Consider the following 57,671-nt stretch of genomic DNA (forward strand, 5'->3'; position numbering starts at 1 on the left):
GAGTCGTCAAGAAAAAATAGCCCAAACAACAGAATTAATGATCCAAAGATTTGCATATCAAAACTGCTTCAGTGCTTTGCTTACCGACTCCACTAACTCTGTAGCACCACTTCCATGCACAGGCAAAGACTCTTGGAATGTGGAGGGGTTACAGTATCCATTGAAAGAATCATCCACAAAGGCCACCACAGAGTCATAGCGCCGATCAAACACCAACACTGAGCAATCGGCTTCGTAGCCATCGTACGGATACTCTTGGCTGATTCCGAACACCACCCAGCGGCGATCTTTATGTAGGACGCTGTGCCCTGATAGTTTTGGTAGGCTCACTTTGACTTTCTCTTTGATGCAATGTACTCCTCGGCCTCAGGTGGCTCCATGTGTATGGTTTGGTATTCAAAAATACTGGTTTTCTTAACACCACTATCTGTGAAGTGAATCTTCAACGTGCCACTAGCAAAGTCAATATCAATCTGCTTGATCAACTGGCGTATCGTTGCATTCTTTAAGCCCCCACCCGCCTCCAGCTCTTCTTGAGCAGTCTCAAATACGCGGCGATTCAGTGGTGCCCTACTGGCTTTGAGCTCTTTTAACTTGGCCTTTACTTCATCCATCTCCTGCACGACTTTCTTATTCTGTAGTCGCGCAGCTACCGACTTCAGATCAACAGGAAAATCAAAAAACACTGACAACTCCCGCTCCCTGTTCTCTAGCGCCCTAATCTCTTTGAGTGTCTGGTCTTTTGCATCGGCGTATTTGTGCTCTTGTACCGCCTCCATCACAGTAGCTAAAACGTCTTCATAACGGCGTGTAAGGTAAGGGCAGTCGTAATTACTCACGAGGGAGTGCGCACACACCAATATCCGCGTCACTGGGCGCGTTCCATCTTTACGCTTGTGCCCATGTGATCTGACATGATGTGCAGCTCCCCCACACTTGGAGCACCTAACCAAGCCAGATAAAGGGTGGATGTTATTGCTTGACGCCCTAGCGGTCTTGCTAGATAGATTTAAGTTTGCTACTTTTTGGTAAACACTATCCGTTATTACCTTTGGAAAGTAACTCGGATGCTCAACCCCATCACCAGTAACCAGCGTGCCTATTACATTTGGACTCTTTAGCAGCTTCTTAATTGTCCCCGCGCTCCAATACTTAGCTCTGCCTGTTGCCGTTGGGATGTTGTCGGCGTTAAGTGTCTTAGCTATAACTGTGGAGCCATAACCCTCGGCAGCCATCTTGAAGATCTGCTTGATGACAGGCACCTTATCTTTAAGGGTCTTACTCTTGTCGCTAGGATCAATCCAGAACGGCACGCGCTTGGTGAGCATCACCCCCTTAGCTATCTGGTCGAACTTATTACTCCAAGCAGCTTTAACGCGCAGCCCTTTGGTCTTACTCTCTTCATTTGCTCTTGCCATCATCATCACGGACAGGATTAGACTTATCCCCCCATCGCTATTCATCTGATCCTTGTCGAATATCTTCCCGTCATGCAAGGTGACCACCACAATCTCTGCATCAATCAGATCCTGGAACTGGCGCAGTGCCTTGGTGGGTTCCTGACGGGACAACCTGTCGAAGTTCTCCACCAATAAGTAGCTGCCCTTCTCAATCAACCTATCCTCCACCATCCGCAAGAACACACCCAGCGCGCCCTTTGTGGCGTGTACGCCCTTGTAGGCTGAGCGCCCCTCATCACGCAGGTCTAGACTGGTATCGAGCACCAGACCCAAATGCTTATTGCGCTCAAGGAACTGGGTGGCTAGGTCCTGCTGCCTGCGTATAGAGTCGCCCTTAGCCTGTTGCTCAGAGGAGAAGCGGATGTATGAGTAAGCGGTTGTAGTCATGCGATTATTATACATGTTGTTTGTAATTAAACCAAATGCCCATATAGATCCCAACCGCAGTCACCTCAGCAATGCCGACAACAATCCAGTAGGTCCAATAACCCCAACCCACCATATAACCGGCAAGTGGCCCAACATAAGTATTTGCGTAAGCTGCGAACGAGCCAGCAACAGGCTCATGAACAGCCATTTCACCCAGCGCACGCAGCACGATAAAAGCAACGATGCCCGCCAGTAAATAGCCCAAGAGAATGGAGGGTCCCGCAATTTGAATTGCGCTTGCTGATCCGAGAAATAGTCCAACACCAATCGTTGACCCTAAAGCCATTAAACGAATGTGTCGTACCTTGAGGTGGCGTTTCAGGCCATGTTGTTCAGTCTGCAAAAGAGACCTCCTTTCGATTTAGCGTTGGCAATTTACCAACTAAGCGAAGTCTAGGGATCTGTTTGCAGAAGTACTAGGGGATCAAATTACCTAAAGTGATTAAAAGTTTAAAAACGAATGTAAAAGTTTTGCTTAACCGTCATTCAGAAGTACGAAAGCAGGAAAATAAAAAGGGGACGGCAAAAGAATCAGTAATTTCCTACAGGGAATCCCCTTAAAGATTTATATCAACTTCAGTCGGTTGCTGCAATCAGATTCAAAATCTCGGCAGCTGCAGCTAGCCCACAGGCAGCCGTCACCATCACAGTTGAGCCATAGCCAGAGCAAGCTAGTCCACCGCTAGATGCCCCCGCCCTAGGCTCATGCGAGTAGATAGCGCGAATCCCGATTTTTCTCTTGAGATTTCTTGAGAATCCATGGTCTTGTCTTAGTCCTTGGCGAACCTTTGCTAGCAAGGCATCTTGTTCCGTTTTAGAAAGATCATCGCAGCGCACAGCAGTGGGGTCCGACTTACCGCCAGCAGCACCGCACATCACCAGTGCACGATCATCCTTTCGCGCCCATACTGCCAAAGCGATTTTCGTTTGAACTGAATCGGTGGCGTCAAGCACAAAAGCATTAGCCGGAATGAATACATCTAAATTATCCGGCTCTAAAAATTCATCAATGGAAGTTAAAGTGATCTCAGGATTAATAAGACGAATACGCTCACCCATCGCTTGAACTTTGGCTTTGCCATACTCACCTTCTAATGCATGTAACTGTCGATTGGTATTGCTTTGAGCAATATGATCTAAATCAATTAGGACCAAATGACCAATACCGGTTCGAGCCAGCGCTTCAGCAGCCCAAGATCCAACACCACCTAGGCCAGCAACCACAACCGTTGCCTGGCGAAAGCGTTCGCGTAGGTCTGAGCCATAGAGCCGAGCCACACCTCCAAAACGACGATCTTCTAAGTTAACCTCAACCTTGTCTTCTGCCATAGCTTCTCTTTATACTGAATAAATGGACCCCATTGCTCAACTTCGTAAAAACTACACCCTTGGACAGCTCTCCGAAACAGATGTTCCAGCTGATCCAATGCCACTATTTCAACTATGGTTTGAGCAAGCTGTGAATGCTGCATGCCCAGAACCGAACTCAATGACTCTTGCTACCGCTGATAAAGCAGGAAATCCATCAGCTCGTATTGTCTTACTAAAAGGCGCAGATCAAAATGGTTTCACCTTTTTTACCAATTACAGCAGTCAAAAAGGCAGAGAGCTGGCTGACCGTCCTCAAGCAGCGCTACTCTTTCACTGGCATGAACTAGAACGTCAAGTGCGCATCAGCGGAACAGTCGAACGTGTTTCTCCAAGCGAAAGTGATGAATACTTTCATTCGCGTCCAGCAGCCTCCAGAATCGGCGCATGGGCTTCCCCACAAAGCTCCGCTATTCCAAGTCGTGAGTTTTTGGAGGAAGCTGAAAAACGCTTGAAGGCGGAATTTGGTGAAGCACCACCTCGCCCAGACCATTGGGGTGGATATCGTCTAAAGCCCACGGAAATAGAATTTTGGCAGGGTCGTCCTTCTCGTCTACATGATCGGATGCACTATCAAATGGATGGTGGCGCTTGGCGGATCACTCGCCTTGCCCCTTAAAGAGGATTTAGAGCTTCAGGAAAACTCGGACGAAATCAGCGTTTTGAATTTGGCTCTAAATTTTGCTAATTTTGGCGCAACAACTGCCATGCAATAACCCTGGCCTGGATGCTGGCGAAAGTAGTCTTGGTGATAGTCTTCTGCTGGATAAATAGTCGGTGCCACGTCAATCTGCGTCACCACTGGATTAGAGTAAATCTTAGACTGCTCTAATTCCTCCACCACTGCATGTGCCACTTGATTTTGAGCATCGCTATGCGTAAAGATCACCGATCGATATTGCGTGCCATGATCATTGCCCTGGTAGTTCAAGGTGGTGGGATCATGAATCACAAAAAAGACTTCCAATAAATCGTGAAAAGAAATAATTTGGGGATCAAAGTACACGTCCACAATCTCTGCATGTCCAGTGACCCCCGTGCAGACCGACTCATAACTAGGATTTGGTCTAGCGCCGCCCGCATAACCCGAAACAACGGAATGAACACCATGAATTTGTTGATAAACCGCCTCTAGACACCAGAAACACCCCCCGCCAAGGGTGGCACGCTCAAGATGTAGCAGGTTTTGTTTGTTAGTTTCACTCATGGCTTTATCCTAACGCTTTATTGAATTACCTGCTTACGCACTCAAACCCGAAAACACCATGAATCGCTTCACGCTTCAGTTAGATGAAATTAAGGCGGCTTACGCTGCTGAACCCAATCCCAGTCTTGAGGTGAGATTGGAGCGAATTGGCCGCATTGAAAAGATGATTGCCGCCAATGAAGAAAAAATCTGTAAGGCGCTAGTAGCAGACTTTGGTGTACGCCATTCAGTAGAAACTCGTTTGGCAGAATTTCAAATGGTGTATCAGGCCTGTGCATATACGCGTAAGCATTTAAAAGAATGGATGAAACCAACTCCCGTTGATACCCCCTTCTTTTTGGGTGGGTCCCAAGCCTGGATAGAGAATCAATCTATCGGCGTAGTTGGCATCATGAGTCCGTGGAATTACCCCATTCAATTAGCCCTGGTGCCAGCAATTGCTGCCCTTGCTGCTGGCAATCGGGTTTGGCTTAAGCCCTCTGAACGAAGCGTACGTACGTCGGGCTTCTTAGCTAGCCTGATTCAAGAGTATTTCCATTCCAGTGAATTTTGCGTGACTACTGGCGGTCCAGATGTTGCAGAAATTTTTTCAGGACTTTGTTTTGATCACCTATTCTTTACTGGCGCACAAGAAATTGGCAAAAAAGTGATGCGCTCTGCTGCGGATAACCTCACCCCAATTACCTTGGAGCTTGGCGGAAAATCCCCAGCCATTATTGACCCTTCGGCCAAACTAAAAGATGCCGCAGCCAGCATTGTGTACGGTAAGTTGCTAAATGGCGGTCAAACTTGCATTGCCCCAGATTATGTTTTGATCGCACCACAAGATCAAGATACCTTCATCACAGAGTTGCAAGCAGTAGCTCAAGCTCAATTTTCAAATCCAGAAGAATTGACTGGTCCGATTGACGATAGTCAACTGGCACACTGGCAGTATTTAGCCAATGATGCGATTCAAAGGGGTGCGCAAGCCATCCCGCTTCTAAGACCAGATACACAAAGCTCAAGAAGATTCGAGCCTATTGCACTAATAAATGTTTCCGTTGATGCACTTGTACTCCAAGAGGAAATTTTCGGACCTATTTTGCCGATCATGACTACGATTGACGTTACTACTGCTATTGCTTATGTCAACAGCAAACCAAGCCCACTCGCTCTCTATTGGTTTGGGAAAGATAAAGCCAATATGAATCGCATCCTCAATGAAACTCGTTCAGGAGGTGTGACTGTAAATGACACCCTATTGCACGCCACCATTGAAGGTCTGCCATTTGGCGGTATTGGCCCAAGCGGTATGGGCGCCTATCATGGCAAGAAGGGATTTGATACCTTTAGCCATCAAAAATCTGTTTTAGAAGTTCGTGGACTTTTTGGCCTTAATCTCTTGCATGGCACAAAATTAGTACAACCTCCCTATCGCAAAACAATCGAGCGTCTACTCAATTGGATGAACTAAGCAACAAAGAAGGTATTAAAAGCACTTTATGATCTCATCGTAATTAATTCGGGATAACCCTTGTAATTACGATCTCAAACTGACATAATAGGAGGCTTTTTAAAGCATTTTGATTCATCGCCCCCCAGCTATATTTCAGCGTACCGTTTAGAAGTTATAAACACCGAAGTTTACAAAACGCGCTGCCGCCTGTCTGATGGTCGATGCCTTTGACCATCACACCCTCTAAAACCATGGGTGTACACACGGAGACATCCCTTCAAGGGGATGTGTAATAGCATGACTTTTTCTAAAGAAACTAAACACGAGTCCGCGGACTTAAAACACACTGGAACTGAATTCCAGTCTTTTGCCTTAGCGGCACAACTTCTTCAAAACGTTGCTGAATTGGGTTATACCCAAGCCACCCCAGTTCAAGCTCAGGTTATTCCTGCTGCTCTCGCTGGTGGGGACTTATTGGTCAGCAGCCAAACTGGTAGCGGAAAAACTGCAGCCTTTTTATTGCCTTTGATTAATCAACTGATCGCAGCCAATCCGAATAACTCACCTGTACCAGGTCGCGCCCAGCCTAAAGTGTTGGTGCTCTGCCCTACGCGCGAGCTAGCTCAACAGGTTGCCGCTGATGCCGTGAACTTAGTGCGCGGCCTCAAAGGTATTCGTATTGCAACCGTAATGGGTGGCATGCCTTACGGCAAGCAAATCCAAGCCATCAAAGGTGCATTATTAGTGGTTGCAACACCAGGTCGATTGCTCGACTTATGCGATAGCAAAGCGATTCGCTTAGATGATGTCAAGCAACTCGTTATCGATGAGGCTGATCGCATGCTCGACATGGGATTTGCTGATGATCTCGAAGCTATTGATAAGCGTTGCGCTGGTCGTAGTCAAACCCTAATGTTCTCCGCTACTTTTGCGCCAAAAATTATGGCCTTAGCAAATGAATTAACTAGAGATGCGACACGCATTGAACTTGCTCACGCAGGTGAAAAACATGCCAATATCGAACAGAAGTTGCATTGGGCTGACAGCATGTCTCATAAACATAAGTTGCTTGAGCATATTTTGGCCGATGAAACATTAGACCAAGCGGTAGTGTTTGCAAGCACTCAAGTTGAAAGTGAAAAAATTGCTGATGCCTTACGTGCAAATGGCTATGAAGCTACCGCCCTACACGGCGCCATGCCACAAGCCGTTCGTATGCGTCGTCTTGAATCTCTGCGCAAAGGTCATACCAAGATTTTGGTTGCAACAGATGTGGCAGCTCGCGGTATCGATGTACCCCGTATTAGCCACGTAATTAATTTTGGTTTGCCAATGAAGCCAGAAGACTATACACACCGCATCGGCAGAACTGGACGCGCTGGTCGCAATGGCGTCGCCATCACCTTAGTAGAACATCGTGATCGCGCGAAGATTCGTAATATTGAGCGCTTCACACAACAAGATATCGTTGCTTCAGTAATTGCCGGACTCGAGCCACAAGCAAAGCCCAGCTTTGGTGGTGGCGGTGGCGGTCGTTCTGGTGGCGGTCGCTCTGGTGGTGGCTTTGGCGGTGGTGGTCGTTCTGGTGGTGGTCGCTCTGGTGGTGGCTTTGGCGGTGGTGGTCGTTCTGGTGGTGGTCGCTCTGGTGGCGGTGAAAACCGTTCTGGCAACCATTTCGAAGCACGTTCAACAGATTCACGCCCTGCGCGCTCTGCTGACTCACGTCCTTCAGGTGATTCACGTCCAGGCAACCGTTTTGGCGATTCACGCCCTGCGCGCTCTGCTGACTCACGTCCTTCAGGTGATTCACGTCCTGCGCGCTCTGCTGACTCACGTCCGGCTCGCTCTGGAGATTCCCGTCCATCCGCTGGCCCCCGTTTTGCCAAACCAAAATCTGGTGGTCAACGTAGAAACTTCAGCGGCAGCTAATCATGACTCGCCATCGTCGTCTCAGTTCTCTTTGGAATCGAGTCGATTCTGGTGAGATTCATCGGGCGCCACGCAAGTGGCAGACCTGGCTAAGCGACACAGGATCATTAACTCAAAAAATTGAGCAGGCAATTGGTCAAAAACTGGAAGTGCAGGTGCTGCGTGATTGCCGCCAAAACTTAAATAGCGACGAGAGTCGCTATTTTCATTTACAAACCAAGCGCTGCCGTATTCGCGAAGTATTGCTTTGCTCGAATGGCATCCCTTTAGTTATGGCTCGTAGCGTGATTCCAACCTTGAGTTCTAGCGGCAGCAATCAAGATATATTGCGCCTAGGAAGTAGACCTTTGGGAGCGGTATTATTTTCCAAAACCAGAAAACGTTCGAAGCAAAAAGCTTTAAGAAAAATTATCCGTATAAATAAACGAAACAATCTATGGCGGCAATGCCGTCAGAAGTACGAGCAATTACCTGCCCCCCTTTGGGCACGTCGCACACTGTACAAACTCAAAGGTCGGCCATTGCTAGTATGTGAAATATTTCTACCAGCATTGCTGCAATACGCAGCAAATCATTAATTCAAACTTAACCATACTTGGCTGGCTTTAATCAACGCTTGATCCCCAGGCTCGCAAATAAATACTTTTCCAAAGCCAATAGCTTTAGCGGTCTCACCAATCTTTTGATGCGGACAAATAGCACTGGCATAAAGCAGCGTCTGGCTAAATTGCCCCTGAATCACCTCACCTAGGTAACGCACCGCCTCTGATGATGTCAACAACCACAGAGATTGAGAAAAATCTATTTCAGCAATAGCACCCCAAGCAGGACTATTAATGCTCAAGGGCACTCTGGCATAAACCGAAATAGCTTCAACTCTTGCGCCTGCGGCCCTTAAGGTTTCAGCAAGCCAATCGCGCCCGCCCTCCCCCTTAAAAATCACTACCTTGCGTTCAGACCAATTCCAGTCGAGAGATTGCAATTCATTCCATAGACCTTCTGAATCCCAATGCGCATTATTTTCTGGGAGAAAAATGCGGGTCGGGTTTTCTTCTAATCCGATGCCATGATGTTGCAAAGCTAACTTACTACTACCGCCCATCACGCCCACTGGAATCATCGTATTGGAAAGTTCTTGCCATGATCTTTCCAATAAACGCATACTGCATTCAATCGCATTTGGACTCACAAAGATGGCTAGATCAGCATCCTTCAGACTTGCGGCAATGTGGTCTGCTAAAGACCCCTTCTGAGATCGACCTCGATCGCCCTCTTTAGGAACAATGGTGAGCAATGGCAGGGAAAGTATATTTGGTAAGTCTTGCTTACCCAATTTAAACTGCTCGTCATTTTTAAAACTAGTGGCAAGTAATTCAATCAGTTGACGCGCCTGCCCAGCAGGTCTTGTGACAATAATTGTCTGCGCACTCACTATGTCTTCCTAATGTTGGATTTACTTAGGCAAACCGTTTGGCAATAAAGCAACAGCGCCCTGTGCGATTAAATCCTGGGCAACTGCTAAACCAAGTGCTTCAGCCTCGGCCACATTTTTCACTAAACCACTGGCCTTAGCCAAGCAAATAGCTTTACCGTCGACACTCGCCACAAAAGAACGAATCTGCATCTGATTTTTATCCCAAACGGCGTGGGCTGCTAAAGGCACTTCACAAGAGCCTCCTAGTTGGCGGGACACCATCCGCTCTGCAGAGATTGCCAGCAAAGTTGGCAAGTCACTCAAAGGCGCTAGCCACTGCTTGATGTTTGGATGTTTACTTAGAGTCTCAATGCCGAGGGCACCTTGACCAGCTGCTGGGGTATATGGATCAAACGGCAGGAGTGCCTTGATACGACTTTCCAAACCCAAACGCTTGAGGCCTGCGGCGGCCAAAATAATGGCTTGATACTCGCCGCGATCCAATTTACCCATACGTGTATCTAAATTGCCCCGCAGAGGATGGACCTCCAAATGAGGGAAACGCGCACGCAAGACTGCTTCGCGGCGCAAACTCGAGGTGCCCACTACCGCACCATGCGGAAGATCTTCCAGACTCACATAATCATTAGAAACAAAGGCATCTCGAGCATCTTCACGAGCCATAACGCAGGTCAGATCAAAACCCTCAGGCATCACCATTGGGACATCTTTTAGTGAATGTACTGCCAAATCTGCGCGGCCATCCTCTAAGGCAGCCTCGAGCTCCTTGACGAATAAGCCCTTACCGCCGACCTTAGAAAGGGCTCTATCAAGAATCTGGTCACCCCGAGTAGTCATACCCAGAATCTGTACATCACAGGCTGGATACAGCCTTTTAAGGCAATCCCGGACGTGTTCAGCCTGCCACATGGCAAGCCGACTCTCACGAGAGGCAATCACTAGGCGTCTAGGAATAGCGGAATTTACTGCGGAATTGGGGATTTGGGACATAACATTTAAAATAATCAAGGACCTACACCAATATACTGCGTTTATGAGCACATCAAAAAATTCCTTAGCCAACAAAGCCCAAGCTTGGTCGGCCCGCTTCAATGAGCCTGTTGACGAACTGGTACAGCGTTATACCGCCTCCATTGGATTTGATCAACGTTTTGCCCTAGTCGATATTGCTGGATCTCTGGCTCACGCAGAGATGCTGGCCACCCAAAAGATTATCAGCGCCCAAGATTTGGCAGATATTCAAAAGGGGATGGCTCAGATCAAAAGCGAGATTGAGTCCGGGCAATTTGAATGGCAACTCGCCCTGGAGGATGTGCACCTCAATATTGAAGCACGTTTAACTGCTTTAGTGGGTGATGCTGGCAAACGTTTACATACTGGTCGTTCGCGCAATGACCAAGTAGCAACGGATTTACGTTTGTGGCTTCGCGACAGTGTTGATGAGATTGCCGCCACTCTCAAAACTTTACGCACCGCCCTACTAGATCTAGCTGAAAAACATGCTGCTACTATCATGCCGGGTCATACCCACCTGCAAGTAGCTCAGCCAATTACTTTTGGCCACCACTTGATGGCTTATTACGAAATGTTTAGTCGTGATGCCGGCCGCTTAATTGATCTACGTACTCGTTTTAATCGCCTACCTTTGGGTGCCGCCGCTTTAGCTGGCACAACCTATCCAATCGATCGCGAACAAGTAGCCAAGATTTTAGGATTTGATGGTATTTGCAACAACTCACTGGATGCCGTGTCTGATCGAGACTTTGCTATCGAGTTCTGCGCTTTTGCATCCATCTTAATGATGCATGTCTCACGCTTATCAGAAGAATTGGTGCTCTGGCTTAGCCCACGCTTTGGCTTCATTGATTTGCCGGATCGCTTCTGTACTGGCAGCTCAATCATGCCGCAGAAAAAGAACCCCGATGTTCCAGAGCTGGCACGTGGTAAGACTGGCCGCGTATATGGCGACCTTATCTCCTTGCTCACCCTCATGAAGAGTCAGCCCCTGGCATACAACAAAGATAATCAAGAAGATAAAGAGCCCTTGTTTGATGCAGTAGATACGGTTCAAGATACCTTACGTATTTTTGCTGACATGATTCCGCATATTGAAGTAAAGGCTGATGTCATGAAAGCTGCGGCTGAGCAAGGCTTCGCTACTGCCACTGACTTGGCCGACTATCTGGTCAAAAAAGGTTTAGCTTTCCGGGATGCTCATGAGGCCGTTGCCCATGCAGTTAAAGCCTGCGTTGGTAGAAATTGTATGTTGACCGATCTCAGTCTTTCTGAGTTGCGCTTTGCTTGTGGTTTAGATAATCGCCCTGAACTGATGGGTGATGATGTTTTTGCTTTGCTCACTGTTGATGGTTCGGTGCAATCTCGACAGCACGCAGGCGGTACCGCACCCTCTCAAGTACTTGCTGCAATTAAACGGGGTCGTGCAGACCTCTAAGTTTCATGGGCTTTTGGGCACAACTCTCCGAAGGGATTGATCGCATAAATCAACTGCTTGGCAAGTTCGCTAGCATTATGATTTTGTTATCTTGCGTAGTATCGGCAAGCAATGCCATTCTGAGATATGGCCTTGACATGAGTAACAACTGGCCGCTTGAGTTGCAATGGTATTTGTTTGCAGCCGCCGTGATGCTCGGCGCTTCCTACACCCTCAAGCGCAATGAACACGTTCGGGTTGATTTGATTTACTCCTACGCATCAGAGCGTACTCGTATTTGGATTGATTTATTTGGTCTCGCCTTGTTCTTGATGCCGGCTTGTCTTTTGTTTTCATGGCTCTCTTGGAGCACACTCTTTTATCCATCATGGTTAGTGATGGAGCACTCGCTCAACTCTGGTGGATTACCACGCTATCCAATCAAATTTATCGTACCGTTTGGTTTCTTCATGCTAAGTTTGCAAGGCCTATCGGAAATTATTAAACGTATCGGCATGCTTAAAGGCAAATACACCTTGCCTGCCAACGATCTGAATTACGAAAAACCATGGCAATGATTCCAGTCGAGTGGATGCCACCCCTGATGTTTGGCGGTCTAATTGCCTTCATGCTCATTGGGTTTCCAGTATCTTTTTCTTTGATGGCTGCGGGCTTATTTTTTGCTGCCATCGCCATCAGCCAGGACTTTTTTCAGGCGGTGTTTTTACAAGCAATTCCACAAAGAATCTTTGGGAGTGTGCTCGCAAACGACCTACTCTTAGCCATTCCCTTCTTTACCTTTATGGGCTCAATCTTGGAGCGCTGTGGTCTTGCAGAGGAGATGCTGGACTCCATGGGGCAGCTCTTTGGTCGTGTACGAGGTGGACTAGGCTACTCAGTCATTATTGTGGGGTTTGTTCTGGGCGCCATCACTGGCACTGTGGCTGCCCAAGTGATTGCTATGGCCATGATTTCGCTACCGGTGATGATGCGCTACGGCTATAACATGCGCTACGCTACAGGCGTTTTAGCAGCATCCGGAACCATTACGCAGCTCGTACCCCCCTCCCTAGTGCTGATTGTCTTGGCGGATCAACTCAAAACCCAAACTGGTAGCGCTGATGTCGGCAGCATGTATCTTGGCGCCTGGGGACCCTCTCTTCTGCAAATTGCCCTATTTGCGCTCTATACCTTCTTTTTATCGCGCATCCGCCCAGACTGGTTACCTGCTGTACCCAACAGCGAACTCAATCTCAAAGGCTGGGCGCTATGGAAAAAATGTCTTATGGGCATCGTTCCATCGGCAGTACTGATCTTTCTAGTGCTTGGTACCATCATGACTGGAATTGCCACACCAACAGAATCTGGTGCAATGGGTGCAATGGGCGCTTTACTTTTGGCATGGATACGTCGAGCAAATATTCCTAATCTCAAAGGATTAATTCAAGAGGCCTATCAAAACACGATGCGCATTACTGCGATGGTGGTCTTCATTTTAATTGGGTCCACTTGTTTCTCCGTTGTCTTCCAAGGAGTCGATGGTGGCCATTGGGTTGAGGATCTCTTTTCCAACCTGCCGGGCGGCTGGGTTGGGTTCCTGATTGTGGTCAATCTGTTTGTATTCTTTTTGGCCTTCTTCTTAGACTTCTTCGAGATCGCTTTTATTGTTGTACCGATGTTGGCGCCAGTCGCCGTCAAGCTACTCTCACCAGTTCTACTAGAGTCCATGAATGGCAATCCACAATCTGCTGCTAGCGCTGCCTTGGTATGGTTTGGTGTAATGCTCTGCGTTAACATGCAAACCTCCTTTATGCATCCACCCTTTGGCTTTGCGCTCTTTTATCTCAGAGGCGTCGCACCCAAAGAAGTCAAGAGCAGCGACATTTATTGGGGTGCACTACCCTGGGTTGGTTTGCAGTTGATTATGGTGGTTGCTGTTGCAGCCTTCCCAGTGCTCGTCACAACACTGCTAGATAAGCCAGCAGCAGTAGAGCAAAGCAAGGAATTTAATTTCACCAGCGGCGATGACAATAAGTCAGAAATGGCATCGGAAAAAGTAATACGCGCCAAAGATGAAGATGCGCCCGTGCTATTTCAATTAGACAAACCAGTGAAATAAGGACTTAACGGCTATCAGCCGCCGCAATAATCTGATCTAAAGTAACGTAACCTCTATTCTGCTTATCGATATAGCTAAAGTGTGCTGCTATCCTTGGCATACCAGCTTGCGCCTCTGCCAAGGTTAGCTTGCCATCATGATTAACATCGGCCGCCTTAAATTTCTCAGATAACTCTTGGTTCAACCTAGCATCATCGGCATGCGCTGAAAAACTGAAAGTGAAACAAGCACAACACAATATATTGCGTAGATAGATCATTTTTTTAGTCATGGAATGTGCCCCTCTTAGTCCTGTGCTGAAATTTTCATCGCTGCAGAAACAGCTTTCTTTGCCATCTCTACAAAAGATTCGACTGATCCCGAGCCCGTCCGGAAAGACTCCCCTTGAATGGTGATTAAGCCCTCACCTAATACTTGTTTACTTTGACTATCAGTAATTTTATTTTCAACAACCAAAGCTGGGGTCTTAGCATTAACACCACTAGCATAGGCAGCGGCATTTGCGGCCAAACCAATTGGCGTGAAATTCCAAGGCTGCAAACTATTGGCAGATGCTTCAGCTCCAGTAATGCCAACTGAAATGCGCGCAACACCAGGTCCCGGCTTGGTAACAATCTGAATATTACCTTTGCTCAAGACCGCCTGAACCATAGAGTCTTGCAAGGCAATCTTTGCCTGGATCAAACTTTCAGCAGTAATATTTTGAGTGGGGGCCTGATTCAGGTAGATGGGATCTAGAATCACAGCAGTGTAAACAGTGGGATTAACATTCGGATTGCGATAGCGCCACACGCGTGTTCCATCGGGAGTATCAGGAACCATTTGTAACAAAGCATAGTTAGGCAAGAAGCCAGACTGAGGCATTGGTTGAGTCATCATTTTTGGCGCATTACTGCAGGCAAATATGGTGAGGCCAATTGAGGATATAACTACCAACTGAGCAAGTCTGCTAAATGTCATAAAAGCCTTTTAAAAGTAAACACAAGATTGCGACGCAGGGACCCAATTGATACCCCACAAAAGCATTATGCTCGTCAAAGGTGAAGCAGAGCTGTGCACCAAAAGCGAGCAGTTTAAGGCAATTCATTTTTGAACAAAGTACCCTGCAGGGCATAGTCTTCCAAGAATTCCTATATATTTACCGAAAGGGCTCTGAAAAAACATGGGCATCATTTCTCAGTTTAAGTTGAACAAATTCATCCAATAGTAAAGCCGCTATGCCAAATTATTTAGTTCAAAGTCATCTCAGCATTATTAAATATGCACCAATGATTTTTTTGCTTTCGATCATCTTCTTTCTCCTTCTTGGATGGCTATATGGTAGATATCGCATCAGAACATCCAAAGATGTCATCGTACGAGACTCTCTGGCGACAGCAATTTTTGGGCTATCCGCTCTTGTGCTTGGATTTACCTTCTCCAGCGCAAATGATCACTTCAATCAGCGTATTAATACTGCCAGTCTAGAAGCAGCATCCATCGAGCGAGTCTACAAATCAACCAAATATCTTCGGCCCGCTGACCAAGCCTTGGTACAAAAATCGTTACGAGAGATACTCCACACCAGATTAACAACCTATGAGCACGTAGAAGTAATTGATGATTTAAATCGCAACCTAGATGTTTTAGCAACTCAGTTAGATAACGTGAATGAAGAAATTCTTTCAAGCATCCAAAAGGCACCATCTGCAAATAGGGATTTAGCAGAGAAAGTACTTGGAACTCAGCTTGAGGAATTGATAGGCTCCTTTCATGCGGGGCTTTTACACTCCAAGAGCCATCCGCCAGCAATCATCGATCAATTTTTATTGGTATTACTATGCGTCGGAGCTTTGCTGAGCGGTTATGCCATGGCAGTTCAAAAGGAAGAGGATTGGTTTTTAACCATCCTCTATGTAGGCTTAATGGGCTTTGCTTTGTTCGTAATCTTTTCGCTAGAGTTCCCCAACCAACTTAGCTCCTATGATGCCCTAAACTCCGAATTACTTAAAGTTCAAGAGCGAATCCGATTCATAAATTGAATATCTAGTCGCAAATCATCTCTGAATTAAATAGCTTCAATAGGCTAGTGATGGCGGATTTCTAACGCAATCAACATAGTACTCACTGCGACCATCTGCCTGCGCTTTCACAAGGCCGTGGATATCAGTCTCAAATCCTGGGAACTTCTCATTAAAGTCCCTAGCGAAATAGAGATAATCAATGATCCGTTTATTGAAGCGCTCGCCTGGAATTAAGAGTGGAATACCTGGAGGATACGGTGTTACTAACATTGCTGTGATGCGACCTTCTAGCTGATCTAAAGGCACCCGATCAACTTCCTTATGAGCCATCTTCGCCCAAGCTTCTGAAGGCATCATCGCTGGCACCATATCAGAGGTGTACATCTCAGTAGTCATACGAGCTACATCGCGACTCTTATAAAACTCATGAATCTGTTGGCAAATATCCTTGAGACCCACACGCTCATAGCGTGGATGCTTCGCTACAAACTCCGGTAAGACCTTCCACAAAGGGGCGTTCTTGTCAAAGTGATCCTTAAACTGCTGCAATTCAGTCACTAAGGTATTCCAGCGACCTTTGGTGATGCCAATGGTGAACATGATGAAGAAAGAATATAAACCGCACTTCTCTACGATCACACCATGCTCAGCTAGATACTTAGTCACAATGCTTGCCGGAATTCCCATGGAGCCAAAGTTACCCTCGATATCTAAACCTGGTGTAACAACCGTTGCTTTGATTGGATCGAGCATATTGAAGTCTTTAGCAAGATTGCCAAAGTCATGCCAACTAGCCTTAGGCTCCAAGACCCAATCAGAGCGCTCACCAATGCCTTCCTCGGCCAAGTGATCTGGACCCCAAACCTTAAACCACCAGTCAGCGCCAAATTTATCATCCACTTCACGCATCGCACGGCGGAAGTCCATTGCTTCGGCAATCGACTCCTCAACTAGAGTTGTGCCACCAGGCGACTCCATCATAGCTGCCGATACGTCACACGACGCAATAATGGCGTACTGCGGACTAGTAGAGGTGTGCATCAGATAGGCTTCGTTAAAACAGTCACGGTCTAGCTTGGTGTCTTCAGCATCCTGCACTAATACTTGTGACGCTTGCGAGAGACCCGCCAACAACTTATGGGTCGACTGAGTCGCAAACATCAAACTCTTTTTGGTACGCTTGCGATCAGACCCAATAGCATGCATATCCTTGTAAAAAGAATGGAAAGCAGCGTGCGGCAACCATGCTTCGTCAAAATGCAAAGAATCGACCTTACCATCGAGCATCTCTTTAATCATCTCAACGTTGTACACGATACCGTCATAGGTACTTTGAGTCAGCGTCATGACGCGTGGCACGACGTTCTTATCTTTAATAAAGGGGTTGGCATCAATTTTCTTTTTGATGTTTTTCCACTCAAACTCTTCCTTGGGGATCGGCCCAATAATGCCCAGATGATTGCGAGTTGGCATCAAGAAAATCGGAATCGCGCCCATCATAGTGATGGAATGAATAACAGATTTATGGCAGTTGCGGTCCACCACAACAACATCACCCGGCGCCACAGTGGAATGCCAAACAATCTTATTAGAGGTTGATGTGCCATTGGTTACAAAGAACAAATGATCTGCATTAAAAATTCGGGCGGCATTGCGCTCGCTTTGTAATACCGGACCGGTATGGTCCAGGAGTTGACCTAACTCCTCTACAGCATTACAGACATCTGCACGCAACATGTTTTCACCGAAAAACTGATGGAACATTCGACCGACAGGGCTCTTTAGAAAAGCTACGCCACCAGAATGCCCAGGGCAATGCCAAGAGTAGGATCCTTCAGAGGCGTAATTAGTCAAGGCACGAAAGAATGGTGGCGCTAACGAATCCAGATACACCTTGGCTTCACGAATAATATGACGTGCCACAAACTCTGGGGTGTCTTCATTCATGTGAATGAAGCCATGTAACTCACGCAAGATGTCATTAGGCATATGACGTGAAGTACGCGTCTCGCCATATAGGAAGATAGGAATATCTTCATTTCGCTTACGTACTTCAGTAATAAAAGCGCGTAAATTATTCAAAGCAGGCAAGTCATGATCTTCCGAATCGGAAACAAACTCTTCATCATCAATCGAAACGATAAATGAAGATGCACGTGAGGCTTGTTGCGCAAAAGAAGTTAGGTCGCCATAACTCGTCAAGCCAATAACTTCCATACCCTCGGTTTCAATAGCTTCCGCTAAGTCACGAATGCCCGATCCTGAAATATTCTCAGAACGAAAGTCCTCATCAATGATGATGATTGGGAAACGAAATTTCATGACTACCCTTTAGGTTTACGAACTAGAGTTTGTGTAAAGGAAACAATTAAGTTTTAGGCAGGGTTACGCCCCGCTGACCTTGATACTTGCCGCCGCGATCTTTATAGGATGTACCACAGACTTCATCGCTCTCAAAGAACAATACTTGAGCACAGCCTTCGCCCGCATAAATCTTCGCAGGCAATGGCGTTGTATTGGAAAACTCTAAAGTGACATAACCTTCCCACTCCGGCTCAAAAGGAGTCACATTCACAATAATGCCGCAACGTGCGTAAGTACTTTTACCGACGCAAACAGTCAGTACGCTACGTGGAATCTTGAAATACTCTACCGTTCTTGCCAAGGCGAAAGAATTTGGCGGAATAATACAAACGGGGCCCTTGAAATCCACAAAGGATTGTTCGTCAAAATTCTTAGGGTCAACAATGGTGCTGTTGATGTTGGTAAAGATCTTAAATTCATCTGCGCAACGAATGTCATAGCCATAGCTTGAAGTGCCGTAACTGACGATTTTGTTGCCGGCCGCATCAAGGCGAACTTGTCCAGGCTCAAATGGGCTGATCATGCCTTGCTCGCCCATGCGGCGGATCCAGTGGTCTGATTTAATAGTCATGCCGGAATTGTAAAACCTTAGCCTGCCAATGCCCACCAATTTGTCAGAATTAAGCTAGCTAGCCTTGCTAAAAATAACCCGTTCAGGGGCGTTATAGATCTCAAAGTGCTTACCAGAGCAACGAGATATCAGTGTCAGATTGGTTTGACGGGCTAACTCGAGCCCCATCAGCGTTACTCCGGACCGAGTAAGCAAGAACGGAATACCCATCTGAACACCCTTAATAACCATCTCTGAGGTCAGGCGCCCAGTGGTAAAGAAGATCAGATCCCGCCCTGGTTTATTGTCCAGCCACATCAAGCCAGAAATAGAGTCCACCGCATTATGACGGCCTACATCCTCAATGAAATGCAGAAGTCGTACCTGCTGATCCCCCAGGCGCTCAAAGACGGCACAGGCATGAACTGAGCCAGACTTCTTGTAAATAGTGTCGTGTATGCGGATGGTATCGACCAATGTGACGATTGCCTCCTGGGCTAGCTCAGGACCATCAGACAGACGAACCCGCGCCATCTCCTCGATTAAACCGCCAAACATGGTGCCCTGGCCGCAACCAGTCGTGACTACCCTTTTACTGGTGAGGGCATCAATATCAACCGTACTCCGCCGCGTTTTCACGGCGGCAGAGTCCGTCTCCCAGTCGACCTGAATACTTTCAATATCGTCAATCGACTCCACTAGGCGCTGATTACGCAAATACCCCAGCACCAAAGCCTCAGGAGCACTGCCCAGGGTCATTAGGGTCACTACCTCACGCTTATCCAAATAAATGGTTAGAGGCCGTTCCCCAGGGATATGGGTGGTCTTTAGGCGCCCCGCTTCATCCAATATCTCCACCTCGTGCACCAAAGGCACGGAGGCATTAGACATCTCGATTTTGTGGGGCCAGGCCATAAAACATCTCTTAAATTGAATGCAAATCGGTATTCACTTTAACCGCAGACTAAAATTGGTGCTCAAGTAAACCCTAAGCACCATAATCTAGTCTTCAGTTTATCGATTTCGTTCTTACCGCATTTATTTTTTAAGTTAGCTTTGCATGAGTAGCCCAAACCGCCGTCTTCTAGTTACATCCGCCTTGCCATATGCCAATGGTCAAATCCATATCGGGCATTTGGTGGAATATGTGCAAACTGACATTTGGGTTCGTTATCAAAGAATGCGTGGTCATGAGGTGCACTATGTTGGCGCTGATGACACCCATGGCACACCAATCATGCTGCGTGCCGAAAAAGAAGGCATTACTCCAAAAGAACTCATCACCAATGTTTGGAAAGAACATAAGCGCGACTTTGATGACTTTTTAATTTCATTTGATAACTACTACACTACTGATAGTCCAGAGAATGAGAAATTGGCGCAAAGTATTTATCTCAAACTGCGTGATGCAGGATTGATTGAGAAGCGCGCGATTGAACAAGCCTACGACCCCGTAAAAGAGATGTTCTTACCGGATCGCTTCATTAAAGGTGAGTGTCCGAAGTGCGGAGCCAAAGATCAATATGGTGACTCTTGCGAAAAGTGTGGCGCCACTTACTCCCCTACTGATCTGAAAAATCCGTTCTCAGTAGTGAGCGGTGCAACACCGATCAAAAAAGTGTCCGATCATTATTTCTTCAAATTATCTGACCCCCGTTGCGAGACTTTTTTACGTGACTGGACTCAAGTCAAAACACCTCTACAGCCCGAAGCCCGCAACAAGATGAAGGAGTGGGTTGGTCAACCAGGCGAAAGCAAACTCGGCGATTGGGATATTTCTCGCGACGCCCCTTACTTCGGCTTTGAAATCCCCGATGCGCCCGGTAAGTACTTCTATGTATGGCTTGACGCGCCAATTGGCTATTACGCCAGCTTCCTGAATTACTGTCAGGCTAAAGGCCTAGACTTTGAAGAATGGGTTAAGCCAGACACCACTACCGAGCAGTACCACTTCATCGGTAAAGATATTTTGTACTTTCACACCCTTTTCTGGCCAGCTACTTTGCACTTCGCTGGCTATCGCACCCCAACCAATGTGTTTGCTCACGGCTTCTTAACCGTTGATGGTGAAAAGATGAGTAAGTCACGTGGCACTCTCATCTCTGCGCATAGTGTGATTGAATGCGGTTTTAATCCTGAATGGTTCCGCTACTACTTCGCCACCAAACTGAATGACAGCCTAGAAGATCTAGATTTGAATCTTCAGGACTTTGTTGCTAGAGTCAATAGTGACTTGCTCGGCAAGTACATCAATATTGCAAGCCGCAGTGCTGGATTTTTAGTCAAACGTTTTAATGGAATCGTCTCTGATGAGGCGATGAATAATCCGTTACTTACCGAAATTAGGTCCGCAAGCGAAAAAATTGCGGCACTGTATGAGGGTCGTGAATACGCCAAGGCATTGCGCATGATCATGGAGCTCGCTGATAAGGTCAATGCTTTTGTCGATGACAATAAGCCTTGGGAGATCGCCAAAAATCTAGATCGAGAGGCAGATCTACAAAAAGTCTGTAGCGTTACCTTAGAGGCATTCCGGATGCTAAGTCTCTATCTCAAGCCAGTTTTGCCACAAGTAGTGGCTGGAGTTGAAGAGTTCTTGTCATTGCCATCAATGAACTGGAGCGCTGTGAATACCCCCCTTTCCAGTCAAAATCCCATCAACGCTTATAAACACCTGATGACCCGCGTAGAAGCCCCTCAAATTGAGGCTTTACTTGCTGCTAACCTCTAAAAAACACCAATTTGAGCTACCCAGAGAGAAAGTCGACTGAGTTGACTGAAAAATCGTTAATAATGATAGATCTAGACCCCTTGCAATCTTAGGGTGAATTTTATAAGTTGTTGAATTAATTAAGAATTTTAGGAAATATGATGGCACGTTATCAATCCGAATTCACTCAGTTCTTAAACGAACTCAAAACAGAGAAACCCCATCTCGAGGCTGACCAGCAAGCTGGTCGCGCGCTCCTGTGGGATAAAGAGCCTTTGAGTACTGAAGATTTACGTCGCGCAAAAGCAGCGAAATTGAAGCAACGCGCATACGTTTATTCGAATGACTGAACCAAGCGCTCAACCAATATCCGATTTACTCGATAGCACCCCTTCCGTAACGGATGGGATGTCGGCCGCCTTTGCCAAACTGTATGGCGAGCCTTTATTTAAACTCCCTACCGATCTCTACATTCCGCCGGATGCACTAGAAATCTTTTTGGAAGCGTTTGAAGGGCCGCTCGATCTCCTGCTGTATCTCATTCGCAAGCAAAACTTCAACGTACTTGATATTCCGATGGCGCAGGTTACTCAACAGTACCTCAGCTACATCGACCAAATCCGTCACAGCAATTTAGAGCTCGCTGCTGAGTACCTTTTGATGGCAGCCATGTTGATTGAAATTAAATCGCGCATGCTATTGCCGATGAAAAAAGCAGATAGCGACGAAGAGGTTGATGATCCGCGTGCAGAGTTAGTACGCCGCCTCTTGGAGTACGAGCGCATGAAGCTTGCTGCTCAAGAGTTAGATCAAATTCCACAGCATGGCCGCGACTTCCAAATTGCCCATGGCTACGTTGATACTTCTGTTGCCGTGACTTGGCCCGAAGTCAATGTTGACGATTTACAGATGGCATGGCGAGATGTACTGCACCGAGCCAAGCTCAATCAACATCACACTATTACTCGCGAAACTCTATCCGTCCGAGACTTCATGACACGCATTCTGCGGCACCTGCAAGGCACACGTTTTGTTGAGTTCGGCGAACTCTTCGAGGAGGCCATTAAGTCGGGTGGAGGAGTGGCAGTAGTCATTGTTAACTTCATTGCAATGCTCGAACTCTCACGTGAAGCCTTGGTAGAAATTACCCAGGCCGAACCGTATGCACCTATTTATGTACGCCTTGCTTACACACCTGTTGCATGAAAATCATCAGCGATATTCAGGAGTTACGTGATCACTTACGAGGTCAAAATCGCGCCTCATTTGTCCCCACCATGGGGAATCTTCACGAGGGTCACCTCTCCCTTATGCGCCTTGCCAGACAGCACGGCGATCCTGTAGTAGCCAGCATTTTTGTCAACCGCTTGCAGTTTGGGCCTAATGAAGATTTTGATAGCTACCCGCGCACTATGCAGGCTGATATCGATAAGCTGGAAAAGGAGGGGGTGTACATTCTGTTTGCCCCTACTGAGCGCGACCTGTATCCACAACCACAAGAGTATCGGGTAGATCCGCCACAACAACTTGGCGATATTCTTGAAGGTGAATTTCGCCCCGGCTTCTTTAAGGGCGTTTGCACTGTTGTACTTAAGCTCTTTTCTTGTGTTCAACCTAAAGTTGCAGTATTTGGAAAAAAAGATTACCAGCAGCTCATGATTATTCGCCAGATGGCAAAACAGTTTGCCCTCCCCGTTGATATCATTCCTGCTGAAACGATTCGCGCAGAAGATGGTCTAGCCCTATCCTCACGCAATGGCTATCTCTCTACCGCAGAACGTGCCGAGGCTCCAGCACTTCAACGATTACTCAATGAGGTACGCAGTCAAGTATTAAATTTAAATGAACGCAATGTTGAGGCACTCACCACCATCGAGAAGAATGCTGTTGCACAGTTGGCCAAACGAGGCTGGAGCCCAGATTACATTGCCATTCGTCAGCAAAGCGACTTGGCACCCACTAGCAATGAAAATCTTCAAGCGGGTGAGCCTTTAGTGATTCTGACTGCCGCCAAATTGGGCAAAACCCGCTTAATTGATAATCTAGAAATCTGAACTCTACCTAAAAAAACTGGCTCAGATTTAGTTCTTTGCCTTTCAATCAGAAGGTTTTATGCAGCCTCAACATTTACCTTCATTCGCCGCCCTCAGAATTCCAGCATACCGCTTTCTAATTGGCGCATTTCTGCTAACAATGATGGCTGATAACGTAGAGCACGTAATCAGCTATTGGATGATGTATCAGAAATTCCACTCGCCAGAGCTCGGTGGATTTGCAGTGATCTCACACTGGTTGCCATTTTTAGCTTTCTCAGTTCCCGCAGGGGCCCTGGCAGATCGCTTTGATCCGCGCAGGCTAATTCAGATTGGCATGGTGATGTTTATGACCTGCTCTCTTGCCTGGGCCTATTTCTTTTTTACCGACTCGCTCCAGCTTTGGCAAGCACTCTGCTTGCTAGTCTTGCATGGTTGCTCTGGAGTGTTATGGCAAACCTCTACGCAAATTATTCTCTACGATGTAGTTGGCAAAACCAACCTACCAAGCGGCATACGTCTCCTTGCTACTACTAGGTATCTTGGTTTGCTCGTTGGCCCTGCCATGGGGGCACTCATGATGCTAGTCTTTGGCGCAAAACTAGGGATTCTGATCAACGCTTGCTTCTTTCTACCTAATATCTTGTGGCTCATCAATGCACCTTGTGGGCCAAAATTTAGAACGGGTGCAATCGCCCCTGCACGCGCATTTAAAGGCTTTAAAGATATTCACTTAACAGCAAAAGAGATTATTCATGAGCATAAAATTACCTCGATGATTTTGTTAGCTGGTGCAGCATCCTTTTTCGTTGGCAATAGCTACCAAGCCCAAATGCCTGGCTTTGCCCAAGATTTAGGCCATGGGGATCCAGGCATTTTGTATAGCGCCCTATTGGCTGCGGACGCTGCTGGCGCCCTGTTGGCAGGGGTGCTTCTAGAAAGTCGTGGCGGCATTCTAAAAACCAGCCCAAGAATGGCTATTATTCTTGCAGCGCTGTGGTGTAGCGCCCTGCTCTGCTTTGCCTTATCTCAGCAGTACCTATTGGCGCTCATCTGTTTATTCATCGGCGGCTTCCTTGAACTCTCATTTAATTCAATGGCCCAGACAATTGTGCAAATCAATGCACCACAAGAAATTCGGGGGCGTGTCATTGGGTTATTCAATATGTCTGCACTGGGTCTGCGCGCAGGAGCAGGAATAACAGTTGGATTGCTCGGCGGAATGATTGGCATCCATTGGTCCTTAGCGCTTTCGGCAGGATGCCTGATCGGCGTTGCCAGCACTTTATATCTAAAGTTTCAACACAAACTCTAAATATGCCGGGTTTTACCCAAAGATCTGGCCCTGCTCTAGATTGAGCTCTTGCACCAACTCAGCTCCAGTCACTTTCCCCGCAGCCCCCTTAGCTTTAAGCACTTCAATTTGTCCGCCGTGGCAGCTGATAAAGAATGAATCTAAAGTAATGTGTGTGATTTCACCTGGTTTACCTTTTACAGCACCGAAGGTTTGGGCAATATGCTTGTGACAATCGTAAATTTGCACTTTGTGCTCACCAAACTTTGTCCAAGCACCTGGCGCTGGATTACACGCACGAATTAGGTTGTGGATTTGCGTAATATGCATACCCCAATGAATCTGCGCAGCGTTCGCGTCAAACCAGCCTTCATAGTTAGCTTGCGATTCATCTTGCACTGTTTCGGTATGTTTATCTGCCACCACAAGATCGGCAGCCTCTAGCAAAGCCTTAACACCCAAAGGAAAAAGGTGATTAAAGTAGATTTTTCCAAGAGTGTCGTCGGATCCAATAAGCACTTCTTTTTGCAAAATGACTGCGCCCTCATCCAAGCCATCGCTTGGGCGAAAGATCGTTAAACCCGTCTTTTTTTCGCCCAAGGCAATTGCCCAGTTAATGGCGCTGGGGCCACGATATTTTGGCAATAAAGAAGGATGGTACTGAATCGTTCCGTGACGGGGAATCTTCACCAACTCTTGAGGCACAAACTGCAGTACGTAAGCCATTACACAGATATCAGCCTTGCTATCAATCAAGGCTTGGGCTGCTTCAGGGCTTTTTAATGAAGCAAACTGCAATGGAATTAAACCCCTTGCAATCGTCGCCTCTTTTAATACTTCGAGCTTGCTTGATTTAGGATTATCGGGCGGGCAAAAAACGGCGACTACTTCGTCGCCACGATCCAAAAAAGCCTCTAAAGTAGCCTTCCCAAAATCAGCACTCCCAATCAAAGCAATCCGCATCTTAGATCACCTTATCGTGACGTAAAGAAATTAACTCATCAGTAGTAAAACCAAGCTCGCTGAGAATTTCGTCGGTGTGCTCACCAAGCAACGGTGAACGCGTCACGACGGTTTCACTATCGGACATCTTGATGGGATTACCGACAGTTAAATATTTACCACGAATCGGATGATCAACTTCAACCACAGTTCCGGTCTCGCGTAATGATGGTTCTTCGGCAATTTCTTTCATCGACAAAATTGGACCGCATGGAATATCGTATTTATTTAAGATATCCATGACTTCGAACTTACTCAAAGTCATTGTCCACTTTTCAATTTCACCAAAAATTTCCATTAAGTGAGGCAAGCGGGCCATGGGAGAAGCAAAACGGACATCAGCAATCCAATCCTCACGACCAATCACCTTGCACACCGCCTCCCAAACTGGCGCCTGCACAATGACATACATATAAGAATTTGGATCAGTTTCCCAACCCTTGCACTTGACGATCCAACCAGGTTGACCGCCTCCAGAAGCGTTACCAGCTCGGGGTACGGCATCTCCAAAGGTTCCGTTGGGATACTGCGGGTACTCTTGCATGGTGCCGTTGCGATCCAAGCGCTGCTGGTCACGCAACTTCACACGACACAGGTTTAAAACTGCATCCTGCATAGCAGCCAAGACTTTTTGACCGCGACCAGAATGAGTGCGCTGATAAAGCGCAGTGACAATCCCTAAAGCTAAATGCAAGCCAGTACCACTGTCACCAATTTGAGCACCAGTCACCATTGGCGGACCATCATCAAAGCCTGTCGTTGATGCGGAGCCGCCAGCACACTGCGCGACGTTTTCATAAACCTTACAATGCTCATAGGGGCCAGGGCCAAAACCTTTAACGGAAGCCAAGATCATCATGGGGTTGAGCTCTTGGATTCGCTCCCAACTAAAACCCATGCGATCTAATGCACCGGGCGCAAAGTTCTCAACCAGAACATCGCACTCCTTAATCAGGCGATCGAGAATTTCTTTCCCTTTTTGGGTTTTAGTATTAACAGTGATTGAACGCTTGTTATGGTTCAACATCGTAAAATACAAACTATCAGCATCAGGAATATCACGTAATTGACCGCGCGTAGCATCACCCTCACCTGATTTTTCGACTTTAATTACATCGGCACCAAACCAAGCAAGCAACTGGGTGCAAGTTGGTCCAGATTGAACATGCGTGAAGTCGAGGATTTTCACCCCCTCTAGTGCTTTTGCCATGGTTTAAGTCCTAATAAAGATTGAAATTTTGAATTAAGCCAATTTTACCAGCGGCTAAATGGCAGCAATTGAGATTGCCTAGTTTTTAAGCATCAACACACTCAAGGCCCTGTATTTAGAAGGTTATCTTCACCAGCTTAGATTACGCTTGTAGGTTTTCCAGCTCTGAGAGGCGCTTCTGCATCGCCCTTTCTTGGGCAAAGCGCTCAGTTTCGTCGCGGATCACTGCCGTCACCCCTGTTGCCCGGTGATTCTCATCAAAAAGCATGCCTACAGTAAATGCGATTGATAGTGTCCGACCGTCCTTATGCCTTGCGGGAACCTTTAAAAGGGAACTGCCATAGCGGGTTTTGCCAGTAGCCATTGACTTGCTGTAACCCTCACTATGTCGCTGATGCTGACGCTCAGGCACGATAAGGTCCAAAGTATTACCCAGCGCCTCCGCTTCGGAGTAGCCAAAAATACGCGTAGCAGCCGCATTCCACAACACAATTTTTTCATTGGCATCCGATACGATCACCGCATCACCAATGCAATCAAGTAGATTCTCGAGATTGACGTTTGTTTTCATGGCCTCAGTCTAAACAGTTTTATAAATCACGGGGAAATAAAAAAGGCGCTCACTAGGAGCGCCTTAAAGCCTGCACAGATTAATACCTTGAGTATTTAAACTGCCTTAGCTGTGTGCAACTTGGCGATGTCGTCAGCGCTATAGCCAAGATCTGCCAACACTTCATCAGTATGCTCACCCAAGACTGGTGATGGACCAACTTCAATCTCCAAATCGGAGAATTTGATTGGGCTACCGATTGTCAAGTATTTACCGCGTACTTTGTGGTCAACTTCCACGATGGAACCGCTCTTACGCAAATCTGGTGAGTTTGCCAATTCCTTCATTGACAACACCGGTGCGCAAGGAATATCAAATTTACGGAGGATGTCCACAGCTTCGTATTTAGTCTTGTCTTTGAGCCACTCTTCAATCGTTGCGAAGATGTCAAAAATCTTGTCTTGACGCGCTTCTGCAGTCATGTAAGCTGGATCAGTTGCCCACTCTGGTTTACCAATAGCCCTGGTAATTGGCTCCCATGCGTGACCTTGAATGGTGAAGTAGATATATGCATTTGGATCTGTTTCCCAGCCCTTACATTTCAAAACCCAACCTGGCTGACCGCCGCCACCAGCATTACCGCCACGCGGTACTACATCAGTGAATGAACCATGTGGGTACTGTGGATACTCTTCGAGGTAACCAATTTTGTCCAAACGCTGTTGATCGCGCAATTTCACACGACAAAGATTCAATACGGCATCTTGCATTGAGCAAGAAACTTTTTGACCTTTGCCAGTTTTTTGACGCTGCATCAATGCTGTCAAAATACCGATTGCCAAGTGCATACCAGTATTGCTATCGCCCAAAGCAGCAGCAGAAACAGTAGGAGGACCATCCCAAAAGCCTGTTGTTGAAGCAGCACCACCAGCACACTGCGCAACGTTTTCATACACTTTTAAGTCTTCGTATGAATGACCATCACTAAAACCTTTTACGGAAGCCATGATCATTTTTGGATTCAGCTCTTGAATGCGCGCCCAGCTAAAGCCCATACGATCTAAAGCGCCTGGGCCAAAGTTCTCAACCATCACATCGGAAGCTTTGATCATCTTTTCTAAAACTTCTTTACCTTCTTGAGTTTTAGTATCGAGTGTCAAAGAACGCTTATTACCGTTGAGCATTGTGAAATACAAAGCATCAGCGCCAGGGATATCGCGTAATTGGCTGCGGGTTACGTCGCCAGATCCTGGACGCTCCACTTTAATAACGTCAGCACCATACCAAGCTAACAACTGAGTACATGCAGGGCCGGCTTGCACGTGTGTGAAATCGATGATACGAATACCGTCTAATGGTTTAGTCATGTGTGTTTCTCCTTAAAGTATTACTAAATGTATTGCGTCAATATTACGTGTCTATTACTGCGTTTTTACTTAATTCATTAACAGCGATTACTTTTTGGTAGCGCCAGCAGATGGATTCAAGTTCGTCAAACGCCCACTCTCTGTTCCAGCGGTTTCATCAATCACAGCGTTAATCAGAGCTGGCTTACCAGCTGCAATTGCTTCTGTTAATGCTGCTTCTAATTCTGCTGGAGTTGTAACGTAGTAACCAATGCCACCAAACGCTTCAATCATCTTGTCGTAACGCGCATCCTTCACGAATACAGTTGGAGCAACATCAGCGCCACCTGTTGGATTCACATCGGTACCGCGATATACGCCATTGTTATTAAAGACAACAGTTGTGATCGGGAGTTTGTAGCGGCAAACTGTTTCGAGTTCCATGCCACTAAAGCCAAAGGCGCTGTCGCCCTCTACAGCAATCGTTGGCAAACCGCTGGTCACTGCTGCACCGATAGCGTAGCCCATACCAATACCCATAATGCCCCAGGTACCAGAGTCAAAACGCTTGCGCGGCTTGTACATATCAACAATTGCGCGGCAATAGTCAAGCGTATTGGCGCCTTCGTTTACCAAGTTCACATCTGGGTTCTTCTTAATCACATCGCGAATCACACGCAATGCACCATGGAAATTCATTGGCGTTGTTTCTTTGGCAAGTGTTTCTGCCATCTTTGCAGTGTTCTTATCTTTCTTCTCGGTAATCGCAGCAATCCATTCAGCGCTTGGCTTAGGAACAGCAGCAATACCCTTCAAGAGCTCACCAACACATGAACCAATATCGCCAATCAATGGCGCATCGATTTGAACGTTGCTGTCAACTTCGTTAGCCTGGATATCGATTTGGATAAATTTCTTAGGGTCTTTACCCCAAGTCTTGCCTTTACCATGCGCAAGCAACCAGTTCAAGCGAGCGCCAACTAACATCACTGCATCAGCCTCAGCCAATACAAATGAACGCGCTGCAGAAGCAGATTGCGGGTGATTGTCTGGCAACAAACCTTTAGCCATCGACATTGGCAAATAAGGAATACCTGATTTTTCAATCAATGCACGAATATCAGCATCTGCCTGAGCGTAGGCTGCGCCTTTGCCCAAGAGAATCAATGGACGCTTAGCACCCTTCAATACATTCAAGGCACGTTCAACCGCATCGGCTGCTGGGATTTGACGTGGTACCGGATCGATTACTTTAAAGATGGATTTCTTGGCCTCTTCAACAGGCATTGTTTGACTTAACAATTGCGCTGGCAAATCCAAATACACGCCGCCTGGACGACCAGAAACTGCCGCACGAATTGCGCGCGCAAAACCAATCCCAATATCTTCAATGTGATTGATGCGGTAAGCCGCTTTGCAATATGGCTTAGCAGCGTTAAGCTGATCCATCTCTTCGTAATCGCCTTGTTGCAAGTCAACGATTTCGCGCTCGCTTGAGCCACTAATCAAGATCATTGGGAAACAGTTCACCGTTGCGTTAGCAAGGGCTGTTAAACCGTTCAAGAAACCAGGTGCAGAAACCGTCATGCAAATGCCAGGCTTTTGTGTCATGTAGCCAGCAATCGCAGCCGCATTACCTGCATGCTGCTCATGACGGAAGCCGATAAAGCGCATTCCCTCTGCTTGAGCCAAACGACATAAGTCAGTAATCGGAATACCAACGAGACCAAAAATCGTATTGAGATCATTCGCCTTGAGGGCCTCAATGACGAGGTGGAAGCCGTCAGTTAATTGGGTATTTTGGTTGTCTGTTGTCATATAAGGTTGTTGTTTTAAGTTATGAATGCATCACAAGGCCACAAGCGCTCCGCTTAGGCAGAAGTGAATCTTAGGCTTGGGGGTGGGGTTCATCATTGACTTCGGTCAATTTCCCTTCAAATCCCCTAAATACGAGGGTTTAGCTTAGATAAAAAGCTCTTTATGCTTGGTTTTGAGGCGGCTCAAAGTTTCAGGGGAGAGATTTAAATAGGCCGCCAACTCTTTTTTAGGAAGAAGCTCAAATAAGTCTTCGTACTTGCGCAAAAAACGCTCAACTCGACCTGGGGCATCGAGCATATGCAAAGTGATGGTGTGAGCCATGATTTCACTCATCAGGCGCATCACCTCGAATTCAAAGCTCTCCTTCAGGGAGATATGCTGATCCAGAAACTCGGCCCATTTTTTGAGAGGCATGCGCGCCACGCGCGCCTTGGTAACTGACGCAATGCTATATGGGGCAGCGGTTTTCAAACGCCAGGCTGCGTAGCTAGTCTCAATGTCCCCTTCAATCGCAAAGCGCAAAATCATCTCTTTGGCGTCTGCGCTAGACACGATTCTTTTGAGGATCCCATCCAAAACAAAGTACTGCTCCATTTGGTGGTCACCCTGATGCAGCAGAATGTCACCTTTTTTGAGGTCCGAGATCTCTAGATGACGCTCTAATTCGGCCATACTTTCCTGATCTAAGCTTTTTAAGACTGAGTTTTGACCCAGCTGCAAGCGAATCAGGTTTTTTTCGAGGTGCTTATCTAATGCCGTCATAAATCCTTAATCCTAGACCCTATATTGTAGGCTTTTTATGATCTAAATCAGGTTTTAACCATAGCCATAGACTAGAATGAAAAGGTCGTGGTGCTTTATTGCAATGCAACAAAGTTAAACGGGAAACACTAAACGTGTGCTGCCCCCGCAACGGTAGGTAAATATGCCCCAAATTTAAAAAAGGGCGTTAGGAATCTGAAAAAGCCACTGTGCATGTCAATTGCATGGGAAGGTCAGGTTCTGAGATTTACTAGCCCGGATACCGGCCAAGACAGGTGGAATTTTGCGGACGGGGATCTTCGCGCGCCGATGAAGCATCCTGCGCCTCAAGCCGAGATGTCCAATTGACGCCTGAACTCCTGCACGAGAAATTCTGTTCGACCCAGCTTACGGGGAAGTTAGCTAGGTGATTCGAAGGCAGAAGGTTCATCATGAAACAGCAGTTAAGCAATCCAGTGGTCAGCACTATGATTTTTAGTGCATCAATCATTACTAGCACAGCGCTATTTGCACAAAGCCATACCAATGTTTCGGTCATGAATTCACCGAACCCAATCAACCCCATCATTGTCACGGCGACCAGAACGCCATTACCAAGTAACGATGTGTTGGCAGACTTCACCTACATTAGCCAAGAAGAAATTGCTCAAGCTGCACAAACCAGCTTACCCGATCTCCTGCAACAGCAGCGTGGCATTCAAATCTCGAATACTGGTGGTAGCGGTAATGTGTCTAGCGTCTATATCCGCGGCACAAACAATGGTCAGAGTTTGGTGTTAATTGATGGCGTGAAAATGGATTCCTCTGGAGGTGGCGCACTATGGAACTCTATCCCGCTGTCCCTCATTGATCATATTGAAATCATTTACGGGCCACAAAGTACCTTTTATGGATCGGATGCGATGGGCGGCGTCATTCAAATCTTTACCAAGAAAGGACAGGGGGCCCCACAATTGAATGCCTCTTCAGGATATGGAAGCTATAACACCAGCATGAATAATGCGAGCATTTCTGGCTCCTTACAGGACACTAACAACACATCCTACTCACTAGGCATTAGCCAAGAAAACTCTGCGGGATTCAATACCGTAGCCAATAACAACACTGGCAATGCCAGCGGTTCAAACTACCGCGGCTTTGGTGCTCTTCCTGTTGCAGCAACCGCATACACTCGGGTTGGGGCCAATGGTCAGCTTTCACAAGTATGGGCCAAGGGTCAAGAATTTGGCCTCACCATGTTTGCCAGTAAGAATAATTGGCAATATCCAAACTCAGATTATCTAGATCCAAATTATTCCAGTAGCGGAGACTACACAGCTAGGCCCATGGTAGATAGCCAAGTCAACACACTTTTTGTCGCATCTGCTTACTCTAAGAACCAAATTACCGAACAATGGCAAAGCCTTGTGCAGGTTTCAAGCACAACCAACAACGCACAAAACTTCACACTGAATAGTAATGACAAGTTAACTACGCCTGGATATGATTTTTTATGGCAAAACAATCTCGCTATCGGGCAAGATATCTTGCAAATCCTAGGAGAGAGTCGTCAGCAATATGCCTACCAAAGTAATTCGCCATATCAGACAGCTGGCTGTAGCAATGATTGCATCGTCAGCCAAAAGAGAACCACCGATTCGGTTGCCAGCTCTTATCAATTGCGTCGCGGGGACAATCTAGCAACCTTAGCCATCCGCAATGACAACATTACCAACTATGGATCAAAGACAACTTGGAGCGCGGCTTATGGATATTTCTTCACCAAAGAATGGCGCGCAAATGTGAACTATGGAACGGGATTTAGAGCGCCCTCTTTTAATGACCTCTATTACCCAGGCTACGGCAATCAAAATCTTAAGCCCGAAACCAATCGCAATATTGAAGTTGGCATCCATTACGAAAAGAAAATTTTCAACATTCATTTGGTTGCCTACCAAAATAGAATTGAAAACTTCATTGTCCCCATTAATTGTGATGCCACTTGTCCACCCGCAAACTATAGTTGGTCTTATCCAGCCAATTTCAGTCTAGTGCAAATAAAAGGCGCCTCACTGGGGGCGGATGCTCGAATGGATAATCTCACTATCAAAGGCTCGGCCGATGCCATGAGTACGGTTGATCAAACAACCGGCTTAGATGTCCCCAACAGGGCAAACTGGGTTGGGAATCTCTCGGCAGAATACCAAATCAAGAAGATCAATTTAGGCGCCAACGCCACCCTTTCTGGGCAGAGATGGGGGGGAGTAAACGCCACTGGAACGGCAAATATCCAACCGATGCCCAGCTACACCATTTTTAACCTGTATGCCAGTTATGAGTTTGATAAGAACTGGACCACCTTTGCCCGCTGGAATAATGTCTTTGATTCTCAATACCAAACTAGCTATGGCTACGCTAATGCAGGCTCCAACGTTTTTGCCGGGGTCCGCTACACCATGAAATAAAAGAAAGTGAAGGGTTTGCAGGGTTTTCAGTCAAGGCTACAATGACAATATGAACGAGCAAATTCCTCCTTCCTCTAGCGACTTGTCAACTGATGACTTATCTGCCTCGATTCGGCGCGTGGCTGATAAGTTCCATCTCATTTCCGAGGCAGTAAAAAGCCTTAATCTAAATCGCGCTCAATTGGAAGATAAGATTGAGGATGCTCAAAAACGCATTCAACATATTTTGAGTAGATTGCCAGAACAGAGTGATGGACGCCAAATGAATTTACTTGGTGAAGCAACTCCCCCAACAAACTCAGAGGACGATAATGAGCCAACGACGCATTGAGGTAACGCTTGCCGGTCAAAAAATCGCACTGGCGACTAGTGCCGAGCATGAACCCCTCCTTCGTGCCGCCTGCACCCTAGTAGACGAACAAATTCAGTTAGCAATTAATGGTGGTAACCGTAGCATTGAACGGGCAAGCATGATGGCAGCGCTCAAAATTGCAGGGGACCTGATTACCTTAAAAAATGTAGCACCCGACACTAATACAAAAAGTATTTCTTCTGATACGCACTTCGAAGAAATGACTCGCCTTCAAAGTGAAATTCGATCTCTAGAAGATCAAGTGGATGCTTTGATGCAAACCCTTTCCCTGCCTGGTTCGCCAAGGCCAATAGTTCCTTGAACCGATGCGCAAGCATCCGGAACGATCTTTACATTGTGGGCGTGAGCGTTTCGAAACTTCACAGTGGCAGCTTCGCGCTGTTCACTCCCTGAATTTCTTAATGCACCCAAAACAAAGTAGCCGTTCCACCTTGAACCTTAGGGTTCAGGATGACGGCCTAGCGGCTAAGGCGGGGAATTCATGTTACTAAGCGACATTGCCATGCTTCTGCTGTGCGGAAGCATCTCTGGCTTTCTAGCGGGGCTCCTAGGTATCGGTGGTGGCATGATTCTGGTGCCCTTCATGATTGTGGTTTTCAACCACCTGGGATTTAACCAGAGTGTCATTGTTCATATGGCTATTGCTACTGGAATGGCTACCATCCTCTTCACCACATCATCAGCCATCTGGGCACATCACAAACACAATTCCATCGACTGGAAATTGGTAGCGGCCTTAAGTCCTGGTCTGGTTTTTGGAGGACTGATTGGTGGTAGTGAACTTTTTGAGGCCCTCAAGACATCTTGGCTTTCTTTATTCTTTGCGATTTTCATTATTTACAGCTCTATTCAGATGCTGATTAATAAAAAACCTAAGCCTGGCAGGAATTTACCCGGATCGCTTGGGCTATTTTCATTTGGTGCGCTGGCGGGTGCGCTGGCTAGCTTAGTTGGCGCTGGAGGCGCCTTCATTACGATTCCCTTCATGCTTTGGTGCAATGTCAAGCCTCACGTTGCTATGGCAAGCTCTTCTGGATTGGGCTTTCCAATCGCAGCAGCAGCTACGATTGGCTATATGTACGGTAGCTGGGGAGATCCAAACTTACCCGCAGGTTCTTTGGGTTTTGTTTATTTACCCGCCGTAGCCTGCATTGTGGTGGTGAGCGTTTTTACGGCACCCTTTGGCGCCAAGTTAGCCAGAAAACTCAATGTCACTCAACTCAAAAGAGTCTTTGGTGTGATGTTATTTTTCCTTGCGGCCTTCATGCTGAATGAAAGCCGCAAGGCATTCGGTTTTTAAGCGGTGTATTGCTGACGCAACATATTCTTTTGCACCTTACCCATCGCATTGCGCGGTAAGTCAGATACGATCTCTAAACGCTTCGGTATTTTGAAATTGGCAATCTGCGTTTTCAAAGTAGCAATCATCGCTTGCGCATCCAGCTTAGCGCCAGCCTTAGGAACAACAACTGCCATTACTGCCTCACCAAAATCAGGATGTGGAATACCAATCACAGCACTCTCATCTACGCCATCCATGTCATCAATAAAACTCTCGATTTCTTTTGGATAAACGTTATACCCTCCAGAAATAATTAAGTCCTTACTGCGACCAACAATACATAAGTATTCTTTTGGAGCCTTGCCACCATTAGCATCACCACCCCAGCGACCGACGTCACCCGTTTTAAACCAACCATCTTTAGTGAATTCTTCAGCAGTCTTCTCAGGCATACGCCAGTAGCCGCTAAATACATTCGGACCTTTGACTTGGATATTGCCAATCTCATCTACACCGCAGGGCTTATTGTTATCGTCAACCACGCGTACTTTTACGCCAGGCAATGGGAGGCCAACTGATCCACCCACGCGACTGCCCTTATAGGGATTGGAGACCAACATGACAGTCTCACTCATACCGTAGCGCTCAAGAATAGGCTGGCCAATCACTTCCCTGAAGGTATTAAATGTTTCAGTCAACAAAGGTGCCGAACCGGAAACAAACAAGCGCATATTGCGTGTTACCGCTTTAGTAAATCCTTTATCAGCCAGTAGGCGTACATAGAAAGTAGGTACCCCCATCATCACAGTTGAACTCGGCATGTGGTGAATGAGTTGCGCAGTATCTAAGCGTGGCAACCAGATCATTTTGCTGCCATTAATCAATGCTCCGTGGGCAGCAACAAATAATCCATGCACATGAAAAATTGGTAATGCATGTAATAGAACGTCGCCTTTTTTCCAACCCCAAAACTTTTGCAATACTTGCGCATTGCTGCCCAAGTTTTTATGTGACAACATCGCACCCTTACTGCGACCAGTCGTGCCAGAGGTATACAGAATCGCAGCAAGGTCATCGTCCTTAGCGGGCACCGTCTTGAACTTGTCACTTTGAACGGCAGAACGCTCTAATAAACTACCAGTGCGGTTTTCATCTAAAGTCAGGACATGCTTGGTCCCCGCCTTAAATGCTACTTTTGAAATCCATGAAAAGTTCTTGCTACTGCAAACCACTAAAGCAGGTTCAGCATTCTCAATAAAGTATTGCATTTCTGCAGCCTGATAAGCTGTATTAAGAGGAAGATATACATACCCAGCACGAATAGTGGCTAGGTACAAAAACAAGGCCTCTGGCGACTTCTCTACCTGAACTGCAATACGCGCACCTTTTGGAAGATTTAGATTCTTTAACAAATTGGCCATCATGGCCGTGGCACGCTCCAAATCACTCCAGGAATAATACAAACCATCGTGCGTTTCAAGCGCACAAGCGTTTTTATCTTTTGGAAAACCTTGTTCCAGTAACGAGTACAAATTCATAAAACATTCCTATGGGGTCAATACTTTAGAAAAAATTAATGCACTTTTGGGGCGCCCATGACGAGATCTGATAGGCCTGTAGCAATTTCCGGAACAAAACAAAGCAATACTACAGAAAGAATCATGATCACTACAAACGGCAGAACACCGTAGATGATTTCGTTCAATGAAATATCAGGGGCAATATTCTTGATCACAAAAATATTAAGTCCTACAGGCGGATGAATTAATCCAGTCTCCATCACAATCGTCATCACCACACCAAACCAGACTAGATCAAATCCAGCCGCACGAAGTGGTGGCAAGAAAATTGGGGCAGTCATTAAAATAATCGAGACTGGTGGCAAGAAAAATCCTAGGATAATCACAAGAACCAAAATGGCGGCCAATAAGCCCCATCTGCCAAAGTCTAGATCGACTATTGCCTGGGCAGCTGATTGACTCAAGTGCAAGTGACTCATGACATTGGAAAATAATAAAGACATGCCGATGATGAACATCAACATGGTTGACTCTTTGATAGTTGCCTGCAACAAAGGTGAGATATCTTTAATACGCCACATCTTGTAAATTGCGGCAATCAAAGCAAAAGCCAAAATGGCACCAAGACCTGCCGTCTCAGACGGAGTGGCGTAACCGCCATACAGCGCAACCATCACACCAATCAGCAATACCAAAAATGGAATCACGCGTGGCAATGAGCTCATCTTCTGTTGCAACGTGTAGGTATGCCGCTCAAGAATCGGCTGACTAGGCGCGCCCTTTGCAACCGCTTGTAAAGCAATGTTGTATTCCTTGCGGAAACGGAAGACTGTGTAGATCGAGAAGAAGACCACCAACATCAGGCCAGGGCCAATTCCAGCCAAAAATAAACGGCCGAGTGACTGCTCAGCGGCTACCGAATACAAGATCATAGTGATCGATGGTGGCAACAAAATACCTAAGGTGCCGCCCGCAGCAATAATGCCAGCGGCCAGTCCTGGAGAGTACCCACGTTTACGCATTTCTGGAATGCCGGCACTACCAATTGCCGAACAAGTTGCAGGGCTTGAGCCCGCCATTGCAGCAAACAAGGCACAGGCTAAAACATTTGCCACACCCAAGCCGCCAGGAACCTTGCCTAACCAAACATGAAGCGCCTCGTAAAGGTCTTGTCCAGCACGCGAGCGACCAATCGCCGCCCCTTTCATAATGAATAGAGGAATAGATAGCAAAGTAATACTAGCCATTTCTTCGTAGACGTTCTGGGTCACCGTATCCAATGAGGATGAAGGCATAAAGAAAATCATAAAAATAACTGCTACTGACCCCAACGAGAATGCGATTGGCATTCCTGAAAACATGATCAATAAAGTCACAATTGCAAACAACATTCCAAGGGCCAAAATAGACATAATTAATTGCCCTTCGTTGGCTTAGAAAAATCACCAAATACTTGCAACAAGATCTGCAACGCTAGCAGCGACATACCAAACGCCATCATGAAATAAGGAATCCACAAAGGAGGCGCCCAAGATGATGAAGTTACCTGACCATCAACCCATGCCTCATGAAATAAAGTCCACGACTTCCAGGCAAAGAAGGCGCAAAACGCACAAGATGCCACATCAATCAAAATAATTCTTAAGTAATTGACAGCCTTAGGCAGCATCGTGGAGATTGCAGAGATCCCAACGTGTCCACGAATTTGCTGAACATAGGCGCCGCACAAGAATGTGGCGCCCACTAAGCAAAATACCGCTGCCTCATCCTGCCAGTCAGTGGTGGCGGCAAAAATAGCCCTTGATGCCACGCTGTAGCTCAAAATAACGGATGCGGCAATTAAGGCTAAGGATCCCAAAAACAACATTAATTTATTAATCCCAGACACTAAGCGGTCTGCAGCTTGTACGATTTGCGTCATAACTTAAGTTACCTTTTCTGCAGCCCTTAACAAGGCGGCACAACTCTCATTTTTCTCTGCATAATCTTTCCAAGCGCTAGCGCGGGCAATAACCCGCCATTGATCGACAATCGCGGCATCAATATCGGTAACCTTGCTGCCCGCCCTGGCATAAGCCAATGCTGCAGTTTTGTCATCATCCTTAGCAGCCTCTAAACCAAACTTCTCCATCTCGGCACCAGCAGCCATCAATGAATCGCGCTGATCTTTTGGTAGGGCATCAAAAATTTGTTTGGACATCAATAAGGGCTCAAGCATGAACCAGTAAGATTTATTGCGAGCGCTGGTAAAGGCTTTTGCCAACTCTTCCAACTTAAATGACATGAAGCTAGTGGAAGAGGTAAATGCCGCATCCATTGCACCAGTTTGCATAGCGGCATAGATTTCATTGGAAGGCAAAGAAATCACTGATGCGCCTGCAGCCTTGAGCATCAAATCAAACTCGCGACTACCGCCACGAATCTTTAGACCCTTAGCGTCTTCTGGAACCACCAAACCCTTAGAGCGGCTGGCTACACCGCCAGCCTGCCAAATCCAACTCAAAATCACAATACCCTTGTCTTCCAAAGATTTTGTTAAGAGGCGGCCAACTTCAGCAGTTTTCCACTTGGCAGCTTGCTCATAACTAGTTACTAACGCAGGCATCAAACCAATATTCACTTCAGGCACTTCACCACCAGCATATGGCAATGGGAATAATGAAAGATCTAAAGCTCCCTTACGTAGAGCACTAAATTGCGCATTAGTCTTCATCAAAGATGAGCCAGGGTACACCTGAAACTTCAAGGCACCCTTGGTGCGCTTTTCAACAGATTCTGCAAATTTTCGGCACAGACGATCACGGAAATCACCAGACTGAATAGTTCCACCAGGAAACTGATGCGAGATATTTAAAGTCTTACCTGCAACTTGTCCCCAAGAGCTCGATCCATAACCCACCATTGGCAGGGCTGCCGAGCTTGCCAAAATTTGGCGGCGTAATGCGTTTGGTTTGGATGAACCTGATCCAGAATTCAATTCATTACTCATGCTGATCTCCTTGTAATTTTTTTATACTTCTTCACTCAACTACTGGTTGATTTGTGCTGGTATTTATAGGTTGCCGTCTTATTTATGTCACATTCTAAAGCGAATACCGCTTCAACCGCACTTTAGGCGGCCTCCTCACCGAAATACGCAATTACGACTGCATTAGGCGCCCTACAGCTTTGGAATAAACAATTTCCCCCTTGGCAAAGCGCTCATGATTCTCTTCAACATTAGCCAAATCGTACAAATAATTAACCATCAAACCAGCTGATTGGCGTAAGCCTTTTCGAGAAAGGTCGCCCGCCCAATTGATTTGATGCAATTTTGCGCCATTGCCCAAATGAAACTTTGCAACCGGGTTGCCCGCGCGCGTCGCTGAGCCCAAACCTAAATAAATGCTCACTAAACACAGCAAAGCATTTTTTTCTTTCTCGGATGACTGGTCTGGATGCCAGCCAGCACTTAAGCGCTCGCTCCATGATTTAGCTTCCAAATCTAAAATTGCTAGCGCCTGATCACGCGCTAATTTAATAGCAGGCTTGAAGCTATCAGTCGATACAGCATCACCAAAAGTTGCACCAGCTGCAAGCCAATCAATGAACCCAGGAATAGGAGATAAAGTCACAAAAGTTTTTAGGCTGGGAAACTCTGCTTTTAGTTGCACCGCAACCCGCTTAATTAAAAAATTACCCATAGATACACCACGTAAACCTGGCTCGCAATTACTAATAGAGTAAAAAGCGGCCACCTTGAATTGATTTAGTTGGTCAACTGTTTCGGCCTTCTTATCCACCAAAGGCGTAATGACCGAAGGAATCTCAGGCAGCAAGGCCACTTCAACGAAGATCAGGGGCTCATTAGGCAATTGCGGATGAAAGAAGGCAAAACAACGGCGATCTGGCTGCAAGCGACGGCGTAAATCATCCCAACCGTCAATTGCGTGCACAGCTTCATGCTGAATTAACTTCTCAAGAACTTCAGCTGGTGACTTCCAGTCCACACGATGCATTTTCAAGAAGCCTGGGTTAAACCAGGATGACAACAGGTGACGCATATCGAAATCCACTGCTGTTAATTCCGGCTTCTTTTCCAAAACCTGCAAAAGATCTCGGCGCATCTCTACTACTGCAGCCGTCCCTTCACTCGCGCGATTTAAGCGACGGAATAATTCTTGTCTTGGCGATTCAACAATTCGCTGTAAACGCACATAGTTCCGTGCGCTAGCTTCAGCAGCATAGCTTTGAGCTGCCTTCATGACTGCATCAGCATCTGGGTTTAACTTCTCAAACAAGAAATTAAAGAATGGGATGTGCTGGTCTTTGCTGAGTTTGCGATAGTTGCTCACTACATCATCAGCCATGCTGACAGCATTAGATTCTCCGCGCTCTGAAATTAAGCGCTTGACGGCATTATTTGCCTTAGATAGGTTGCGGGCTTTTGCTAGCTTTTCCAGCATAGATATCTTTCGGGTGAGGTAAATGCGGTACGAAATTCTGCAAAATAGCCATAAAAGCAGTCTTTCAAAGATCTCATGGCACTAATTTTTTGAAGTTAGGCACAAAAGACTATAAAAACAAGATTTTTAACTACCGATGACTGCAGTTTTCGTATTTCTTCTCACTATAAGGTAAATTCCGAAAAAAATCATCGGAACACAAAGCCACTGCCCCATTGATAAACCTAAGCCCAATAAACCCAAGAAAGCATCTGGCTCGCGGGCAAATTCAGCCAAAAACCGGCACAGGCCATAGCCAAGCAAAAAGAGTCCTGAAACCTGACCCAAACGATGCTGTTTTCTGGCATAAATCCAAAGAATGATGCCCAGCAAAAGACCTTCGCCTAACAGCTGATAAATCTGTGAAGGATGGCGTGGGATAGCATCCACCAAGGGAAAAATCATTGCCCAAGGCAAGTCTGTAGGGCGCCCCCACAACTCACCGTTAATAAAGTTACCAAGGCGGCCGAATGCCAAGCCAAAAGGAACCAGTGGCGCAACTAAGTCACTTACGACAAAGAAACTAGTCCGATGTTTATGCGCAAACCACAATAAGGCCAACAAGACTCCCAAGAGCCCGCCATGAAAAGACATGCCGCCTTCCCAGATTTTCAGAATATCCAAGGGATGGGAGAGGTAGTAGCCTGGCATATAAAACAAGGTGTAGCCAATCCGACCACCGAGAACCACGCCAAGCACGCCAGCGAATAGTAAATCTTCAAGGTCTTTATATGACCAGCCTAGAGCTTGATATTGAGGCGCCCGAATCCGTAGACGTCCGAGCAGTAGAAATTGTCCAAAGGCCATCAAATACATCAAGCCATACCAATGAATCGCAAAAGAACCAATCCGAATAGCTGCAGGATCAAATTGAGGATGTATCAGCATAGCTCTTTAAGACTTGGACTGATCGAAGTTATGCAACTCATGACCCAAATCACGATAAGCCTTAAAACGTTCGCGCCCAGCCAAACGCTCGGCCTCGTTGACCGTAACCACCTCCACGATGCGCGGAAAGCGAGCGGCCAAAGCAGCCACATCGTTTGGCATACGCATACCCAAATGAATCATGACATCCGCATGCGGCACAGAACTCAGGTCTGGCGATGCAAAATCATCAGTCAACACGATGGGCGTTTCTGCAGCAGCCTCATCACTCACAAAGCAGTGAGGTAAAAAATCACTGGCACTAAATGCCCACAGTAATTTATCGAGCTTCTTGAGATCGGCAAGCTCACCCACTATCACAATATTTCTGACGGGCTCACCCACAGGAGTTGCGCTCCAAATCTTGCGCGTTAAACGGCAGGCGTATTCCAGCTTGTCGGCAACATTGCTATGAAAATCAATTCTCGCCATTCGTTTCAGCCCTACTGACTATTGCTCAAGTAAATAGTTCACCAACAATGGTACTGGACGGGCAGTCGAGCCCTTTGCTGCACCACTCTTCCATGCGGTACCTGCGATATCCAAATGCGCCCATTTATATTTCTCAGTAAAGCGCGACAAGAAACAGGCTGCAGTAACGCTGCCCGCTGGACGTCCACCAATATTAGCGACGTCGGCAAAGTTTGACTTCAATTGCTCATGGTAAGCGACATCCAGAGGCAGGCGCCATACAGTATCGAGGGATGACTGACCTGCTTTGGTTAAAGCATTTACCAAATCTTCATCATCAGAAAATAAACCGCTATGAACATGACCTAAAGCGATCACACAAGCACCTGTCAAGGTCGCCACATCAATGACTGCCTTTGGTTTAAAACGCTCAACATACGTTAAAGCATCACACAGAATTAAACGACCCTCAGCATCCGTATTTAAGATCTCGATGGTTTGACCAGACATACTCTTCACAATATCGCCGGGGCGAGTTGCTCCGCCAGAAGGCATATTTTCACAAGTCGGCACAACACCAATCACATTCTTTTTTAACTTCATCAAACCTGTTGCATACATAGTGCCGATCACAGAAGCGGCACCGCACATGTCGTACTTCATCTCGTCCATGGCTTCACCTGGCTTTAAAGAGATACCACCAGTATCAAAAGTAATGCCTTTCCCCACCAACACAATCGGCGCCTCACCTGCTTTACCGCCTTGATGGCGCATCACAATAAATTGCGGGGGAGTATCGGAACCCTTGGCAACCGATAGGAATGACCCCATACCCAAAGCTTCAATTTGCTTTCGACCCAATACTTCAACCTTAAGGCCGGCTTTTTTAATTAAGCTCTGAGCTGCTTTGCCCAAATACGTTGGGGTACAAATATTGGGCGGTAAATTGCCCAAATCTTTTGCTAGATTCATGCCCTCTACCATTGCAATACCTTCGGCAACGGCTGCCTTCAACTCTTTGGCACATTGATCATTGCCTACAAAAGTAAGGTGTGCAAAAGTATCGGCTTTATCTTTCGCTTTAAATTTCATCGCCGCTTGTCTTACACCAAACCGATAAGCTTGATCACCGGCATATTGAATGCTCAGGCGCACTTCCTCTGCCAAGAAAACGGCTTTATGGCCTAAAGCAAAACTGGGGGTAAACCAAATGGCATCCTCGATAGATCCCCCGCTCAGACTCTTCAATGCTGCTTTGGCAATCTTGGAATAAGCGCTCAAGTCGCGCGCCCCAGGCAAAGCAAGATCACCCAAGCTCACTAACAAGACTCGCTTCGCCTTAATACCGTTGGCAGTCCATGATTTTTCCGCTCTCAAGGTGCAGGTGGAGGCTTGCTTAGAATCTAAATCACCCACGACATTTGCATGGGTAACAGATCCGCAAAGCAGAAGATCGAGCTCGGACAGTAACCCAGGTTTTGGTTTCGCACCTCTGCCCCCTGAAAAGTCATCCAAATCAGTCTTGGCATAAGCCAATACGAGGCAATCGCTATTCTGGCCCAGCAGGAGGCTGAGGCTAGATTTAAGCTGTTTTGGGCTACGCAGGTCTGCTTGCGAGAAAATCTTGGTGCTAAATTGAATAGTCATAGTTTATTGCGGTATTTTTAAGTCGATTCAAAGGGGGTTAATAGACATTTATCCATTATCCTCCGACATAAGGATAACTCCCCAAGCAACGCACCCATTGACCACCTAAGAAGCAAATTACAGTCCAAACTAGCGCAAGCACCCATGATCTTTAAACAAGCCCTCCGCCGCGAACTCAGTTTTACCACTGGTGGCGTCTTTTTGGTTTTGGTCACAATCATGGTCACTACCTTGGTCATTCGAATTCTGGGATTTGCAGCCAACGGTACCGTAAACCCTAAAGATGCCTTGGTGCTCATCACCCTTGCAACCCTAGGTTATATGGCCGTACTACTCACGGTTTCTCTTTTTGTGGCCGTTTTAATTGTGCTGGTGCGCTGGTATAAAGACTCAGAAATGATTGTCTGGTTTGCCAGTGGCTTAAGCATCTCGAATCTGATTCGCCCTATTCTGCAATTTGCCACCCCACTGATCATCATGATTGCCCTATTGGCACTTTTTGTTTGGCCCTGGGCTAATCGCGAGTCCACACTAATTAGTCAACGTTTTCAGCAGCGCGATGATGTCTCAATGATTGCGGCTGGTCAATTCAAAGAATCGGCAAAAGCAGAGCGGGTCTTTTTTATTGAAGAGTTAGATGTTGATAAAAATGAAGTTAAAAATGTCTTTGTTGCAGATAGTAAAAATGGACGTCTCAATATAGCCGTGGCCTCTACAGGCTTCATCCAAAACTCAGGCGATGGCGAAAAATCGATTGTTCTCAATCATGGTCGACGTTACGAAGGGCAGCCCACCCAGCCCGACTTCAGAATCCTAGAGTTTGATACCTATACAACGCAAATACACAAAAAAGAAATTTTGGCGCCCCTGCCACGCGATCGAGAAAAAACCATTCAAGAGTTAATCAACGAGCCCAACCCCGCTTTTGTTAAGCCTAGCCAAGCAGAGCTCCTGTGGCGCATTGGTCTACCCCTAATGGCCTTAGGCCTTGTGCTCATTGCCATTCCGTTGGCTTACGTCAATCCAAGGCTGGGAAATTACACCGCTATGTTCTACGCAGTATTGATTTATCTTATCTATAGCAACCTACTCAATCTGACCCAAAATTTTGTCTCTCAGGGAAAAATCAATGTCTACGTTGGCGTTTGGCCAATTCATGTATTAGCCCTCACGGTTGCAATTATCTTGATACGAAATCGCATTAACCCCTCCCTGAAATGGTGGCGGCGCCAATTGCCCGCCTCATTCTCCAGCAAATGAAGCTACTCTTTCCTTACGTCTACGAACGTTATCTAGCCAAGCAAATTTATAGTGCATTTGGCTTTATTTTATTTGCGCTAGTCGCGCTATTTTTGTTCTTTGATATCCTCAGCGAGCTTGGCTCAGTCAATGGACAGTACACACTCGTACTTGCTCTTTTACATGTGCTACTAAAGGCGCCAAGCCGCATTTCAGAAATCATTCCAGTGGCAGGATTAATCGGCAGCATCTATGTATTCGCAATGCTTGCCAGCCAATCAGAATTTACGATTTTGCGTATAGCAGGACTAGATGTGAAGCGTGGACTCACAACTCTTGCCAAAATCTCCTTGCCCCTGATTGCGCTCACACTCATTATGAGTGAGTGGGTTGGGCCTTATTCAGAATCCATTTCAGATCAGGTTCGCATGAAGGCCCTGGGGTCAACTTTTGAATCGCAGTTTAGGACTGGGGTTTGGGTCAAAGATCGTCTACGCGATGAAGATGGCAGTGGACCCATCCGACCCGGCGTACGTTACGTGAATGTCGGCAAGATTGAAAAAGGCAATGAGATTAAAAATATCCGCATGTATGAATTCGACGATGCGTATCGACTCCTTTCCATCAGAAGCGCGCTTTCTGGTCGCTTTGACCATACTGGTGTCTGGGTTTTAGATGATGTCACTGAAACCCGCTTTAAGGAAAATAAGCAAGCCGATCCCTTAAACCCCGTGTACTCAGCACAAACCTTCACCCTTCCCATACTCAGCCTTGAGTCCGAAGTGACACCACAAATTTTGAATGTGCTTTTAGTTAGTCCGGAAAAGATGTCTATTTTTAGTCTTGGGCAATTTATTAATCACCTACAAGAAAATAAACAAGATACGCAAAGGCACTCCATTGCCTTTTGGAAAAAAGTGATCTATCCATTCACTATTTTTGTGATGCTGACTTTAGCCCTGCCTTTTGCTTATCTCAAGGTACGCGCAGGCAGTGTTGGCATCAAAGTATTTGGCGGAATTATGCTGGGTATGAGCTTTCAGCTATTTAACTCCTTGTTTTCAAATGTGGGCTTGTTGGGTTCGTGGCCAACCTTACTTACCGCCCTGATCCCGCCACTAGTCTACTTTTTGCTAGCCATCTTGGCGCTGCGCTGGGTATCTAAAGCTTAATACCTAGAATTCATATAGAATTTGATTCATATATCTATGTAGGTATATACGATCGGAATCTAATATGAATCTACACCAATTTCGCTTTGTACGAGAAGCTGTTAGGCAGAACTTCAATCTCACCACTGCTGCTAAGGCTTTATTTACCTCTCAGCCGGGGGTTTCTAAGGCCATCATCGAGCTAGAGGATGAACTCGGTGTTGAAATTTTTCGCCGACATGGCAAGCGTGTTCGCTCATTAACTGAGCCCGGTAAGCGCATCCTCTTATCGATTGAACGGATTCTCGATGAAGTGGAAACACTCAAACGCGTTGGCAAAGATTTTGCCAGTCAGGATCAAGGGAGTTTTGTCATTGCCACTACCCACACTCAGGCACGCTATGCCCTGCCAAAAGTGCTCACTGAATTTACCAAGCGCTTTCCTAAGGTACGGGTAAGCATTCAGCAGGGTAGTCCAGGTCAAATCGCTGAGCTCCTAACCCATGATCGCGCGGATATTGCGATTGCAACTGAAGGCATTGCCAATACCCCTGGCGTGCTCGCCCTGCCAGGCTATCAATGGCAACACGTCGTGATGGTGCCGCTTAGCCACCCCTTGCTTAACCAAGCAACAGTGACCCTAGAAGAGATCGCAAAGTATCCGATCATTACATATGACAAAGCATTTGCGGGGCGGAGCAAAATCGATGCTGCCTTTGCACAAAGAAACATCACACCAGATATTATTTTGGAAGCAATCGATGCAGACGTTATCAAAACCTATGTTGAAACTGGAATGGGAATTGGAATCGCCGCAGGTCACGCCTACGATCAAGACAGAGATCGCAATCTCAAAATCATTCCTGCTGGACATTTATTCGGCAATAACGTAACTCACCTTGGCGTTAAACAAGGGGCTTATCTGCGGTCTTTTGTATACACCTTTATTGAACTTTTCTCGCCAACGCTTACACGCAAAATCGTTGAACAAGCTATGTCGAGTGAGGCAGATACTTACGAAATTTGAGCTGCGCCTTAATTGAGGGAGAGATGGTTCATATCAAAGAAAATGCCCCGCATTAGCAGGGCATTCTTTAATTTGGTGCCTCGGGGCGGACTCGAACCGCCACGCCTTGCGGCACCGGATTTTGAGTCCGGCACGTCTACCAATTCCATCACCGAGGCAGGTGTTTGCAGTGGAAAAACTGCATTAGTAACAGCTAAGAGGTGAGAGTGTAACAAAAAAAGGAGCTGGAGCGCCATCCTTTGACTCAGTACCCCTTAAAATAGCTCTCTCTAGCCACATTCTGCAAAAGGACTTACCCGTATGGCCGGCCACTCAAAATGGGCCAATATTCAGCACCGCAAAGGTCGTCAAGACGAGAAGCGCGGCAAGATTTGGACCAAGCTCATTAAAGAAATCACTGTAGCGGCTAAGTTAGGTGGCGGCGACGTTGCCACCAATCCCCGCTTGCGTCTGGCGATTGACAAAGCCAAAGACTCCAATATGCCCAATGACAATGTCCAAAGAGCGATTCAACGCGGCACTGGCTCACTGGAGGGCGTCAACTATGAAGAGATTCGTTACGAAGGTTATGGCATCAATGGTGCCGCCGTTATTGTCGACTGCCTCACGGATAATCGCACCAGAACGGTTGCTGAAGTTCGCCATGCCTTTAATAAAAATGGTGGCAACATGGGCACAGAAGGTTCAGTCGCTTTTTTATTTAAGCACTGCGGGCAGATGCTCTTTGCGCCAGGGATTAATGAAGATCAACTAATGGAAGCTGCGCTTGATGCGGGCGCTGAAGATGTCATCACCCATGATGATGGCTCCCTCGAAGTATTGACGCCTGTACCCGATTTTCCGAAAGTACAGGATGCACTGAGCAAGGCTGGCTTCAAAGCGGAACTGGCCACGATAGCCATGCGACCCGAAACAGAAATTGCACTTGAAGGTGATCAAGCGGAAAGTATGCAGAAATTATTAGATGCGCTCGAGAACTTAGATGATGTGCAAGAAGTTTTTAGTAATGTTGCATTCTGATTTACATCCTATTCACCAATATTCTTATTAGCTTGCTATGAAAATTCTCTTAATTGGTTCAGGTGGTCGCGAACATGCACTCGCTTGGAAATTGGCGCAATCGCCCCAAGTGCAAACCGTCTACGTTGCACCGGGTAATGGCGGCACCGCTACAGCCAAACAATCCACCGCAGGGATTCAAAACCTACCCATCTCAGACTTACAAGATCTCGCAGAATTTGCAAAACGCGAAAAGATTCACCTCACAGTAGTCGGTCCCGAGGCGCCATTAGCAGCCGGAATTGTCGATGTATTCCGCGCAAACGGATTACGTATTTTCGGGCCCACGCAACTAGCGGCACAACTTGAGTCCTCAAAGGACTTCTCTAAAGCCTTTATGAAACGTCATGGTATTCCGACTGCAGATTACCAAACATTTTCAAATGCACTAGAAGCACATGCCTATATTGATGCTAAAGGCGCTCCCATTGTGATCAAAGCAGATGGCTTGGCGGCCGGTAAGGGCGTAGTGGTTGCCATGAGTCTTGAGGAAGCACACGCAGCAGTAGATATGATGCTGGCGGACAACAAACTTGGCAACGCAGGGGCTCGTGTCGTCATTGAAGAATTCCTGACAGGCGAAGAAGCTAGCTTCATTGTTTTAGTGGATGGTAAAAATGTACTTGCCCTAGCCACCAGTCAAGACCATAAGCGTTTACTTGATGCCGACCAAGGCCCCAACACAGGCGGAATGGGTGCGTACTCTCCAGCGCCAGTCGTAACGCCAGAGATTCATGCGCGTGCCCTACGCGAAGTAATCATGCCGACTGTTAAAGGCATGGCAGCCGATGGCCTACCCTATACCGGCTTCCTCTACGCCGGCTTGATGATCGCCTCCGACGGCAAAATCAAAACTCTGGAATTTAATTGCCGTATGGGTGACCCAGAAACTCAACCGATCATGGCACGTTTACGCAGTGACTTAGTTCATGCATTAGATAAAGCTGTCGATGGCAAGCTTGATGAGGTTGAGCTTGAGTGGGACCGCCGCACTGCCTTGGGTGTAGTGCTCGCAGCTCATAACTACCCAGACACTCCTCGCAATGGCGATGTCATTACGGGCATTCCAGCCGATACCGAAGATCAACTCACTTTTCATGCGGGCACCAAGTTCCAAGATGGTAAGTTAGTGACTTCCGGCGGTCGTGTAATGTGTGTCGTTGGACTGGCCGATACAGTGCGTAGCGCCCAACAAAAAGCCTATGAAGCCATTTCTAAAATTCAATTTGATGGCATGCAATATCGCAAAGATATTGGCTATCGTGCAATCAAATAATTTATAGGAAAGTTTTATTTCCTTGTCAGAGACCACGCACACTCACATTGATATTCAAGTCCTAAAGGATTACCTCCTGGGCTTGCAAGATCGCATCATCTCGGCCATGAGCGCATTGGATGGGAAAACTTTTGTTGCTGATGAATGGCAAAAACCAGAAGACAGCAAGCTCAAGGGCTACGGTCGTACCTGCATTTTAGATAGCGGCAATATTCTAGAAAAAGGCGGGGTTGGCTTCTCGCATGTCCGCGGCGATCAAATGCCGCCATCAGCCTCCCATCATCGCCCGGAAGTCGCGGGGCGTAGCTTCGAAGCTATGGGGGTCTCACTCGTATTTCACCCTAATAATCCCAAGATTCCAACCACCCATATGAATGTGCGCTGCTTTATCGCGCAAGCGCCCGATAAGGAACCAGTATGGTGGTTTGGTGGTGGCTTTGATTTAACGCCTTACTATGGGGTTGATCAAGACTGCAGGCATTTTCATCAGACCGCCAAGGATGCGCTAGACCCTTTTGGAGTAGAGCTATATCCCCGGTTTAAAAAGTGGTGTGACGAATATTTTTATTTAAAGCATCGGGAAGAGCCTCGCGGTATTGGCGGTGTATTTTTTGATGATTTCAATGAATTGGGTTTTGAGAAAAGCTTTGCAATGACGCGTGCAATCGGCGATGCCTTCATTAATGCTTACCTACCAATTGTCGAGCGTCGCCAACATGATGCATTCACTGCAGAAGAAAAATCTTTTCAAGAATACCGCCGTGGTCGTTATGTTGAATACAACCTCATTTTTGATCGCGGCACCATCTTTGGCCTGCACTCCGGTGGAAGAACTGAATCAATCTTAATGTCGATGCCGCCTGTTGTGCAATGGCGCTATAACTGGCAGCCAGAGCCTGGTACACCAGAAGCCAAGCTCTACGATTATTACCTCAAGCCTCGCGACTGGCTGGCTTAACTTGAGCGCTCCAAAAAAAATTGGCATTCTCGGTGGCACTTTTGATCCACCACATCTCGGTCATCTTAAACTTGCCACGCACTTTACTAAACTATTCGGTCTAGATGAGTTGCTACTGATTCCAAGTGGCGAACCTTGGCAGAAAGCAAGCAGTATCACCAAAGCGGAAATACGCCTTCGATTGACCGAGGCAGCCGCGATAGACTTAGCCAAGGCTTTTTTATATCTCAAGCTTTCAACCGTCATTGGGGTTGATCGCCTAGAGATAGATCGAGTCGGCCCCAGTTACGCCATTGACACCATCAAAACCCTAAGGGTGCGCTATGGCTCGGATGCGAGATTGATTTGGCTTATGGGGGTTGATTCTTTCCTAAGCCTACCAAGCTGGCATTCTTGGACAGAGCTACTCCACATGGTGCATTTTGCTGTTGCTACGCGTCCAGAATATGAACTTGAAACTGAAATGAGCGAAGAAATTCGTGATTTACTCACTAATCATCAGACCCTAGACGCTAGTGCCCTTGAAAACACCCCTTCTGGCCGCATATACCTTGATAAGACCTTAGCAGTTGATCTTTCATCTACCGACTTACGAAACTGCCTAAGACCCCTTTCTGGCGCCCCCTTAGGGCCAGAACAAATACCCTCACATGCTCTAGAAATCATCACAAATCTGGGCTTATATAAGCATTCAAGCTAAGATCACCCCATACTCATTAGACTTATTAAAGAAATACAACAAAGAAACTATGGAATTACGTAAATTACAGCGCGTCATTATTGATGCCTTAGAAGATGTCAAAGCACAAGATATTCGCGTCTATGACACCACTAAATTAAGTGAGTTATTTGACCGCGTCATTATTGCTACAGGCTCGAGCAATCGCCAAACTCGGTCATTAGCCATGTCTGTTAAAGAAGAGGTCAACTCCAAAGGTGGTGAAGTTATTTCGGTTGAAGGCTTGGAAACTGGTGAGTGGGTTCTAGTAGATTGCGGCGATATCGTAGTCCACATCTTGCAACCGATGCTACGCTCCTACTATCAACTAGAAGGCATGTGGGGCGCAAAACCTGTCCGCGTCAAATTAGCTAGCGAAAAAGGTCTTGTCAAAGCAAGCGAGTCCGACGACGACGATTAATTTCTGGATCAGCCCATGCGCTTAACCATCGTTTCAGTTGGACACAAGATGCCAGATTGGGTGGCGACTGCAACCCATGACTACACGAAACGTATGCCAGCAGACTGCAGTATTGACATCAAAGAGATTAAGCCCGATCTCACACCAACTAAAGAAGCCATCAAGATCGCAGCCGCAATTCCGAAAGGGTCTCGCATTATTGCCCTAGACGAGCGTGGTAAAGATCAAACGACTCAAAGCCTAGCAACCCAACTGGCTCACTGGCGACAAGAAGGTTTCGACATCACTTTTCTGATTGGCGGTGCTGACGGCTTAGACGCTAGCCTCAAACAAAATGCACACGCGCTGTGGCGCCTATCAAGTCTCACCTTGCCGCATGCCATGGCTAGAGTGTTGCTCGTAGAGCAACTCTATCGCGCCTGGACCATTCTGCAAGGTCACCCTTATCACCGCGAATAATGAGTGATTCATGTTTCCTTTTCTATACCTTGCCTCCCAAAGTCCGCGCCGCCAAGAACTCCTTAAGCAAATGGGCGTGCAATTTGAAATGCTATTACCCCAACCAGGTGAAGATACAGAGGCTATTGAAATCCCCATGCCCCATGAGAAGGCGCGTGCGTATGTGGAACGCGTCACTCTTGCAAAAAGTACTGTAGCTCTGGAGCGCTGGAAAAAAGCAGGTTTACCGTGGGCGCCTATTCTATGTGCCGATACAACCGTGAGCATGCCCGAGCATCCCGCTGGAGAAATTTTGGGCAAACCGAAGGATGCAGCAGATGCACTGCGTATTCTAAAGATGCTAAGCGGCAAAACGCATCAAGTACTAACAGCTGTCGCGATCACCACCTCACCAGAAATAAAACCTCTCTACCTAGTACAAGTTTCTGAGGTGGAATTTGCACCCCTCACCACAGAGCAAATGCAGGCCTATATTGCCAGTGGCGAGCCGTTTGGTAAGGCCGGCGCATACGGCATTCAGGGGCTGGGTGGTGCCCTCATTCCATCGATTAAAGGGAGCTATAGCGGTATCATGGGTCTTCCGATTTACGAAACTACTCAACTACTCGCTCGCGCCCAAGTCAGCCACCTATGAATGAAGAAATTCTAATCAATATCACCCCTCAAGAAACGCGGGTGGCATTAATTCAACAAGGCGCAGTTCAAGAGCTTCAGATTGAGCGCACCCGCCAACGCGGTATTGTGGGTAACATTTATTTAGCCAAAGTTGTACGAGTTCTACCTGGAATGCAATCAGCCTTTATCGAAATTGGTCTTGAGCGCACTGCATTTATGCACGTGGCAGACATCACACAAAATAATCCGCAAGCGCAAATTGAAAAATTATTGTTTGAAGGTCAAACTCTACTCGTTCAGGTTCTCAAAGATCCGCTTGGAACTAAGGGGGCACGCCTGACAACCCAATTGAGCATTGCAGGTCGGAATTTAGTGTATCTGCCGCCGGTAAGTAGCGACATCACCGCAGAAAAATATATCGGCATATCACAACGCATCGATCAGCCCGAAGAACGTGAGGCGATCAAAGTGCGGCTTGCAGGCTTGATACCGGAAGATGAGAAAGGCGGCATTATTGTGCGAACAAGTGCCCAAGATGCCTCCGACACAGAACTGCAGCACGATATGCGTTACTTGAGGACTGCTTGGGAAAATATTCGAGCGGCAGTCAACCATCAATCTGCACCATCACTCCTCTATCAAGATCTCAGTCTTGCGGAACGCGTGCTTCGAGACGTTGCTGGAGAAGAGACTAGCCAAATTCGGGTGGACTCTGCTGAGAATTTTGAGAAGCTCAATGCATTTGCCAGTCAGTACATGCCCAACCTCTTAGGGAAATTAACACTTCACCGCGGTGAACGCGCCCTATTTGATTTATTTGATGTTGATGCTGAAATCAATAAGGCCTTAGGGCGTCGTGTTGATCTCAAGTCTGGCGGCTATCTAATGATTGATCAAACCGAGTCTATGACTACCATCGATGTCAATACCGGTAGCTATGTTGGTGCGCGCAATTTAGATGACACGGTATTTAAAACCAACCTAGAAGCAGCGCAATCCATTGCTCGTCAATTACGTCTGCGCAATCTAGGCGGCATCATCATCATTGATTTCATTGATATGATTAACAAAGATCATCAAGAGTCTGTTTTGCAGGAACTCAAGCGTAACCTAGAGCGAGATCATGCCCGCACTTCAGTTAGCGATTTTTCAGCGTTAGGCTTGGTCGAGATGACCCGCAAGCGCACGAGAGAATCTCTTGCCCATATCACCTGTGAGCCATGTTCGGTATGCTTTGGTAAGGGCGAAATTAAGACCGCTCAAACGATTTGCTATGAGATCTTGCGCGAGATTGTGCGCGAACATCGCCAATTTAACCCTAAGGAATTTCGGATTGTGGCGGCACCAGATGTAATTGATTTGTTTCTCGAGGAAGAAAATCAGTTTTTGGCACAACTAGGTGACTTTATTAATAAACCCATCAAACTTCAAGCGGAAGGCAGTTTCCGCCAAGAACAATACGATATTGTTTTGAGTTAGCGCGCATTGCTGAAGCTCATTTTAAGCATTAGAAAACTGTATGCGATGCAAGTTAGCATACAGGCCATCTTGCTTAATCAAATCCTCATGTGAACCGTTTTCCACAACTTTTCCCTGATCCAGAACTACAATCCGATCAGCATGCTCAATGGTGGACAAACGGTGGGCAATGACCAATGTCGTTCTGCCGGCCATTAATTTTTCCAAGGCATCCTGAACTTGGCGCTCAGATTCCGAATCCAATGCTGAGGTTGCCTCATCTAAGATCAAGATAGGTGCATTTTTATAGATTGCTCGGGCAATTGCCAAACGCTGGCGCTGGCCGCCCGATAGACGATTCCCGTTATCGCCAACTAAGGTGTTGATACCTTCTGGCAACTCTTTCACCATGGCGCTCAAGTTGGCCGCCTCTAAAGCCTCAATCACGCGACCGCGGTCAATCCCATCTTCAGCCACTGCACCATAAGCAACATTGGCTGCAATCGTGTCATTAAACAAAATCACATCCTGACTCACAAAAGCAATTTGCCTTCTGACATCAGATAAAACAATCTCTTCAAGCGGCACATCATCCAACAGAATTTGACCAGAAGTTGGCTTGAAAAAACGGGGCAAGAGATTGACCAGAGTCGACTTACCTCCGCCCGATGGCCCCACAAAAGCAACCACCTCTCCAGGATTAATTGAGAAATGAATATCCGTCAATGCATCTTTACGACCGACCTCTTGTTGATATGAGAAGCCAACATGTTCAAAACGAATCCCGCCCTTAGCCCTGTCTAAAGACTTCATATTCGGCTTGCGCAACTCATCTTCTTCAACGGGCTCATCCATTAAGGCGAAGGTCATTTCCGCGGCAGTCAACCCACGTTGTAGTGGCTGGTTAATATCAGCCAAGTGCTTAAGCGGTGAAATCACCAACATCATGGCGGTAACAAAAGCGGCGAACCCGCCAACCGTAGTGCCCTCAGTGCTTGACTGCATCAAAGCAATTACCAACACAACGGATAACGCCATCGAAGCAATCAACTGAGTAATAGGCTGATTTAATCCGCCTGCTACCGCAGACTTCAAACTGAATTGGCGTAAGCGCTCTGCTTTTTCCATGAAGCGACGCATTTCATACTGCTCGGCTCCATGCACCTTGACAATCTTATAGCCAGCCGCTGACTCTTCAACGATATAAGCCAAGTCACTGGTTAAACCCTGTTGCTCACGATTCAACAACCTCAGGCGCCGATTAATCTTGCTCATAATCCAAGCAATTACAGGGAAAATCACCAACACAACCAACGTTAGACGCCAATTGAGATAAATCAGATAACCCATCAAACCGACCACCGTCAACGAATCACGCACCAGACTAATTAACATGCCGCCCATGACGGTGAGCACATTATTTACCTCAAAGACTACGGCGTTAATTAAATTTGAGGCGGAATTTTTTTGAAAGAAAATCGTTCTTGCGTGTAAGAGCGTTTGAAACATCTGCTCCCGCAACTTCAGGAGCACTGCATTGATAACGCGGGTCAGCAAATAATTAGATAGAAACTGCGCCAAGCTACGCACCAAAGCTAAGCCAACCAAGAAAACGGGGACCTGCCAAAGCTTGCTATTGAGCTCCCCAGTAAACCCACGGTCCAATAAAGGCTTCATTAGAGCGGGAATTGAGGTCTCAGCACCGGCCACCAAGGCCATGGCCAATAGAGACCCAATAATCAAGCCAATATGGGGTTTGAGGTACTGAATTAAGCGGTTTAGAGCGGTACGGTCTTGAGCATTCATATAATGAATTATGCCCACCTTATCAGTCATACTCATCACTCGCAATGAAGAGGCCAATTTGGCCGACTGTTTAGCCTCTCTGGAGGGGCTTGCCCAGCAAATTGTAGTGGTGGATACCAATAGCTCAGACCGCACTCTGGAGATCGCCAAAACCTATGGGGCAGTGATTTCTCAGCCGGCGGATTGGCCTGGTTTTGGACCCCAAAAGAACCGCGCACTTGAGCTTGCTACCGAGGAATGGGTTTTATCGCTCGATGCCGACGAAAGACTTACGCCAGCCCTCAGATCAGAAATTCTGACGGCTATCCACCACTCAGCCAATGTGAACTGCTTTGCCATTCCACGCCTATCCTGGTTTTGTGGGCGCTTTATCCGGCACTCTGGCTGGACTCCTGACTATGTAGATCGTCTTTTTAAAAGGGGAAGCGCTCGATTTTCAGACGACCTAGTGCACGAACGTCTGATTCCCAACGGTGAAGTGGCCAAACTTCAAAACCCCTTGTTGCACTTCAGCTTTATGAATATGACGCAAGTGAAAGAAAAAATGGAGCGCTATTCAAGCGACTCCGCAAAACAGGCTTTCCTCAAAGGGCGTAAAGGCTCCCCGATGCAAGCTTTTTTTCATGGGCTCTGGGCGTTTATCCGAACCTATATCGTCCGCCTGGGATTCTTAGATGGCCCACAGGGGATCTCTTTAGCTGTTGCAAACGCCCAGGGATCCTATTACCGATATATTAAGTTGTGGCGACTGAATCAAGCGGCCCAGCCAAACCAAAACTCACCCAAAGAAGACTTCAAAATTTCGGTCATCGTTGCCACCTACAATTGGCCAGAAGCCCTGAAGCTATGTTTACTCTCTTTAATCAAGCAAACAGATAGCAACTTTGAAATTATTGTGGCTGACGATGGCTCCGGTGCACCAACCAAAGCCGTGGTTG

At 46.8% G+C, this 57,671-nt stretch carries 53 protein-coding genes, 1 tRNA gene, 1 other RNA gene, 4 pseudogenes and 1 riboswitch (1 of these 60 only partly in view); of the genes and pseudogenes, 31 read left to right on the forward strand and 28 right to left on the reverse strand.

Annotated elements, in window-relative coordinates; all coding sequences use genetic code 11:
- Positions 1-57 precede the first annotated feature (57 nt).
- The 4 genes and pseudogenes from ICN46_RS06115 to ICN46_RS06130 form a co-directional block, all read right to left on the reverse strand.
- Complete coding sequence (locus ICN46_RS06115) at positions 58-330, reverse strand: hypothetical protein (protein WP_216206008.1); 273 nt, start codon at positions 328-330, stop codon at positions 58-60.
- A complete protein-coding gene (locus ICN46_RS06120; RefSeq protein ID WP_216206011.1) occupies positions 327-1,847 on the reverse strand; it encodes a recombinase family protein in 1,521 nt (506 codons plus the stop codon). Before ICN46_RS06120 ends, ICN46_RS06115 begins: the two co-directional genes overlap by 4 nt.
- A 28-nt stretch (positions 1,848-1,875) precedes the next feature.
- Positions 1,876-2,175 (reverse strand): annotated as a pseudogene (locus ICN46_RS06125) (amino acid permease); the annotation flags it as partial.
- A gap of 290 nt (positions 2,176-2,465) precedes the next feature.
- Positions 2,466-3,218: a tRNA threonylcarbamoyladenosine dehydratase gene (locus ICN46_RS06130; protein ID WP_216206013.1), complete on the reverse strand. Its 753-nt coding sequence runs from the start codon at positions 3,216-3,218 to the stop codon at positions 2,466-2,468.
- 22 nt (positions 3,219-3,240) lie between these two features.
- Here ICN46_RS06130 and pdxH point away from each other — a divergent pair, with 22 nt between their 5' ends.
- A complete protein-coding gene (gene pdxH, locus ICN46_RS06135) occupies positions 3,241-3,876 on the forward strand; it encodes a pyridoxamine 5'-phosphate oxidase (protein WP_216206015.1) in 636 nt (211 codons plus the stop codon).
- A 15-nt stretch (positions 3,877-3,891) separates the two neighbouring features.
- On the opposite strand, the gene msrA is transcribed toward pdxH, so the two are convergent.
- Positions 3,892-4,464, reverse strand: a complete 573-nt coding sequence (msrA, locus tag ICN46_RS06140; protein WP_216206018.1) for a peptide-methionine (S)-S-oxide reductase MsrA — start codon at positions 4,462-4,464, stop codon at positions 3,892-3,894.
- Between the two features lie 58 nt (positions 4,465-4,522).
- Between msrA and ICN46_RS06145 the strand changes: the two genes are divergently transcribed.
- The 3 genes from ICN46_RS06145 (at position 4,523) to ICN46_RS06155 (ending at position 8,409) form a co-directional block, all read left to right on the forward strand.
- Positions 4,523-5,920 carry a coniferyl aldehyde dehydrogenase gene (locus tag ICN46_RS06145; RefSeq protein ID WP_216206021.1) on the forward strand — a complete coding sequence of 466 codons (1,398 nt, stop codon included), beginning with the start codon at positions 4,523-4,525 and terminating at the stop codon, positions 5,918-5,920.
- A gap of 279 nt (positions 5,921-6,199) precedes the next feature.
- Positions 6,200-7,831, forward strand: a complete 1,632-nt coding sequence (locus ICN46_RS06150) for a DEAD/DEAH box helicase (protein ID WP_216206023.1) — start codon at positions 6,200-6,202, stop codon at positions 7,829-7,831.
- A 2-nt stretch (positions 7,832-7,833) separates the two neighbouring features.
- A complete protein-coding gene (locus tag ICN46_RS06155) occupies positions 7,834-8,409 on the forward strand; it encodes a chorismate--pyruvate lyase family protein (RefSeq protein WP_216206026.1) in 576 nt (191 codons plus the stop codon).
- Here ICN46_RS06155 and ICN46_RS06160 read toward each other — a convergent pair.
- Both ICN46_RS06160 and hemC read right to left on the reverse strand, forming a co-directional pair.
- Positions 8,406-9,263 carry a uroporphyrinogen-III synthase gene (locus ICN46_RS06160; RefSeq protein WP_216206027.1) on the reverse strand — a complete coding sequence of 286 codons (858 nt, stop codon included), beginning with the start codon at positions 9,261-9,263 and terminating at the stop codon, positions 8,406-8,408. The genes ICN46_RS06155 and ICN46_RS06160 overlap by 4 nt on opposite strands.
- A gap of 21 nt (positions 9,264-9,284) precedes the next feature.
- Positions 9,285-10,256, reverse strand: coding sequence for a hydroxymethylbilane synthase (hemC, locus tag ICN46_RS06165; RefSeq protein WP_216206029.1), 972 nt, complete (start codon positions 10,254-10,256; stop codon positions 9,285-9,287).
- Positions 10,257-10,299: 43 nt separating this feature from the next.
- On the opposite strand from hemC, the gene argH reads away from it, so the two are divergent.
- From argH to ICN46_RS06180, 3 genes are all read left to right on the forward strand, one after another.
- Positions 10,300-11,718 (forward strand): argininosuccinate lyase, encoded by a 1,419-nt coding sequence (argH, locus tag ICN46_RS06170; protein ID WP_216206032.1) that lies wholly within the window; start codon positions 10,300-10,302, stop codon positions 11,716-11,718.
- A gap of 77 nt (positions 11,719-11,795) precedes the next feature.
- Positions 11,796-12,275 (forward strand): TRAP transporter small permease subunit, encoded by a 480-nt coding sequence (locus ICN46_RS06175; RefSeq protein WP_255538768.1) that lies wholly within the window; start codon positions 11,796-11,798, stop codon positions 12,273-12,275.
- Positions 12,272-13,816, forward strand: a complete 1,545-nt coding sequence (locus tag ICN46_RS06180; RefSeq protein WP_216206233.1) for a TRAP transporter large permease — start codon at positions 12,272-12,274, stop codon at positions 13,814-13,816. Before ICN46_RS06175 ends, ICN46_RS06180 begins: the two co-directional genes overlap by 4 nt.
- 4 nt (positions 13,817-13,820) lie before the next feature.
- Here the strand turns inward: ICN46_RS06180 and ICN46_RS06185 are convergent, their stop codons facing one another.
- Positions 13,821-14,087 (reverse strand): EF-hand domain-containing protein, encoded by a 267-nt coding sequence (locus ICN46_RS06185; RefSeq protein ID WP_255538769.1) that lies wholly within the window; start codon positions 14,085-14,087, stop codon positions 13,821-13,823.
- 14 nt (positions 14,088-14,101) lie between these two features.
- Positions 14,102-14,776, reverse strand: coding sequence for a DUF3313 domain-containing protein (locus ICN46_RS06190; protein ID WP_216206039.1), 675 nt, complete (start codon positions 14,774-14,776; stop codon positions 14,102-14,104).
- A 257-nt stretch (positions 14,777-15,033) separates the two neighbouring features.
- On the opposite strand from ICN46_RS06190, the gene ICN46_RS06195 reads away from it, so the two are divergent.
- Positions 15,034-15,837, forward strand: coding sequence for a hypothetical protein (locus tag ICN46_RS06195; RefSeq protein WP_216206042.1), 804 nt, complete (start codon positions 15,034-15,036; stop codon positions 15,835-15,837).
- Between the two features lie 36 nt (positions 15,838-15,873).
- On the opposite strand, the gene ICN46_RS06200 is transcribed toward ICN46_RS06195, so the two are convergent.
- The 3 genes from ICN46_RS06200 to ICN46_RS06210 are packed head-to-tail and all read right to left on the reverse strand — an operon-like array spanning position 15,874 to position 19,624.
- Positions 15,874-18,141 (reverse strand): arginine/lysine/ornithine decarboxylase, encoded by a 2,268-nt coding sequence (locus tag ICN46_RS06200; RefSeq protein WP_216206044.1) that lies wholly within the window; start codon positions 18,139-18,141, stop codon positions 15,874-15,876.
- Positions 18,142-18,187: 46 nt separating this feature from the next.
- Complete coding sequence (gene dcd, locus ICN46_RS06205; protein ID WP_216206048.1) at positions 18,188-18,754, reverse strand: dCTP deaminase; 567 nt, start codon at positions 18,752-18,754, stop codon at positions 18,188-18,190.
- Positions 18,755-18,808: 54 nt separating this feature from the next.
- The gene (locus tag ICN46_RS06210) at positions 18,809-19,624 is read right to left on the reverse strand and encodes a formate dehydrogenase accessory sulfurtransferase FdhD (protein WP_255538770.1); all 816 of its coding nucleotides are present in this window, start codon (positions 19,622-19,624) and stop codon (positions 18,809-18,811) included.
- A gap of 169 nt (positions 19,625-19,793) precedes the next feature.
- Here ICN46_RS06210 and metG point away from each other — a divergent pair, with 169 nt between their 5' ends.
- The 5 genes from metG (at position 19,794) to ICN46_RS06235 (ending at position 24,791) form a co-directional block, all read left to right on the forward strand.
- Positions 19,794-21,464 (forward strand): methionine--tRNA ligase, encoded by a 1,671-nt coding sequence (gene metG, locus ICN46_RS06215; RefSeq protein ID WP_216206054.1) that lies wholly within the window; start codon positions 19,794-19,796, stop codon positions 21,462-21,464.
- Between the two features lie 140 nt (positions 21,465-21,604).
- On the forward strand, positions 21,605-21,793 hold the full coding sequence (locus ICN46_RS06220; protein WP_216206057.1) for a DUF3460 family protein: 189 nt from the start codon (positions 21,605-21,607) through the stop codon (positions 21,791-21,793).
- Entirely contained in the window at positions 21,786-22,649 is an 864-nt protein-coding gene (locus ICN46_RS06225) for a segregation and condensation protein A (RefSeq protein ID WP_216206061.1), read from the forward strand. Before ICN46_RS06220 ends, ICN46_RS06225 begins: the two co-directional genes overlap by 8 nt.
- Positions 22,646-23,497: a pantoate--beta-alanine ligase gene (gene panC / locus ICN46_RS06230; RefSeq protein ID WP_216206064.1), complete on the forward strand. Its 852-nt coding sequence runs from the start codon at positions 22,646-22,648 to the stop codon at positions 23,495-23,497. Before ICN46_RS06225 ends, panC begins: the two co-directional genes overlap by 4 nt.
- A gap of 58 nt (positions 23,498-23,555) precedes the next feature.
- On the forward strand, positions 23,556-24,791 hold the full coding sequence (locus ICN46_RS06235; protein WP_216206067.1) for an MFS transporter: 1,236 nt from the start codon (positions 23,556-23,558) through the stop codon (positions 24,789-24,791).
- A gap of 12 nt (positions 24,792-24,803) precedes the next feature.
- Here the strand turns inward: ICN46_RS06235 and ICN46_RS06240 are convergent, their stop codons facing one another.
- The 6 genes from ICN46_RS06240 to ICN46_RS06265 all read right to left on the reverse strand — a co-directional run bounded on the left by ICN46_RS06240 (position 24,804) and on the right by ICN46_RS06265 (position 31,458).
- On the reverse strand, positions 24,804-25,733 hold the full coding sequence (locus ICN46_RS06240) for a methionyl-tRNA formyltransferase (protein WP_216206070.1): 930 nt from the start codon (positions 25,731-25,733) through the stop codon (positions 24,804-24,806).
- A gap of 1 nt (position 25,734) precedes the next feature.
- Positions 25,735-26,982: a formyl-CoA transferase gene (gene frc / locus ICN46_RS06245; RefSeq protein WP_216206073.1), complete on the reverse strand. Its 1,248-nt coding sequence runs from the start codon at positions 26,980-26,982 to the stop codon at positions 25,735-25,737.
- 142 nt (positions 26,983-27,124) lie between these two features.
- Positions 27,125-27,553 (reverse strand): PAS domain-containing protein, encoded by a 429-nt coding sequence (locus tag ICN46_RS06250; RefSeq protein WP_216206076.1) that lies wholly within the window; start codon positions 27,551-27,553, stop codon positions 27,125-27,127.
- A gap of 95 nt (positions 27,554-27,648) precedes the next feature.
- Positions 27,649-28,899 (reverse strand): formyl-CoA transferase, encoded by a 1,251-nt coding sequence (frc, locus tag ICN46_RS06255; protein WP_216206078.1) that lies wholly within the window; start codon positions 28,897-28,899, stop codon positions 27,649-27,651.
- Between the two features lie 87 nt (positions 28,900-28,986).
- On the reverse strand, positions 28,987-30,696 hold the full coding sequence (gene oxc, locus ICN46_RS06260) for an oxalyl-CoA decarboxylase (RefSeq protein ID WP_216206081.1): 1,710 nt from the start codon (positions 30,694-30,696) through the stop codon (positions 28,987-28,989).
- 144 nt (positions 30,697-30,840) lie between these two features.
- The gene (locus ICN46_RS06265) at positions 30,841-31,458 is read right to left on the reverse strand and encodes a Crp/Fnr family transcriptional regulator (RefSeq protein ID WP_216206083.1); all 618 of its coding nucleotides are present in this window, start codon (positions 31,456-31,458) and stop codon (positions 30,841-30,843) included.
- 71 nt (positions 31,459-31,529) lie between these two features.
- A riboswitch (cobalamin riboswitch) is annotated at positions 31,530-31,743 on the forward strand.
- A gap of 146 nt (positions 31,744-31,889) precedes the next feature.
- Here ICN46_RS06265 and ICN46_RS06270 point away from each other — a divergent pair.
- From ICN46_RS06270 to ICN46_RS06290, 5 genes and pseudogenes are all read left to right on the forward strand, one after another.
- Positions 31,890-33,902: a TonB-dependent receptor domain-containing protein gene (locus tag ICN46_RS06270; RefSeq protein ID WP_216206086.1), complete on the forward strand. Its 2,013-nt coding sequence runs from the start codon at positions 31,890-31,892 to the stop codon at positions 33,900-33,902.
- Between the two features lie 49 nt (positions 33,903-33,951).
- Positions 33,952-34,233, forward strand: coding sequence for a hypothetical protein (locus ICN46_RS06275; protein WP_216206091.1), 282 nt, complete (start codon positions 33,952-33,954; stop codon positions 34,231-34,233).
- Positions 34,214-34,438: pseudogene (locus ICN46_RS12140) on the forward strand (cell division protein ZapA); the annotation flags it as partial. The gene ICN46_RS06275 and the pseudogene ICN46_RS12140, both read left to right, overlap by 20 nt.
- Positions 34,439-34,537: 99 nt before the next feature.
- Positions 34,538-34,756, forward strand: a non-coding RNA gene (ssrS, locus tag ICN46_RS06285) — 6S RNA.
- Complete coding sequence (locus ICN46_RS06290; protein WP_216206124.1) at positions 34,757-35,575, forward strand: sulfite exporter TauE/SafE family protein; 819 nt, start codon at positions 34,757-34,759, stop codon at positions 35,573-35,575.
- Here ICN46_RS06290 and ICN46_RS06295 read toward each other — a convergent pair.
- From ICN46_RS06295 to ICN46_RS06330, 8 genes are all read right to left on the reverse strand, one after another.
- Entirely contained in the window at positions 35,572-37,095 is a 1,524-nt protein-coding gene (locus ICN46_RS06295) for a malonate--CoA ligase (protein WP_216206127.1), read from the reverse strand. The genes ICN46_RS06290 and ICN46_RS06295 overlap by 4 nt on opposite strands.
- Positions 37,096-37,130: 35 nt before the next feature.
- Complete coding sequence (locus tag ICN46_RS06300; protein WP_216206130.1) at positions 37,131-38,489, reverse strand: TRAP transporter large permease; 1,359 nt, start codon at positions 38,487-38,489, stop codon at positions 37,131-37,133.
- A gap of 2 nt (positions 38,490-38,491) precedes the next feature.
- Complete coding sequence (locus ICN46_RS06305; RefSeq protein WP_216206133.1) at positions 38,492-38,998, reverse strand: TRAP transporter small permease; 507 nt, start codon at positions 38,996-38,998, stop codon at positions 38,492-38,494.
- A gap of 3 nt (positions 38,999-39,001) precedes the next feature.
- Positions 39,002-40,066, reverse strand: a complete 1,065-nt coding sequence (dctP, locus tag ICN46_RS06310) for a TRAP transporter substrate-binding protein DctP (protein ID WP_216206136.1) — start codon at positions 40,064-40,066, stop codon at positions 39,002-39,004.
- A 151-nt stretch (positions 40,067-40,217) separates the two neighbouring features.
- On the reverse strand, positions 40,218-41,522 hold the full coding sequence (locus ICN46_RS06315) for a malonyl-CoA decarboxylase (RefSeq protein ID WP_216206138.1): 1,305 nt from the start codon (positions 41,520-41,522) through the stop codon (positions 40,218-40,220).
- A 126-nt stretch (positions 41,523-41,648) separates the two neighbouring features.
- Complete coding sequence (lgt, locus tag ICN46_RS06320) at positions 41,649-42,449, reverse strand: prolipoprotein diacylglyceryl transferase (protein ID WP_216206141.1); 801 nt, start codon at positions 42,447-42,449, stop codon at positions 41,649-41,651.
- Positions 42,450-42,455: 6 nt separating this feature from the next.
- Positions 42,456-42,920, reverse strand: a complete 465-nt coding sequence (locus ICN46_RS06325; protein WP_216206144.1) for a DNA polymerase III subunit chi — start codon at positions 42,918-42,920, stop codon at positions 42,456-42,458.
- An 18-nt stretch (positions 42,921-42,938) separates the two neighbouring features.
- Positions 42,939-44,546, reverse strand: coding sequence for a leucyl aminopeptidase (locus tag ICN46_RS06330; protein WP_255538771.1), 1,608 nt, complete (start codon positions 44,544-44,546; stop codon positions 42,939-42,941).
- 144 nt (positions 44,547-44,690) lie between these two features.
- Here ICN46_RS06330 and lptF point away from each other — a divergent pair, with 144 nt between their 5' ends.
- The 3 genes from lptF (at position 44,691) to ICN46_RS06345 (ending at position 47,963) form a co-directional block, all read left to right on the forward strand.
- Complete coding sequence (gene lptF / locus ICN46_RS06335; protein WP_216206147.1) at positions 44,691-45,806, forward strand: LPS export ABC transporter permease LptF; 1,116 nt, start codon at positions 44,691-44,693, stop codon at positions 45,804-45,806.
- Positions 45,803-46,957: an LPS export ABC transporter permease LptG gene (gene lptG, locus ICN46_RS06340; RefSeq protein WP_216206242.1), complete on the forward strand. Its 1,155-nt coding sequence runs from the start codon at positions 45,803-45,805 to the stop codon at positions 46,955-46,957. Before lptF ends, lptG begins: the two co-directional genes overlap by 4 nt.
- Positions 46,958-47,021: 64 nt before the next feature.
- A complete protein-coding gene (locus tag ICN46_RS06345; RefSeq protein WP_216206150.1) occupies positions 47,022-47,963 on the forward strand; it encodes a CysB family HTH-type transcriptional regulator in 942 nt (313 codons plus the stop codon).
- 73 nt (positions 47,964-48,036) lie between these two features.
- On the opposite strand, the gene ICN46_RS06350 is transcribed toward ICN46_RS06345, so the two are convergent.
- Positions 48,037-48,121: transfer RNA gene (locus tag ICN46_RS06350), tRNA-Leu, on the reverse strand.
- A gap of 142 nt (positions 48,122-48,263) precedes the next feature.
- On the opposite strand from ICN46_RS06350, the gene ICN46_RS06355 reads away from it, so the two are divergent.
- The 8 genes and pseudogenes from ICN46_RS06355 (at position 48,264) to rng (ending at position 54,948) form a co-directional block, all read left to right on the forward strand.
- Positions 48,264-48,983 carry a YebC/PmpR family DNA-binding transcriptional regulator gene (locus ICN46_RS06355; protein WP_216206152.1) on the forward strand — a complete coding sequence of 240 codons (720 nt, stop codon included), beginning with the start codon at positions 48,264-48,266 and terminating at the stop codon, positions 48,981-48,983.
- Between the two features lie 37 nt (positions 48,984-49,020).
- Complete coding sequence (gene purD / locus ICN46_RS06360; protein ID WP_216206155.1) at positions 49,021-50,298, forward strand: phosphoribosylamine--glycine ligase; 1,278 nt, start codon at positions 49,021-49,023, stop codon at positions 50,296-50,298.
- Between the two features lie 46 nt (positions 50,299-50,344).
- Positions 50,345-51,256 (forward strand): oxygen-dependent coproporphyrinogen oxidase, encoded by a 912-nt coding sequence (hemF, locus tag ICN46_RS06365; protein ID WP_216206247.1) that lies wholly within the window; start codon positions 50,345-50,347, stop codon positions 51,254-51,256.
- Position 51,257: 1 nt separating this feature from the next.
- On the forward strand, positions 51,258-51,956 hold the full coding sequence (gene nadD / locus ICN46_RS06370; protein WP_216206159.1) for a nicotinate (nicotinamide) nucleotide adenylyltransferase: 699 nt from the start codon (positions 51,258-51,260) through the stop codon (positions 51,954-51,956).
- 49 nt (positions 51,957-52,005) lie between these two features.
- A pseudogene (gene rsfS / locus ICN46_RS06375) lies at positions 52,006-52,392 on the forward strand (ribosome silencing factor); the annotation flags it as partial.
- Between the two features lie 18 nt (positions 52,393-52,410).
- A complete protein-coding gene (gene rlmH / locus ICN46_RS06380; protein ID WP_216206164.1) occupies positions 52,411-52,854 on the forward strand; it encodes a 23S rRNA (pseudouridine(1915)-N(3))-methyltransferase RlmH in 444 nt (147 codons plus the stop codon).
- 10 nt (positions 52,855-52,864) lie between these two features.
- Entirely contained in the window at positions 52,865-53,488 is a 624-nt protein-coding gene (locus ICN46_RS06385; protein WP_216206171.1) for a Maf family protein, read from the forward strand.
- Positions 53,485-54,948, forward strand: a complete 1,464-nt coding sequence (gene rng, locus ICN46_RS06390) for a ribonuclease G (RefSeq protein ID WP_216206174.1) — start codon at positions 53,485-53,487, stop codon at positions 54,946-54,948. The genes ICN46_RS06385 and rng overlap by 4 nt, the downstream gene beginning before the upstream one ends.
- A 21-nt stretch (positions 54,949-54,969) precedes the next feature.
- On the opposite strand, the gene msbA is transcribed toward rng, so the two are convergent.
- Positions 54,970-56,733 carry a lipid A export permease/ATP-binding protein MsbA gene (gene msbA / locus ICN46_RS06395; RefSeq protein WP_216206177.1) on the reverse strand — a complete coding sequence of 588 codons (1,764 nt, stop codon included), beginning with the start codon at positions 56,731-56,733 and terminating at the stop codon, positions 54,970-54,972.
- A gap of 10 nt (positions 56,734-56,743) precedes the next feature.
- Between msbA and ICN46_RS06400 the strand changes: the two are divergent.
- Positions 56,744-57,490, forward strand: a pseudogene (locus ICN46_RS06400) (glycosyltransferase family 2 protein); the annotation flags it as partial.
- Positions 57,473-57,671, forward strand: the start of a protein-coding gene (locus ICN46_RS06405; RefSeq protein WP_255538775.1) for a glycosyltransferase family 2 protein. It continues 644 nt past the right edge of the window; the window shows 199 of its 843 coding nt (coding positions 1-199); its start codon is at positions 57,473-57,475; the stop codon falls past the right edge of the window. The pseudogene ICN46_RS06400 and the gene ICN46_RS06405, both read left to right, overlap by 18 nt.

The sequence above is a fragment of the Polynucleobacter sp. Latsch14-2 genome (assembly GCF_018881925.1).
Lineage (GTDB): Bacteria > Pseudomonadota > Gammaproteobacteria > Burkholderiales > Burkholderiaceae > Polynucleobacter.

Excerpts from the sequence above, each read along its gene's own strand:
- ICN46_RS06120 (WP_216206011.1), bottom strand. The coding sequence starts at position 1,847 with ATGACTACAACCGCTTACTCATACATCCGCTTCTCCTCTGAGCAACAG.
- ICN46_RS06130 (WP_216206013.1), bottom strand. The coding sequence starts at position 3,218 with ATGGCAGAAGACAAGGTTGAGGTTAACTTAGAAGATCGTCGTTTTGGA.
- pdxH (WP_216206015.1), top strand. The coding sequence starts at position 3,241 with ATGGACCCCATTGCTCAACTTCGTAAAAACTACACCCTTGGACAGCTC.
- msrA (WP_216206018.1), bottom strand. The coding sequence starts at position 4,464 with ATGAGTGAAACTAACAAACAAAACCTGCTACATCTTGAGCGTGCCACC.
- ICN46_RS06145 (WP_216206021.1), top strand. The coding sequence starts at position 4,523 with ATGAATCGCTTCACGCTTCAGTTAGATGAAATTAAGGCGGCTTACGCT.
- ICN46_RS06150 (WP_216206023.1), top strand. The coding sequence starts at position 6,200 with ATGACTTTTTCTAAAGAAACTAAACACGAGTCCGCGGACTTAAAACAC.
- ICN46_RS06155 (WP_216206026.1), top strand. The coding sequence starts at position 7,834 with ATGACTCGCCATCGTCGTCTCAGTTCTCTTTGGAATCGAGTCGATTCT.
- hemC (WP_216206029.1), bottom strand. The coding sequence starts at position 10,256 with ATGTCCCAAATCCCCAATTCCGCAGTAAATTCCGCTATTCCTAGACGC.
- argH (WP_216206032.1), top strand. The coding sequence starts at position 10,300 with ATGAGCACATCAAAAAATTCCTTAGCCAACAAAGCCCAAGCTTGGTCG.
- ICN46_RS06175 (WP_255538768.1), top strand. The coding sequence starts at position 11,796 with ATGATTTTGTTATCTTGCGTAGTATCGGCAAGCAATGCCATTCTGAGA.
- ICN46_RS06180 (WP_216206233.1), top strand. The coding sequence starts at position 12,272 with ATGATTCCAGTCGAGTGGATGCCACCCCTGATGTTTGGCGGTCTAATT.
- ICN46_RS06185 (WP_255538769.1), bottom strand. The coding sequence starts at position 14,087 with ATGACTAAAAAAATGATCTATCTACGCAATATATTGTGTTGTGCTTGT.
- ICN46_RS06190 (WP_216206039.1), bottom strand. The coding sequence starts at position 14,776 with ATGACATTTAGCAGACTTGCTCAGTTGGTAGTTATATCCTCAATTGGC.
- ICN46_RS06195 (WP_216206042.1), top strand. The coding sequence starts at position 15,034 with ATGCCAAATTATTTAGTTCAAAGTCATCTCAGCATTATTAAATATGCA.
- ICN46_RS06200 (WP_216206044.1), bottom strand. The coding sequence starts at position 18,141 with ATGAAATTTCGTTTCCCAATCATCATCATTGATGAGGACTTTCGTTCT.
- dcd (WP_216206048.1), bottom strand. The coding sequence starts at position 18,754 with ATGACTATTAAATCAGACCACTGGATCCGCCGCATGGGCGAGCAAGGC.
- ICN46_RS06210 (WP_255538770.1), bottom strand. The coding sequence starts at position 19,624 with ATGTCTAATGCCTCCGTGCCTTTGGTGCACGAGGTGGAGATATTGGAT.
- metG (WP_216206054.1), top strand. The coding sequence starts at position 19,794 with ATGAGTAGCCCAAACCGCCGTCTTCTAGTTACATCCGCCTTGCCATAT.
- ICN46_RS06220 (WP_216206057.1), top strand. The coding sequence starts at position 21,605 with ATGGCACGTTATCAATCCGAATTCACTCAGTTCTTAAACGAACTCAAA.
- ICN46_RS06225 (WP_216206061.1), top strand. The coding sequence starts at position 21,786 with ATGACTGAACCAAGCGCTCAACCAATATCCGATTTACTCGATAGCACC.
- panC (WP_216206064.1), top strand. The coding sequence starts at position 22,646 with ATGAAAATCATCAGCGATATTCAGGAGTTACGTGATCACTTACGAGGT.
- ICN46_RS06235 (WP_216206067.1), top strand. The coding sequence starts at position 23,556 with ATGCAGCCTCAACATTTACCTTCATTCGCCGCCCTCAGAATTCCAGCA.
- ICN46_RS06240 (WP_216206070.1), bottom strand. The coding sequence starts at position 25,733 with ATGCGGATTGCTTTGATTGGGAGTGCTGATTTTGGGAAGGCTACTTTA.
- frc (WP_216206073.1), bottom strand. The coding sequence starts at position 26,982 with ATGGCAAAAGCACTAGAGGGGGTGAAAATCCTCGACTTCACGCATGTT.
- ICN46_RS06250 (WP_216206076.1), bottom strand. The coding sequence starts at position 27,553 with ATGAAAACAAACGTCAATCTCGAGAATCTACTTGATTGCATTGGTGAT.
- frc (WP_216206078.1), bottom strand. The coding sequence starts at position 28,899 with ATGACTAAACCATTAGACGGTATTCGTATCATCGATTTCACACACGTG.
- oxc (WP_216206081.1), bottom strand. The coding sequence starts at position 30,696 with ATGACAACAGACAACCAAAATACCCAATTAACTGACGGCTTCCACCTC.
- ICN46_RS06265 (WP_216206083.1), bottom strand. The coding sequence starts at position 31,458 with ATGACGGCATTAGATAAGCACCTCGAAAAAAACCTGATTCGCTTGCAG.
- ICN46_RS06270 (WP_216206086.1), top strand. The coding sequence starts at position 31,890 with ATGAAACAGCAGTTAAGCAATCCAGTGGTCAGCACTATGATTTTTAGT.
- ICN46_RS06275 (WP_216206091.1), top strand. The coding sequence starts at position 33,952 with ATGAACGAGCAAATTCCTCCTTCCTCTAGCGACTTGTCAACTGATGAC.
- ICN46_RS06290 (WP_216206124.1), top strand. The coding sequence starts at position 34,757 with ATGTTACTAAGCGACATTGCCATGCTTCTGCTGTGCGGAAGCATCTCT.
- ICN46_RS06295 (WP_216206127.1), bottom strand. The coding sequence starts at position 37,095 with ATGAATTTGTACTCGTTACTGGAACAAGGTTTTCCAAAAGATAAAAAC.
- ICN46_RS06300 (WP_216206130.1), bottom strand. The coding sequence starts at position 38,489 with ATGTCTATTTTGGCCCTTGGAATGTTGTTTGCAATTGTGACTTTATTG.
- ICN46_RS06305 (WP_216206133.1), bottom strand. The coding sequence starts at position 38,998 with ATGACGCAAATCGTACAAGCTGCAGACCGCTTAGTGTCTGGGATTAAT.
- dctP (WP_216206136.1), bottom strand. The coding sequence starts at position 40,066 with ATGAGTAATGAATTGAATTCTGGATCAGGTTCATCCAAACCAAACGCA.
- ICN46_RS06315 (WP_216206138.1), bottom strand. The coding sequence starts at position 41,522 with ATGCTGGAAAAGCTAGCAAAAGCCCGCAACCTATCTAAGGCAAATAAT.
- lgt (WP_216206141.1), bottom strand. The coding sequence starts at position 42,449 with ATGCTGATACATCCTCAATTTGATCCTGCAGCTATTCGGATTGGTTCT.
- ICN46_RS06325 (WP_216206144.1), bottom strand. The coding sequence starts at position 42,920 with ATGGCGAGAATTGATTTTCATAGCAATGTTGCCGACAAGCTGGAATAC.
- ICN46_RS06330 (WP_255538771.1), bottom strand. The coding sequence starts at position 44,546 with ATGACTATTCAATTTAGCACCAAGATTTTCTCGCAAGCAGACCTGCGT.
- lptF (WP_216206147.1), top strand. The coding sequence starts at position 44,691 with ATGATCTTTAAACAAGCCCTCCGCCGCGAACTCAGTTTTACCACTGGT.
- lptG (WP_216206242.1), top strand. The coding sequence starts at position 45,803 with ATGAAGCTACTCTTTCCTTACGTCTACGAACGTTATCTAGCCAAGCAA.
- ICN46_RS06345 (WP_216206150.1), top strand. The coding sequence starts at position 47,022 with ATGAATCTACACCAATTTCGCTTTGTACGAGAAGCTGTTAGGCAGAAC.
- ICN46_RS06355 (WP_216206152.1), top strand. The coding sequence starts at position 48,264 with ATGGCCGGCCACTCAAAATGGGCCAATATTCAGCACCGCAAAGGTCGT.
- purD (WP_216206155.1), top strand. The coding sequence starts at position 49,021 with ATGAAAATTCTCTTAATTGGTTCAGGTGGTCGCGAACATGCACTCGCT.
- rlmH (WP_216206164.1), top strand. The coding sequence starts at position 52,411 with ATGCGCTTAACCATCGTTTCAGTTGGACACAAGATGCCAGATTGGGTG.
- ICN46_RS06385 (WP_216206171.1), top strand. The coding sequence starts at position 52,865 with ATGTTTCCTTTTCTATACCTTGCCTCCCAAAGTCCGCGCCGCCAAGAA.
- rng (WP_216206174.1), top strand. The coding sequence starts at position 53,485 with ATGAATGAAGAAATTCTAATCAATATCACCCCTCAAGAAACGCGGGTG.
- msbA (WP_216206177.1), bottom strand. The coding sequence starts at position 56,733 with ATGAATGCTCAAGACCGTACCGCTCTAAACCGCTTAATTCAGTACCTC.